Raw genomic sequence first — 52,951 nt, 5'->3', positions numbered from 1 at the left:
GTTGCCGACGCAACGGGCGAGTGAGATCGACCAACTGCTGCCGCATCAGTGGGTATCTGTCTGACTTACGCAACGTGAGTTGGGCAGACGCTTACGGAGCAGGGGCGTAGACGGGGTGATCGACGCGGTGGGGTTCGAGGCCAAGGGCAGCACCACCGAAACGGTACTCGCTACTCTCAAGCTGGAGGGCAGTAGTGGCAAAGCACTGCGCCAGTGCATCGCCGCGGTACGGCGCGGCGGAGTGGTGAGTGTGCCCGGTGTGTATTCAGGGTTCATACACGGTTTTCTATTCGGCGATGCGTTCGACAAGGGCCTGACATTCAAAATGGGTCAGACCCACGTGCAGCGGTTCTTGCCTGAACTGCTGGAACACATTGAGACGGGGCGCCTGCAACCGGAAGCCATCATCACCCACAGAATGTCGCTGGAACAGGCGGCAGAAGGTTACCGGATCTTCGACAAGAAACAGGAGAACTGTCGCAAGGTTATCCTGACACCAGGCAGCAACGACGTACCACTGGCCGACGTCAATGAGACTCCGCCAATGGTCCCAGTCGCTTGAACGGTGAGCCTGGTTCTGCCGGCCGCTGATCTGGCAGAACTGGGACTGTGACGGCTGATGCGCTGCCTGTCACCCCCAATGGGTGGCAGGCATCGCATGCGAGACTGGTTACCGTCCTCATAAACGGCAACACCTTCAGGTTCCTTGACCCATACCTTCAACCGCCCGCCGATAATTCGCCGTCGCTTTCTCAATCATCGACCTGCGCTCTTCCCTGGTAATGAACCCTTCTTCGCAATACTCCTCGGCAAGACGCAGTAATTCGTCGTACTGCTCAGGAGCGCTCATTCGTATTTCAGGATGAGTGAATAGTCGCTGCCACGTTTCCAGCGCCTGTGCTTTTCTGTCTTCATACATGACATGGCCTCCAGATATGGACGGTAGAAAGGTCTTCCTGTTTACGGTTCAACGCCGGTGACGAGTGGGCCGTTGCCAACTCTAAACGTCGAAGCATCACAACTCACTGGATTGCGTGTTAACCGATTTTTTTATCAGTTAACCGCGCCGGTTAACGCCTACAAAAACCGGTTTACAGTTTTTGGGAAGCGCAAAAAACCCAAGCTCGGAGAACAACGTGTGAGAGCGAGAACGGGACCGATCCGACGCTTAATCCGCGAATGTGCGTATGCCGTGCAACGCATGCGCGACAAAGACGGTGACTTGCGCAGTAACACGTACGATGATGGCATCATAGAATCAAAAAACCATCCAAGGAGAGGAAATGCCGTTTCAACACCCCGAGTATCCGCCTTACATTCCGGTCATCAAATGGCAGAAAGCTGAGCAAAAGGCATTGGCAGCCATTGATGAACATCTCGTAGATCACGTCTGGCCGTGCATTGAAGTCAGAGGCGTCACGCATCATCAATTATTGATGTCCGAGGTGTATCACTACTGGAAAGGTACAGCGCTTGTGGACTATGCGGATCCGAGCGGCCGGTTGGGTGGCCGTCGGATGGAGGTGTTTGAGTCATTTCTTTCGGTCGCCGGGGCCAAAAATTACCCCATCATTCCGGTGCTGGACTCTCGCGACGCTGTCGAAATCGGCGACAGAATGAAACAGCTGCTATCGACCTTCGACTCGGTCGTTGTTCGCCTGCGAATCGAGGGCGTTTTCCTCTCCACCGACCACTTCAAACAGGCCCAGGATGCCTGCAGGATCCTGAACGGACTGAATATCTCGCCGCGGTTGATGATCGACATGGGTGAATGCCCTGCGCAATGGACCGCTCCTGATCTGAAGTCCTTTTCCGCTGTGCTACGAGATATGAAGGGTTGCGGCTACAGCACGGTGCACTTGACGTCAGGAGCTTACCCAGCGAGCCTCACTGACGTGTCGGCAATGGCCACTTATGATCGGGATGACTGGCGGCTCTGGCGGGAGCTGAAGACGCTCGCTTCAGATTTACAAGTGGGATATTCCGACTACGGGATCCTCTCGCCCAAATGGACGGAAGAAGTCCTCAAGAAAATCGCCAAGAAAGTCGCACTGCGGTACACCCGCGATGACAACTGGCTCATCCTGAAAGCCGCCGGCAAGACCAAACAGGACTCGATCGACCTTTCGGTCATTTTGATCACGACCTATGCAAAGGACTTTAAAGGCGGGGCTTATTCCCTTGGCGATCGATTGATGGCCACCCGGGCGGATTCAAAGGTCCCCGATCGGGAGAAGAAAGGTGGAGCGTCGTCCCACCTAACCGAAGCATGGATTCATCACATTGCTTACGTCGTCAAAGACCAATACTGAAGAGATCGTGAGGCACTTCTTCTGACGAAGCCTCACCTCTTTTGAGCAGGTAACTACGCACCGTCTGGCGCAGCTCATCGAGTGTAAGCACTTGCGCAACCCGATCTTGCAGCATGTATAGACTTCTGCCCCGCCAGCCTCTCACAGCACCACGGCTTTCCAGAACGCTAAGGCATTCCTCACGATTGAGAAGAGTCGCGAGAACTTCAGGTTCCTGACCTTTGTTAGGTTTGGCACGTCGTACTTGCTTAAACTCAGCATGCTCATGCTCGGGAACCAATAGGATGCCCCACCATTGCGGCAGCATGGGCATCGCTTTCTTGAGGTGACGTTCGGTAGTTACCAGGGTGACGTGATCGAACACTCTGGCGTATCGGGACCCTTGGCCCAGCAAACGCTTGAGCGAATCACCCTCGCTCTTGATCTCGTAGCAATGCATGTCGTAAGCATCCACGACGTCGGCTCGGATCTCTCCGCCACTGAGCTGCAACTCCTCAAGGAGCATGCCGGACATACTGCCGCGTACGCAGTCCAGATGATGCGCCAATGCTCGTTTGATTTCTGCCTCACGCATTACGGTTGCCTTGAAATGAAAAAATACTGTGGACAGCCGCAAAGTCTAACCCATCAGAGCGCAAACGCCTCGTGAAACGTAGGGTTAGCGTCTATGCAAATATGCTAATATTTTAACATGAATTGCATAAAACCACCCCAACTGCTTCAGCTTGAACTTCGCCAGTTCTTCGAGCGAGGTAAAATTACATCTAGCAGCGCAATAGCAAGGATGACCGGAATCTCACAGTCCCAGATCTATCGTAATCTTTACGGTCGACCAAAGCGCGTAACCAGTACCCTCAAAGCCCTATGCGATTATGCAAATATCTCGATTTTTGCTGAAAAGGCGGATCCGCGTAATTCTCCCATTTTGATGGACGCTCTGGGCCTGGTATGGGACGGCACAGACCAGCACGCAAAGAGGCTGGCTGAATTGCTATTTGCTCATCGCAAGGCGTGCCTGTAAAAATGATTGACGATGCAGCAGTACACAGGAGGGGTCCATGGATGAGGCTTCGACACCCGTAACAGTCAAATCAGCATTCAGTAGCCTTAAAGCCGCGGGATACCCACGCTCATACATTGAGAAGCTTCTCCCTGACTGGTGGGACAATAGTCTGTTCAAAACCAGCGCCGGCGTACTTCAATTCGCCCTGATTCTCAAACAACGACTGGGCCTCGAAACCAGCTTTGGCCAAGAAGGCCAACTACTCATCCAGACCTATCCTCGTAGCGCCAGGTTCAAGCGACGTGCGGATACCAAGGAGTCGGAGCTGAATATTGCGGCGGGTCTTGGCCTGGCCATCACCAAATTGGCCCTGTTCTGTGCCAACACGCCGTATACGCCGCTGACTTCCGATCCCAAGCTATTGCGAGAGAAGATTCTTGCGATGAGTGGCAACCCTCATGTCGATTTCGAAGGCTTGTTGAAGCTCTGTTGGGCTCACGGAATACCCGTGCTCTACTTGAAAGATCTGCCAAGAGCGAGCAAGCGCATGACGGGTATGGCCGTCAGCATCGACGGTCGACCGGCCATTATCTTGGGTTTCAACAACACCCAACATGCCCGCCAGTTGTTCGTTCTTGCGCACGAGTTGGGCCATATTGTGAGCGGCCACCTCGATGAAGGCGGCGTTTTGATCGACGAGGATCTCGCCGAGGTCACAGACACACTCATCGAGACAAATAACAAACGCAAGGATGCCGAGGAGCGGGAGGCCGATTCATTTGCATTGGCGCTCATCCGGAACGGTTACACAGCCCCATTGGCATCAATGGGTCGCCTCAGCTCCGCCACGGCCATTGCGGCTAAAGCGGCTGTGCTTGGACGAGAAATGGGGATCGATCCCGGCCACCTGATTCTTTCGTATGCAAAGCAACACAATGATTGGGCCCGTGCAAACCAAGCACTCGAATACAGCCCACCTCAGCCAAGCGCAATTGAAGTGGTCGGTCGGTACTTTCGCGAGGGCGTATCGCTCGAAGCGCTTAGCTCCGAGAATCAGGAATATCTTTTGTCGATCCAAGGATTTGGTGAGTAAAACGCTTTGTATCTTCTAGATAGCGATGCCGCTCGCAAACTTTGCCAGTACCAACTCATTCATGAGCTGACACGTGCTCTGGATTGCGCCCTCACGGACTTTGCGGTGCTGCCCCAGTTGGCCTTTCAGCTGCGGCTGCATAATCATCAGGCCGCATTAAAAAAGCTGGGCTCTATTGAATCGGTGGCTCTAGCCGCAGAGCTGATCGCTCATGCCAGCATCGTAGAAGTCAGGGTCGAAACCTCGAATTACGTTCTGAACTTCGAGCGCCCGGATATCGAATCCGGTGAGGCAGTCTTGTTCGCCGCTCTGCTCCAAAATGCCCAAGACACAATGATAAGTGGCGACAAGAGAGCCTTCGTTGCGCTGTCCAAGCTTGATGATGTAGAGGTCACCCATGAAATGTGGATTCGCTTACTCTGCCTCGAAGAAGCTATCCTGCTGATCCTGCGTAGCGATAGTTTCGATCAGGTGTGTGCAAAAGTTCGAGCGCGTAGTGATGTCGACAAAGCACTAAGTATCGCGTTTGGCGTATCACAACCAGCAATTCAAAACTCCGTGTTGGAGGCGATATCGAGCTACCTTCGAGACTTGCACCGAGATACTGGTGGCAATTGGCGAGACCCCGACGAAAAAAAAGGCCAGGCCCAACAAACCAGCCCAACATAATCTGAGTGGCAGTAGCAGCCTACCGCTCCACGGGTGCCAGCCGCGTACACGTATTAGACACCAACAAAGCGATTTCTAAATTCCGTTTTCAAGAAATCGTACAATTCCTCATCGCGCCTCCAAAGATAGTGCCGGCAAACGCTACCTTCTTCATGCGGCCCGGCAACAGGCTGAAATCCACTATCGATTAGACGCGAAGAAATCCGTTTTGGAGAATTAAGAAATTGGTGAGCAATTTCCCTGTTGAATACATACCGCTGCTGAAAATCCTTCAACGTAGATGGCGCGATTTTACGCTGATTGTTCTCAACTAAGTGTGGGAGCAAGCCATTATTTATCAATCCATACACAACCTGATCTTTTACGTTTAATACACTGGCGACCTCCTGAGCACTAAGATTGGTTGTCGTCTGATGTTCCGCTAACCAACGCTGTTTCCAATAGTAAAAATCATCAATCAGTAATTGATAATCCGCAAATGCCATTCCGGTTTCGCATCGATACAATTCAACTTCGCATTTTGTCAACGCACCCACGAAATCCAAAAACTGACTCTCGTCTTTCAGATAATAAGTAAATAATTTTCGGAGCGACAAGTATTGATCAGCACCATGCACTGCGTCGGACGGAGAAAATTTCTGTATAAAACTTTCAGAGTCAACAATCCAAGGGGTAGGGTTACTGTTTTTTGAGTTATAGCCAACCAGATACCCGCCAATAATAAGTGATCGTACCCTGCGCTCACTTATCCCTAAGCGACGCGCAGCCTCCTTTAAACTTCGTGAATTGTTAAATTTCTCAACAAAAGCCTGTGCTTCCTGGAGATCCACAACAGTGGATATTTTTCCACAGTCATGCTGGATCGAATTAGATGAGATGAAACCCTTTTCCAAGAAAAGCTTTAGTTTCGATAGGGGTACACCCAAGGACTTGGCCACCGTCTTCAGAGGTTTCCAACGATGCAACTGGATGGTTTCCCGTGAAAGCGTAGTCGAGGTCGTGGGGATTGGCCCCCGCCAGCGATTGAGCAAATATTGTTCAAATTCTTCACGCAGAAAGTCATATGCATCGCTCTTCAGCTTACGAAACGCAACATAGTAAATTTTTTGGTAACAAACCTTAGGGTGCCACTTATCTCCAATATTTCGACACCGATCTAAATATTCATGAAAAGAATCTGGCCAACCAAAAGCTATTTTACCCGCACTGTGGCTGATTTTCGAAAGGTCAGATGTCAGGAACACCGAGCGGCAGTATCTACCATCGGGATATTGCGCAATAAAACCTAAATTAAGAAATAGCTCATGCAGGGTCGAAATTGGAAGATTGCAAAGAACGGAATCATTCAATGCGGGCTTTGACGCTGCCCGATTTTCCAACAATCGAGAGAACCAGATATCCGACGTCGTTGCGCTAACAGATGAACGATTCGTGCGGATGTCCTGGTGGCATAAGCTGCACCGGAACGTGGTGAACGCCCCAAAACATAGCCTCATTCCGCATCGATGACAGGTGTCGATTAGCTCCACGGAGTGCTCAACGCAAAAATTGTATAGTTTTAACCCCCACACGTATTTCCAGTATCCATATTCTCCAATACATTTTGGACAGTGTTTTGGGCAATACATGGACATTGGGTCAAAGCTCGTTCGGGAACGGCTCAAGGATTTAACAGCAGATACCCAGACTAAAGGTGCATTATTTTCCTTGTAAAAAGTCCTCACCGCTTCATCGGTTAACTTTCTACATTGTTTTATTAAGAATGTATGAGCATAGCCGTTTGCAGTGGCCAGACGTCCTAAGAACCCGACAAGGCTCTCATCGTGAAAAGGGCTTACTTTAACTGGCAGATTTAACATATTTTCCTCGTCGGGCTCAGATGGAGAGAACTCCCCCTTAAATCACACAATTACTTCATAAGGCTCGCCCACGTCGATCAGAGGCCGAAAATCGAACTCGGCGTTGAACGGACTGCGATTTCGAGGAGCTGATTGCCAGACTTCGTCCTTGAATGCTGCATCTAAGGCCGCGAGGTTTACCCCCTCAAATTGGCCGCTTTGCACCAAGCGAACAGCTCTCTCAAGCACTTTGACCAGATAGTCCAATATTCCAAAAGAAGCGAAATAGAGACGCTGTATCATTTCGTCGGACACGAGGTTTACCGATTCGACGGACAGCATTTTTTGCATGGCCTTTATAACGCCAGCAAACTCCGGCCAAAATTCTTCGTCGGGCCTGAAGGGCACAAGTGTGTATGACGCAGAAAACCTCCTACGAAATTGGTCATTTGCTCTTTTCAAGCCTTCCAGGCGAGTCATACCGATCAACACGACTGAAACCTTTGAGGTATTCAGCAGGCTTTTTATCCAATCACCCGCTTCATATGCGTCGCTGCGTTTGTAGTCGACCAAGTGCTGTGCCTCGTCCAAAATAACGAGCTCAACTCTTAAATTTTCCAGCAAAGTTACCACCCGTGAGAATTTTGCCTCAGCGGACTCGCTGTTCATGTTCGCATACGGATCTTTCAAGGCTCTGAGCAATGCAGCACCAAGATTTTTCTTCGTGGGTGCAGATGGCATGTCCAAATACAGAATGGGCAATCGCTCCATTTCAATAGCACGTTCTGCGTTAACTGCACTGACGTACTTTTTCACAAGCGCGCTTTTCCCAACACCGCTGGGCCCCATGATGAGAAAACCCTGATTGGTTCCAGTTCGACGATTCTCCGTGTGGATATCCACTAACCTTGAGAGCGCTGCTTTGGCAATTGAGGTATTGATGAAGATCTTTCGCAGCGAAGTATCATCAACCGCATCCAGAGTGTTCATCTCATCCCCCTATCGAACCAGGACTGAGCGTAAGACGTATCTACCGCTAGGTCAGGGATCTCAAAAGTCTTTGTAGCTATTGGCATAGCGACATTTTCCAGCAATCTGGCAGGTTCGATAGGAGCAACGGGCGCACCGCCTCGATCACGCGCCAATGCAGCTTTACGCCGCCGATCATTTACCCGTTTGGTATCTCTCGCTCGCTGGATGTCCTGCTGTATTTCATGCGAAGCACGGAGGAGGGCATCAACATCCGGATTCAACGCTCCTGATAAGCGCAGCTGCTTTTTAGCCTCGTTGTACAAGTCCCGGCTTACACCTGCCAAGCGTTTGTCCTTGCAAGGCACCTGGAAAAAATATTTGCGTTGGTCGTCATATACCCAAACGTGACCTAGATCGTCTCTGTAACGTGCGTCTACGGTAAATCCGTCGGGACGCTGCAGCTTCAAATCGGCCAGCAGATCAGAATGGTAATACTGGCCGTCTACTTCGATCCCGTAATGGTGAATCTTGGGCTTTTTGCGGCAGGCCAGGATGGCTTCCAGCGCATCTAGATCGACCGGCATCTGAATTACGGATTTAGCTTCTGCCATGCGCCAAACCTGGTCAGGCGTTCTTCTGCGCAGGCCTCTGTGTGGAGTTTGATGGTAGATATCCACAATCCATTTTGTGATAAGCGCATCGAGGCCATCGAATGTGAGGCACGCTTTTTCCAGGGAGTCGTATTCCCCCTTTTCGTTAATATTCGCGAAAGTTGTGCCTGGCAGTTGATGAACGAAACCACGAGCAGTAGTACCAAAAAAACGTTCTACGGCTCCCTTCATTTGCGGACCACGCGATTTCGGGTATAGAACCTCGATACCCAGATCACTGAATGCAAGTAACAACATTCCGGCGTGAAACTCCGCCGCATTATCAGGCACCAACTGACGAGGTAAGCCTCGTGCCGGCCAGCCGTTGACCAGATTCGGGTAGCGCTGAAGCAACGAATCCTTGGGACATATCGCTTTCTCAATCACGCGCAGCACGCTTTCAGTATTGGGCGCGGCAAAGTGCAAAAGATGCGCCATCACCATCCGCGAGTACCGATCGAGTACGATGGTCAAATAAGGTCGACCAATCACCAAACCGGTATCCGGATCGATGAGCATGACATCAAGAAGTGTGTGATCGATTTCCCATCGGTGACAGATGCTATCCAATTGAAGCTGGCCAATAGCACGCCGGTGCTTTTGATTGGCCGCATATTTGCCCTTTCTTGCAGCGTCAACCAGGTATGGATCTAGGCCCTCTATATATCGATAAACTGTCATCCGCGACGGACAGGTTAAATGCTCAGCTTTTAGCTTGTGCTGGTTATATTCTTTGATGCGACCTTCGAACTCTGAATATACTTTTGATACCGGTTTCCTTTGATCTGTTAAAAAATGTTCATCAATTACGCCGAGAAGCACCTCTTCGAGATCGCCATGTATTAACCTATGGCGACCCTTATGCTCATGTTGGGGAACTAGAGCTGTTACAGAGCGCCACTTGTATCTACTCAGCCAGCGCTTAACTGTCGAGACCGACGGGGCCTTCGCACTCGTTTTATCCTTTTTCCAGACAGAAGTTATAACTTTCTTGAGTTCTTCTTTTCTGGGAAGTTTTCCTGGGTACTCAAGCAAAGCCTCTACGTATGGTCGTCTTCTCAATGCTTCCTCCGCATGCTCGGGCAGAAAGGTTGAGAGATCCCGTGGTGCGTTTTTCTGTTGAGGGGTGTAACCGAGCTTGGGTTGATCAGGAATCACGCATATGGAACGTTGCGCATACCCTGCATAAAAGTCTTTCTCCTTCATCAAAACGGGTTCGCCCAGTTCATCAGTAAAATGAAGCCGTCGATCAACAAGGCGCGAGCGGAATACGAGGTACCGTTCATTCATCGTTACAGCCAAGCCGGGACTAAGCGAAAAAATCTGCATGACGATGCCCTCCCTCAAGGTAGATGGACGATTGGGAGCTGAGACTTTTTTCGAGATCCACGCCAATCAGTCCAAGCCCTAAAAGCCTCCAGGCTTGGGCTTCCCCCGCCACCAAACATAGATCTGCAATGGTTTGGGGCTTGTCGGCCTTTATGCGGGACAGAAGATCAGGCAAAGGAGGCGTGCCCACGAATGTGCCGCGACGATGGTAAAGAATCTCCAATACCGACTTGCAACGCGGCTCCGCCCAGATCACTTCATCGGTAACCACTTCGAAGCGGCGGCCATCGGCGGCAAAATGCGCTTTGGCTGCACTCAAACGAGCGGCTGTGGCGTGATTTTTACAGTGTTGAGCTGGTTTGATTTCGACCCATACTCTTGAGCCGTCCACTAGTTCCACCTCTACATCAGGCACGTACTGCGCCAGTTGATTTCCTATTACGAAGGACTCACGGACGGGCTAGGCTTTGTAGCGGCGCACCTGTGGAGATAGCTCCAACAACCTAAAAAATCCACTTTCTAGGATTGATTCAAAAGCTACGGATTGCCCATTCTTGAGGGATGGAAAGTACCCTCTGAAGTGCCAGGATCTTCGGGTCACGACCTTTCGAACTGCCATGTCACTTTCCTCTAAACGATCGAATTTCCGAGCGGCACGAAAGCGTGCGCTCGTCGGGACGTAGGAGGATTTCTAAAGGGAACACTTCCCCCTCGAGTGATCTCGCTACGGTCGAAATGCTGGGAGGGGATTGACAGAGCAACAAAAAAAGAAGAAATTGCGCGTGTTGTGGGTTAAGCAACGACGCGCTGGTATTTTTTGTTTTTGTTGCCCTGTCTTCCCTCAGTAGAGGTATCTACATTTGGCTTGCTCCTTTTGTAGTTAAAAAACGAAAAGTTACTGGTGTAAGCAGCCTAAGATTTTGCTCGAACAAAATCGTTTAACTGCTTGAATAAAGCGAGCTTCCGGAAACGGGGCTCGCTTTATTTTTAACCGCCCGATTTTAATCCAGTAGATTAAGCGGCGCAAACTTTCCGCTCCAAATTTACATTTAAAGTTCTCCTCAATAGAACACACTAACTTACTCGATCTGATTAAAAACTAAGACGGATAGTATTAGTTGTACGTGTAAGGAATTAAATAACAAGCTCATTCGAGCAGTTCGCACAAACCTCCAGTCAACCGGTCCTCATTAAAGAACTCCGGCTTCACGCATGCCGGCATCAAGTGCTGAGCGCAAGCTGGTGAGCGTGACGGGGTGAAGAGTGCATCCGTGACGATTGCACCAGCGCGGCAATAAAAAAGGCCAACCCGAGTGGGTTGGCCTTTTTCCTGGTGCAGCGAAAGCAGCATATTGGGAAATACAGCAGCTTTTCTGGGATCCTACAATGGTGTAGGGTCACAAAATAATTGCTTCAAGACCTCCAGCAAACGCTAGTAGAGAATCATTTATTTGGTTAGTCCACTGGCCGGGATTCACTGAATAAATGAGAAAAGCCTACATGTTTCACACAATAGTTGGTTCCACGTGGAACAGGGCGCGGCAAGTAATGCTGCGAGAAGAGCGTGGCGCCTGCTAGGCTGGTTCTGTCAAGCAGGGTTGTGCGCAATCGCTGGGTCAACCTCCAGATACTCGTAGTTACCCTCGCTTGTTGGCGCCGACGCAGAATTGACCCAATGGGGATGCGGACAAAAACTTGGACTGGTTATGCCGCGAAGCCCAGGCTTTCACGATACTCAATGGGACTGAGCGCGCCGAGGGAAATCTTTATACGTTTTTCGTTGTACCAGCGAATGTATGAATCCAAGGCCTGAATGAACTGCTCGATGCTCGTTGACTGCCAGTTGCGAGGATAGAACAGCTCCGTTTTCAGTCGGCCGAAGAAACCTTCACAAGCCGCGTTATCAGGTGAGCAGCCTTTGCGCGACATCGAACGAATCAGCTTCGCATCAGCGATGCGCGATAGCCAGCCGGGCTAGCGGTAGTGAGCGCCACGATCGGAGTGAACAACAGGCCGTTTATCGTTTCTGGCCACCGTTTCGACAACTGCATCCAGCATCGTGTTCACAAGCTCGGCGTCGGGACGCGTGCCGATCGACCAACTGATTACCTTCCCATCGAAGCAGTCGATCATGGGGGACAGGTACACCTTGCCGGCCGGGATCTGGAACTCCGAGATGTCGGTCAGCCATTTCTCATTCGGAGCTAGGGCCGTGAAGTCGCGGTTGAGGAGGTTTCCGGCGCCGGACTGATCTCCCCGAGGTAGGAACCGTATCGACGCCGTTTCGGCTTGGCGACGACTAGGCATTCCTGCTTCATCAAGCGCTGCACCACCTTCTCTGAAAGGCGCACACGCTGCCTGCTCAACGAAGCTCCCATCCGACGGTCGCCATAGCAACGATGATTGCGTTCGAATATGTCCGCCATGGCACGACGCACTTCGGTGTACTTTTCCGCGACCTGCATTCGGGCTCGATGATAGAAATAGGAGCTTCGGGCCAATCCCAACGCGTCAAGCAGCTCTAGCAAGGAGTACCTCTGCCTTAGGGCATCAGCCAGCAATGTCTTCTCCCGATTGGTCAGGACTTGCCGGTTGATGCCCGTCTCTTTTTTTATGAGTTCATTCGCCCTCATCAACAGGTCATGTTCAAGCTGCAAACGGCGAACATCGAGCTGGAGAGATTCGAGTTGCCGCTGCAACTCCTCTCGTTCCAGTGACGATGAGGGTTCAAGCCGACACTTCATGGATGGGGATACCTCTGGGCCGAGTAGCTGGTTTTTCCAGTTGTACAAGGTCGGCCTGCACACGCCCAGCTTTTGAGCCAGGGCTTTCGCACTTTCTTTTCGCGTGCACAGCGCGATGACCGCTGCCTCCTTCACCGCGGCCGGCCGGGCTAACCCGTCTGATCGACCGACAATACGCGTATGCAACTCGGGGTGCATTTCGTAAATCCAGGCACGCAACGAATCTCGCGCGGGGTAGCCCAACGCCTTGATGGTAGCGGCGATGTTGCGACCGTATTGGAGATAGTGCCCGACAGCCTTTTCCCTTTGGGCCTTCAGTACTTCGACTTCGAGTTCTCGTAGCCACGCGGTAGGTCGAGGCATCGCTCATACTCTGCGTGCCAGCTCTTCAAAGAGTTCTTCGTCGGGTAGCCCAACTGACGAATAGTTGCCCCGGTTCGCTTGCCCAGTTTGATGTAGAGCTTGACCGCTCGGATACGGTCTTCGTATGAATACATGAACTACCTCCAGGTAGTCCAAGATTTCCGCCGCATCCCCACTGGGTCAGTTTTCGGTCAGCGGCAACACTCCCGGAGTCTGCTTGCAGGGGTCTCTCGCTGTAGGGCAATGCTTACTTACATCTCTAAAATGCTCACTTCAAAACCAGCGGGGTCTGATGGTTGATCAGTGGCCACGGCGTACATCATGGCTGCTTGCATTCTGCCGTCAATCTTTCGACGCATAGCGAGCGGTACCGGTCCCCACTAGCGGCCCGGCCGATATGTGGCGGATCCGTATCGAGCACGGCAATCGATCATGCCGTGGCCCACGCATCTTTCCTCGTCGCCTGGCGATCCCACATGTCGCCTGCATCCTGACGGCAGGGGAGCAGGGCGTCTCTGGCAGGCGCGGCTACGTTAGCTCGTAAAAAGTTAGTCAATTAAAGGGCCGTGAAGTAATGAAGTGTGTTTCCGTTGCGATGAAGCTGGGCTTGGGCTTTGCGTCCGTTACATTCATTACATTGATTAGCGCGTTGGTCGGTTTGGTGGGTGGCAATAACATCAACACCATGCTCAACGAAATGTACGCCAACAACCTAGTCCCTATCAAAGACGTGGCGAATGCCAACATGCAGGCCATTTACCATAACCGTGGGCTTTATGACTATTTGATTTCCGACAAGGTCGAGCTGGACAAAATTGTCGAGGGTATGGACCGAAACAAAGCGAAGATGACTGAGTTGCTCGACAAGTACGCAAAGACCTATCTCACTGATCGCGAAAGGGATTTATTGAAAAAACTGGATACTGCATGGGGGCCTTATGAAGTATCGGCCAAAAGAGTTTTGGCTCTTGCGCAAATCGATAAGCTGAAAGCCACGGATCTCATGAATAATGAGACCACTCAGTTGTTTCAGGCAGTGGATGATGTATTGTCGGACATCGTCGATTTTAACGACCAGTTGGCTAAAGAGGCTTACGACGAAAGTGATGCGGCTGCAAACAGGGCGCAGCAGATTCTCATCGGCATGCTAATTGCTGCGGTATTGGTTTCTGTCTTTATCGCCTTTTTCATTACCCGTGGGTTGCTCAGGCAGTTGGGAGGCGAACCGGCGTTTGCGGCGCAGGTGCTGTCCAGGGTTGCAGCGGGTGATCTCGGCGTAACGATACCACTGCGCAATAACCACACCGGCAGCATGCTAGCCGCGTTGAAGGGCATGGTAGAGAAACTTTCACAAATCATCGGCGAGGTGCGTGGGTCGGCCAATGCCCTGACCAGCGCCTCCGAGGAAGTTTCCGCTACCGCACAGTCCTTGAGTCAGGCCTCCAGCGAGCAGGCGGCCAGCGTCGAGGAAGCGTCGGCCTCGATCGAACAGATGTCCGCTTCCATCGAGCAGAACACCGCGAACGCCCGGGTCACCGACAGTATGGCGGGCAACGCCGCCAAGCAGGCCGTTGAAGGCGGCGTGGCGGTCAAGGACACGGTCAGCGCGATGAAAAGCATCGCGGAAAGAATCGGCATCATCGATGACATCGCCTATCAGACCAATCTGCTCGCGCTCAACGCCGCCATCGAGGCGGCACGCGCCGGCGTCCACGACAAGGGCTTCGCCGTGGTGAGCGGCGAGGTGCGCAAGCTGGCCGAGCGGGCCGTCAGTCTACTTGACAAGATCGTTCCCGGCATCGCGAAGACCGGTGTTCTGGTCCAGAAGATCGCTGCCGCTTCCGAGGAGCAGTCCTGCGGCGTTGGTCAGATCAGCGTGGCGATGAACCAGCTCAACCAGATTACCCGTCAGAATGCTTCGGCCTCTGGAGTGCTGGCTGCCATGGCCGAGGAAATGAGCGGCCAGGCCGAGCGGTTGCAGCGATTAATGGAGTTTTTCACGCTCGCCGGCGCAGCGCGTCAAGACTGGCAGTCGTCTGGCTTTGCAGGAGTAATGCAATGAACTCACTGATCGACACCGGCAACCTGATGTTCTGGCTGCTGGCAGTCTCGGCTCTCGGCATCGTGATACTCGTCGTCTTGAGCACTCGCTACCGGGAAGATCCACGCACCGATATTCAGATAAGTGCTCCCCTTGAGTCGCTTGCCGAAGTCGAACCGGACAGCCTCGAGCGCTTCAATCGATACGCGATCGAACAACTCAGTGCCGTCTCTGAGATTCTTGCGGAAAAGCATCTCAACAAGCCTGACGACAGGGGAGAGGACAGCGACTCCAAACGCCATGAGCGCCGCTTGGTCATCGGTGAGCAACCCGATATTTCCTTTGGCAACGAGCTCAATGAGCTTGAGGACAAAGTGTGCCTGCTGAACAGGCTCGCCGCTCAGTTGCTTGATATCGAGCGGGCTCTTGTCGGTACGGGCGTTGGTACATCGCCGGCCGCCGACACCGCGGCGCCAAACAGTCGCTACCTCTTTTTCACACTCGGTGGCGCGCCGTTCGCGGTGAGCGCGTCGAGTGTCGATACGATCGTCGAGGTCACTCCAATCGTGACCGGATCCGGTCTATCGACGCGGATGCGTCGGGCGATCAGGTTGCGCGATGCGCTGGTGCCGGTGATTGACTTGGGTGCCCATTTCGGTGGGCCGCCGATAGAAATCGGTACAAGCACCAGCATCGTCATCTTCGAAGTGATTCGCGACGACAGCAAGCAGTTGGTCGGTGTTCTGGTCGATGCGGTCGTCAAAGTGCTGCCAATCCCTTTGCTGGACATCCAGTCGCCGACAACATCGGACAACAGGATTTCCAGCGATTTCATCCTCGGTACAGTCACGATCGACAACCAGGACGTCACCTTGCTGGATATCGGGCGAGGTTTTTCAGTGAATGAGTTCGTCGCGCTCGGCCCAAGGAGCCCTACAGAATGAATAATCCGGTGCTTTCCGATAAAGAGTTTCAGCAGTTTCGCGGCATGATCTTCGAGATCGCCGGGATCAGCATGTCCGATGCCAAGAAGCCCCTGATCAGCGGTCGCCTGGCCAAGCGCGTCCGCCAGCATGGGCTGTCCGGCTATGGCGAATACTTTCGCCTGCTGATGAGCGAGCGCGCGGAACTGCAGGTCGCGGTGGACCTGTTGACCACCAACGAAACCTACTTTTTTCGCGAGCCGAAGCATTTCGACTTCCTCCGTGAGCGGATCCTGCCGGAGTTGCTCGACCGTTCCAGCTTGCGCGTCTGGAGTGGCGCTTGCTCCTCCGGCGAGGAGCCCTACAGCATCGCCATGACCTTGGCCGATGCCCTCGGCAGTCGACCCTGGGAATTGCTCGCCTCGGACCTCAGTACACGCATGCTGGAAAAGGCCCGCGCGGGCTTGTACGACATTGCCGACGCCGAAAACATTCCACGGCCGCTGTTGAACCGATATTGTCTCAAGGGAGTCGGCGAGCACGCCGGTAAGCTGCTGATAGACCCGGCGTTGTGCAACCGTCTGCGTTTCCAGCAGATAAATTTGAATTCAGCGCTGCCGGAACTGGGTGAGTTCGAGGTGATATTCCTGCGTAACGTAATGATCTATTTCGACCTCGAGACCAAGCGTCAAGTGGTGCGGCGCATGCTGCCGTTGCTCAAGCCGGGTGGCTATTTCATCGTCAGCCACTCGGAGAGCCTGAACGGTGTCTGCGACGAGCTTAAAGTCGTGGCCCCTTCCATCTACCGCAAGCCTCATGCGTAGACCCGACGGCATCATCGAGATCTTTTTGCAGCCGGGCGAGTTGTATTTCGGCGACCGCTACACCCGCATCCGGACTCTGCTGGGCTCCTGTGTATCTCTGGTGTGTTGGCATCCCAGGCTGCTGATCGGCGGCATGTGCCACTTCATGCTGCCGACCCGGCCGCACCCGCCAACCGGGGAGCTGGATGGCCGTTATGGCGATGAAGCCATCGAGCTGATGCTGCGTGAAGCTCGCGTTCACTGCGTCTCGCCCATGGAGTTCCGCATCCAGTTATTCGGCGGCGGCAACATGTTTCCCTCTATCGCTAGGCAAAAGGACAGGCACGTGGGCAAAAAGAACGTCGACGCCGCCAGGCAGTTGCTACAGGTTCACGGTCTGACGTGCAGGGGTACCCATGTGGAGGGGGTGGGCCACCGCAACCTTATCTTCGACCTGTGGAGCGGCCATGTCTCGCTCAAGCATGTTTCGCCGGCACTGGACCCACGCCAGGGGACGCGCGCATGACGCCCATCAAGGTCATGATCGTCGACGACTCCGCCGTGGTGCGCCAGGTGCTGTCGGCCGTGCTCGCCGCACAGCCGGGGATCGAGGTGATCGGCGTGGCCGCCGATCCGTTGTTCGCCCTGGAGAAAATGCAGCGGCAATGGCCCGATGTGTTGGTGCTGGACGTGGAAATGCCACGCATGGACGGCATCACGTTCCTGAGGAAACTGATGGCTGAGCGACCGACTCCGGTGGTGATCTGTTCTACGCTGACCGAGGCTGGGGCGCAGACCACCCTGCAAGCGCTGGCGGAAGGCGCGGTCGGTATCGTCAGCAAACCCAGGCTGGGGCTCAAGCAATTCCTCCACGAAGCCGTTGACGAACTGGTCCAGGCCATCCAGAGCGCGGCGCGGGCCAACCTGCGCCGTCTGGTCCCCCAGGCTGCTGTCAAATTGTCCGCCGACGCGATCCTGCCAGCCGTAAGTCTGGCGATGGCACAGACCACCGAGACGCTGGTGGCCATCGGCACCTCCACCGGCGGCACCCAGGCGTTGGAAGCGATACTTACACGCTTGCCGCGGGCCTGTCCCGGCCTGGTCATCGTTCAGCACATGCCGGAACGCTTCACCGCGGCCTTCGCCGAGCGGCTGAATAGGCTGTGTCGGATCGAGGTGCTGGAGGCGCGCAATGGTGACCGGGTAACCCCAGGGCGCGCGTTGATCGCCCCCGGTGGGCTGCACATGCTACTAACACGAAGTGGTGCCCAATATCACGTGGAGGTTCGCGACGGCCCGCCGGTCAGTCGGCACCGCCCTTCGGTCGACGTGCTGTTTCGCTCCACTGCCCGTGCGGCCGGCGGCAACGCGCTGGGGATCATCATGACCGGTATGGGCGACGACGGTGCGCGCGGCTTGAAGGAAATGCGCGAGGCGGGTGCACGAACCCTTGCCCAGGACGAGGACAGCTGCGTCGTTTTCGGCATGCCGAAGGAGGCGTTCAAGTTGGGCGCGGTAGAGCGGATGCTCCCCCTCGGTGAGATCCCCGCGGCGATCCTCGCGGGCATGACCGGCAGGCGATGAATACAAGCTTTCCCAGAGAACCCACTTATATCGATGGGCACTGACGGGTCTGTAAGGGGGATGGGCTGTGCAGCTGAAAAGAGGCCCGAGCCCGGAGCCTGAAAAATCACCTTCGCCTCATGAGGATCGAACATTCAAATGAAAATTCTTCGCAACATGCCCATCAGCCGTCGGCTATGGATCGTACTCCTGCTTGCCATGACCATGCTTCTTTTGCTCGGTTTGACGATGTTGCGCCAGATCTACATCGAGGACTATGCCGCCAAGGAACAAAAGACCCGGCAAGTGGTTGAAGTCACCATGAACATACTTGAGCACTACCACGGTTTGGAAAAGACCGGTGCACTGAGCCGCGAAGAGGCACAGAAACAAGCCATCGTTATGGTGCGCAAGCTGCGTTATGACGGTGATAACTATTTGTGGATCAATGATCTCGGGCCGAAGATGTTGATGCATCCGACCAATGCCAAGCTCGACGGTCAGGACCTCTCTGGATTCAAGGATCCGGACGGCAAGGCCCTGTTCATGGACATGGTCGCGGTCGCCAAGAGCAAGGGCAAGGGCGGTGGTTTTGTGGACTACCGCTGGCCCAAACCGGGCGCCAGCGAGCCAGTGGGGAAAGTCTCTTATGTCCAGCTGTTCCAGCCATGGGCCTGGGTGTTGGGCTCAGGCGCGTACACCGATGACGTGCAAGCCGCGTTTCGTGCTCAGATGTGGAAAGCTGCCGCTGTGTTCCTGGGCATCGGCCTGCTGCTGGGCGGCCTGATCATACTGATCAGCAAGAGCATCACCCGGCCATTGAGCGACGCGGTGCGCGCGATGGCCGATATCGCCGGCGGAGACGGCGACCTTACGCGTCAACTGGACGCTCGCGGTCAAGATGAGCTGACCGCACTGGCCGATCACTTCAACGGTTTCACTGGAAAACTGCGCGGCGTGATCGAGCAGTCGTTGCAAGCGGCCAATGCACTGAATCAGGCATCGGCTTCACTGAATGCCATCGCCACCGAAAGCCAGGGCCACAGCGTGCAGCAATCACAACAGATGGAGCGGGTGGCTGCGGCGATCGATGAGGTGACGTACGGCGTCCAGGATGTGGCGAATAATGCCGAACAGGCCGCCGGGGAAGTGCGTGACGCCGATGAGCGAGCCCGGTTGGGGCAAAGCAGTATTGACAATTGTTCACGGCAGATCGAGCAGCTGTCAGGGACCATCGAGCAAGCGGTGGCGGTTATTCAGACCCTCTCGCAGGAAAGTACCCAGATCGGAAGGGTTCTTGAAGTGATTCGCGCCATTGCGGAACAAACCAACCTGCTTGCCCTCAATGCCGCCATCGAAGCGGCGAGGGCGGGGGAGCAGGGTCGCGGCTTTGCCGTGGTGGCGGACGAAGTCCGCATGCTGGCTCAGCGCACTCAGCTATCGACCACCGAGATCCAGGGCATGATCGAAACCCTGCAGCGTAACTCCGATGCCGTGGTCAAGGTGATCGACGAAAGCCTCCAGGGTTCGCAACTCACCATCGAACAAGCCAACCTGGCCAGCCGCAGCCTGGATCAAATAGGCCATTCCCTGCGTAACCTGACCGGGCTCAATGCTTCCATTGCCAGTGCGACCTCTCAACAATCTCAGGCGGTCGAAGACATCAACCGCAACGTCACCCAGGCCACCGGCCTCGCACAGGAAAACGCTCAGGCCGGCGAACGAACCAGTGCCGCCAGCCAGAATCTGCGGCAATTGGCCGGTCAACTGAATCGTCTGCTGGGCCAGTTTCGGGTTTGAACCGTAAATCCGCACAGCAAGTTTTTGCAGTTTGGAAAACTTCAGAGGGCGGGTTTCAGTTGCGTGAAGCCGCGGTGTGGCAGGCCTTTGTGGATAACGCAGAAAGTCGTTGTCGTTTCAACCAAAGGCACGCTCAGCGAGTTGGTCGGCGTCCCCCTGGATGGTGCGGACTTGCCCTACCAAAAAATCAGCGGCTACTGATTGCCGGCAAACGCTTCGAGTCTGAATCATGGGTGCTTGAAACTCGCTCAAAAGCATGCCTGGCTCGCAGCTAAACATCCGGGTGTGCCCGTTGCTCCTGCTTGACCTGACTTGTAATGGAGGCATGCTCGGTATTGGCCGGCGTTTCACCAATTACCCGCGACCTGAGGGTTGCACGGCAATCGATGATCCTAAAGCTCGGTGTGTGGACAACGCTTTTCCCGAACCTTTCTCACCACAAACCATTATTTGGAATTCACTTCGTGAACAATTGGACCATCAGACAAAAAATTAGCATCTTGCTCGCCTCGGTCATTCTGGCCTTTGGGGGGTTGACAGGGTTTCTGCTAGGTCGTCAGGCAGCCGCTACTGCCGACATCCATAGTCTGTATGACAACGACTACCATGTGGCATCGACCATCGGTCAGATTGATGGGCTACTAACGCGCGTGGACATCAATATCCTGCGAATGATTGCCATTGGGAGTCCGAGCGCCATCGCCGAGTGGAAAGCCCAGAACACCGAGCACTTCAACAAGGTCGACCAGTTGCTGGGGGAGTTGAACGCATTGGACGATTCGACCACGGCGACGTCGGTCAATACCTTGGGTGAGGCCTATGCGCGTATGCGCAAGGGTATGGAACACCAGGTTGAAGCTATCGAGGCCGGTGACATCAAGCGTGGCGGCGAGATCAACCTGAGTGAGGTCAAGGACAACGCAGTGAAGGCCTTCAGTACGCTGTCCGAACTCAAGAGCGCACAGGACTTGAAGGCCAAGAGCAAGATCGAGGCACAGGAGGTGGCTGCATCGTTCATCCGCACCATTTCGATCATAACGGCTATTTTGGTTGCGCTATTCTCGATCGGATTCGGGCTGCTGTTTCTGCGCAACTTGCTCAAGCAGCTTGGCGGCGAGCCGGCCTATGTGGTGGAGGTGGTATCGAAGATTGCCGGCGGCGACATGACCGTGGAGGTGCAGACCCGGGCCGGTGATAGCGCCAGCATGTTGTTCGCCATCAAAGCCATGGTGGGAAAACTCTCGCAAGTCATTGGTGAGGTGCGCGGTTCGGCCAACGCCCTGAGCAGTGCCTCGGAGGAAGTCTCCGCCACCGCCCAATCGATGAGCCAGGCCTCAAGCGAACAGGCCGCCAGCGTCGAGCAGACATCTGCCTCGGTCGAGCAGATGTCCGCCTCCATCGAGCAGAATACCGAGAACGCCCGGCTCACCGATGTCATGGCCGGCAAGGCCACCAAACAGGCCCGCGAGGGTGGCGAGGCGGTCAAGGACACCGTCAGCGCGATGAAGAGCATCGCCGATAAGATCGGTATCATCGACGACATCGCTTACCAGACCAACCTGTTGGCCCTCAACGCTGCCATCGAGGCCGCCCGTGCCGGTGAGCATGGTAAAGGCTTTGCGGTGGTCGCCGCCGAGGTGCGCAAGCTGGCCGAGCGCAGTCAGGTCGCTGCCCAGGAAATCGGCGAGGTAGCCAAGAACTCGGTGGCCCTGGCCGAGCGCGCGGGCAGCCTGCTCGACGAGATCGTCCCTGGTATCGCCAGGACCAGCGACCTGGTCCAGGAAATCGCCGCAGCTTCCGAAGAGCAATCCTCCGGCGTCGGCCAGATCAACACGGCGATGAATCAACTCAACCAGATCACCCAGCAGAACGCCTCGGCCTCCGAGGAGTTGGCCGCCACCGCCGAGCAAATGAGCAGTCAGGCTGAACAGTTGCAGCAAGTGATGGGCTTCTTCACCCTCGCCCGCCATGGTGAAGGCGAACGCAACACAGTCGCCGTTGGAGCTAAGTCGACCCCATCCGTGCCCGCCCCGAGCAAGCTGCTGGTAAGCAGTCGCGATTCGGCCGTACCCGCCGGCTTCGTGCGCTTCCTGGAGTGATGTCATGGGACAGTTGATCAAGGGGCATAGTCCCGACAGCGCGCCGCAACCCCGGCAATACCTGACCTTCACCCTCGCAGGTGAACAGTTCGCCGTGGGTACACTCAGCGTCAAGGAGATCATTGAGTACGGCCAACTGACCGGCGTACCGATGATGCCGCCAAGCATTCGCGGGGTCATTAACCTGCGCGGCGCGGTAGTGCCGGTGATCGACCTGGGAGTGCGGTTCGGCGGTCGGCAGACAGGGGTCGGACGGCGTGCTTGCATCGTCATTATCGAGGTGCGCCAGGTCGACGAGCGCCAAGTGATCGGCGTATTGGTCGACGCTGTGAACGAGGTGTTGGAAATCAACCCGGCGGCCATCGAGCCGCCACCGGCCTTCGGTGCGCATGTGCGCACCGACTTTATCCAGGGCATGGGCAAGGTCGGTGACCGTTTCGTTATTCTTCTGGACATCGGCCAGGTGCTCTCGGTGGATGAGCTTGCCACGCTGGAGAAAGTGAGCGGGGCATCAGGATACGAGGAGGATGATAATTGAACTCCAAGGTTTTCTGGGGGGGGCTGTGCTCATCGATAACCGAGCGACCGACTCTACGGCATGACCGGTAGGTGTCGCTTGAAACTGAAGAGCGAAAGGCTCCGCGAGAAAAAATTCCAATGAATAAACTGCTGGGTAATCTGAGCGTAAACCTGAAGCTTGCACTGGGTTTCTCTCTGGTCTTGCTGCCGACGTTGATCATCACCTTTGTCGGTTGGTTCGGGTTGAACGCCATGAGCGTGCGTAGCGACAAGCAGATGTCGATTTCGGAAATTGAAAAAATCAGCAAGGATTTACGTATCGCACGTCTGTTCTACGCCGCCAATCATGGTGCTGTGAATGCTGCGGCCGTCGTCGGGCAATTGGACCGTCTCGATCAAAATCTGCAGCAGGCTCGGGTATTTCATAAGGCACCCCGGGATATTCAAGCGATAGAAGAATGCATAAGGAGCGCCAGCAACTATCGCGCCGCGTTCAGCCAGTTCAGCCGCGCCGTCGAAGCGGGTGGGGCTATCCTTGATCAATCCCACCAGTATGCCGATGCCTCTTCGAGTGCACTCAGCAAGATTTTCGATGTACTGCATGAACGAGCGACTCATCATGGGGGATTGGATAAACAGGAAAAGCTGCAGGATGCCGTTGTCGCGCAAGGCATGCTGATACAAGAGGCACGATTCAAATGGGTTGAATACGCCGCTAGCGGTAAGGTGCAGTTGGAGCGATCTGCGCTAGATGCCATCGACCAGGCTCAAGACGGTATCGATCGACTGGTCGGCAGCATGCCCCCTGAGCTGGTCGATGGCGTGCAAGGTGTCGGTCGGACGCTCACAGGTTTTCGCGCCGCCGTCGATCAGTTTCGCGATGCGCAACTTGCCGCGCAAAAGGCGCAAAATATTCTGGATGATGAAGTGGCTCGGCTGTTTGAATTGTCCGAGCAGATGTCGTCCGAACAAGTCGTGAAGCGCGATCAGGTGTCCAGACAATCCAAAATGCTGCTCATCGGTATCGCGAGTGCCGCTTTGTTGCTGGGTATCTTGGCCGCCATCATCATCAGTAGCCAAGTCACCCGTCCTGTCCGTGAGGCGGTGGATATTGTCGAACGCATTGCCGCCGGCGACCTCACGCATAATCTAGTGGTCACCCGCCGCGATGAGCTGGGAGTGTTGCAACAAGGCATCCTGCACATGGGCGAAACACTGTGCGACCTGATCGGCGGTGTTCGCGAGGGTGTCACGCAGATCGCCAGCGCGGCCGAAGAGCTGTCGGCCGTGACCGAGCAAACCAGTGTTGGGGTCAACCATCAGAAAATCGAAACTGATCAGATCGTCACCGCCATGCATGAGATGACCGCCTCTGGGCAGGAAGTCGTGCGTAACGCCCGGCAGGCTTCGCAAGCCGCCACGGCCGCCGATGACAAGGCTCGCGAAGGCGATAAGGTCGTCGCTGAGGTGATAGAGCGGATCGAACATCTGGCCAGGGATGTCGCCCGTTCCAGCGAAGCTGTGACAGTGTTGCAGCAAGAGAGCAAACAAATCGGCAGCGTCATGGATGTCATCAAATCCGTGGCCGAGCAGACCAATCTGCTGGCACTCAATGCCGCCATCGAGGCCGCTCGCGCCGGTGACGCGGGGCGCGGTTTTGCTGTGGTGGCCGACGAAGTCCGTGGCCTGGCCCTGCGGACTCAGAATTCCGCCGAAGAAATTGAAGGAATGCTGTCCGGCCTGCAGAGCGGTACCGAGCGGGTGACTCACGTCATGAGCAATAGTCGCAGCCTGGCCGAGAGCAGTGTCGAGCTGGCACGCAAGGCCGGTTTATCGCTGGCAAGCATTACTCGCACGGCGTCGGACATTCAATCGATGAACCAGCGGATAACGGCCGCAGCCGAACAACAAAGCGTCGTGGCCGACGAGATCAGCCGCAGCATCGTCAGTGTGCGCGACGTGTCCGAGCAAACCGCCGCCGCCAGCGACGAGACGGCTGCCTCAAGCGTCGAGTTGGCACGGTTGGGAAATCAGTTGCAGATGATGGTCGGCCATTTCAAAGTTTGAAGTGGAGGAAGTATGGGGTAGGGTTGGCCCTACAGGCGTAATCCTTTTTCCAGGTAAAAATCAGGCGAACCTGATGGTCTCTGCGCCTGATCCCTTGCATTATCGCCACTGTTTTGATATCGCCGCTTCCGAAAGTTGAACGGTGATCGTGTTGTCGCTGCGTTGCTCTGTCCGATTGCCTGGATGTCGATCCCTGGCTTTACGAACTGCCCCGTCACGCGTTCATCACATATAAGGGGAGGGGCGTACGCTTGAGTCATGTTTCCTTGGCTATCCGGGAAGTTCCGGATGAGCAGTTGTTGATGCGTCAAGGAGGACTGTATTGGGTGGCTGTCGACCGTACCCGTGATGTCGAAGCGTTGGCGCTCCAGAGCCTAGCCGCCTTGCCCGAGCGGCACCGGGCGAGTCTGGTGTGGTGTGGTCATCACCCCGAGCAAATGATAAGCGCCTTGGGCGAACGGTCCGGGCCCGACGAGTTGCGGGTTTTCGAAGTGTCCAAGGCCGCCATTCGCGCGGCGCTCAAATCGCTGCCCAGTGAGTTGAAGCGTGCTGGAACGGTGCCGGGCAGCCTCGTATTGTTGATGCTGCCGACCAGTGGCTGGCAGGCATTCGACGCGGTGCAGTTGCGTCAATGGAGCAGCAGGGTAAAGCGCTGGTTGCGTGAACAGCGCTGCACGCTCCTGGTGCTGTGCCATGGCGAGGCCCCCGATCTGCATGCCGAGCTGATTCGTCTCAATGAGCATTTGTCCGGTCTGGCGCAGTTGTATCGACGAGACGGCGTTATCCACTATCAGTCGCACTTTTGGCACAACGAGCGAGGCGTCTGCGGTGCCCAGGCGTTCGAGCTCGATCTGCAAGCCTCGGGTTTCAGCCTGGCCCCGGCCGAACCGGCCGTTGCGCTGCCGACACGCACCGATGACCAGCGCATCTATCTTGCCCAGCGCGTCGCGCTGGGAGGTGCCACGGCACTGTCGGAACACTGGCGCCTATTCGAACGGCGCGTCGACCTGCTGGGGCAGGCGGCCCTGGCCCGCGCCGCGAGCGTTATCGTGGCGGTCGACAGCGATCAGCAGGTGGAAGTACTGGCGCGAGAATTGTACGAACTGCGCGAGCGCTGCGGTACGGCGTTGAAAATCGTTATCCGGGAAATGGAGCCCTGCCTGCGCTATCGCGACGAGCGTTTGTTGATGTCGTGTGGGGCGAATATCATCGTGCCTTTCGGCATCGCGTTATCCCGATTCTTCAGCCTGTTGGACAGTGTGCAGGGGCAGGTCTGGAGGCGCGGTCGCCTGAGCGGTGATCTGGAGTCGCTCATCGAACGTCTGCGCGCGCCGAAGATGCGAGGCCTGTTGGTGCCCCGGGAGTTTTTGTCGGCGCTGGAGCAGATTTATCGCGGTGCCGCCGGTGAAGTCGAGCACCAATTGTTGCGGCTGCACCCGCGCCCGGCATTGACGATGGAGCATTGTCTGTACCAGCTAAGCCTGCGTCGGTTCGGCGACGTCGCCACTGTGGTGAATGGGGTTTTCTATCTGTTTCTATTCGCTTGTCGTAGCGATGGTCTGGAAGCGGCGCTGGGCAATATCTGTCGCCTGTCATGGCGCAACCTGTTCAGCGATTGCCAGGCACTCTCCGAATTCGATGACTTGCCGCATGAGGCGTTCAGCAATACCGTCAGTCTGTCGCAGACGTTGCGTCTGGCCCCGGATCGCACCGACACACCGCTGCGCACGCAAGCACAGTTGGGTGCCTACACACCACAGCGGATCACGCTGGCCATCGCGGATGCCTGTGAATGAATCTTTTTGAGTTGTTCCAATTGATTGCCGTGAGCAGTCTGTTGACGCTGGTGTGTGTGTGGCTGTTGCGCAGCGTTTGGCGTCAGGGGCAAGCATTGCTCCAGTCCTTGTTGCCGCCGCGCTATCTGAAACCCCGCCGCTTGCCTCGGCGCGCTTGCCCGCCAGTGGTCCCGGAGGCGCCCCATGAGTAAGTTCGAACCGGTGACTGGCGCGAGCACGGCGCGGGTCTGGTCCGGCCTGGGGCACTGGAACCTGTATTTCATCCTCAAGTTAGCGCTGCAGTGGGGCGGTTATCTGAACATCCAGGTATTGCCCAACCTGTTGTTCGTGGCTTTTTTGCTGATTCCCTTGCGAAAGCACTCCACTGCTGTCATCCGTCGATTGCTCGCTGTGCCGGTGGCCATGGCGCTGTTCTATCGAGACACCTGGCTGCCACCTCTGGATGAATGGGTCAAGTTGTCTTCGGTGATGAATCTTTCCTCCGGCCATCTTTTGACATTGGCCGGGAGCCTGGTCGACTGGAGCCTTTGTGGTTGGCTGCTGGTGTTGGTGATGGCGTACCAGTTCGTCCAGCCCTGGCTGCGCATGACTACGCTGAGCCTGGCCGGCCTGGCGTGGTTGAGTGTTACCCATCCGTCGGTGTTGCCGCTCACCCACGGAGCAAGTTTGACCCGCGCCCTGGCGCCGGCAGACAAGGCCGCTCCCTCTAGTGAGGCTATCGACGTTTATTTGAAGCAGTTTTACGACTCGGAGGCCGATCGGCGAGTCTCGTTCTTGCCTGCGACGGCTGCCGCTCAGCCTTTTGACTTGTTGCTGATCAACATCGATTCCATGTCCTGGGATGATCTGGATGCCGTCGGTTTGCGCGACCACCCGCTGCTGCGGCAGATGGATGTGCTCTTTGACCACTTCAACTCGGCCGCCTCCGAGCAGGTTCCCGCGGCGCTTCGGCTGTTGCGTGCCGGGTGTGGGCAGCCACCTCGCCGTGACTTGTTCGTTCCGGCGCCAGAGTCTTGCCTGTTGTTCGATGCGCTGGGCAAGCAGGGTTTCGTCGGCCAGACGCTGCTCAACCACACGGGGCGTTTCGCGGGTTTTCTGAATGCCGTGCAAACCTTGGGTTCGCTGCCGGAGCCGGAAGTGGATGCCGGCCATTGGCAGTCAATGCTCTCAGGGCCGGACGGTTCGCCGGTGTGGCGTGATCGCGAAGTGCTGGGCGACTGGTGGAAACAGCGTCAAGCGCAGCCTGAGGCGCGGGTGGCGTTGTTCTACAACACCCAGACTTTGCACGAGGGTAATCATGTCGTGGCAGCCGATGGCAACATCCGGCGTGCCGACTACAAGGCACGAGCCCAGGCCCTGCTGGATGACCTGAGCGGGTTTATCGAGCAACTGGAGCACAGTGGCCGTCGCGTGGTCGTGGTGATGGTGCCTGGTCACGGCGCGGCCCTGCGCGGCGATCGCATGCAACTCCCCGGCATGTACAAGATACCCAGCCCGTCCATCACTCAAGTACCGGTTGGCATCAAGTTGATCGGCATGGGCCGTAATCCTCGGTCCATGCCGTTGCACGTCAGCGAACCGAGTAGCTATCTGGCCGTGGCGCAGCTTACTAACCGATTGTATGGCACGCCATCGCCAGCGGGGGGCGAGCAGCCTGACTGGCAACCGCTGCTGACAGGCCTGGCTCAGGTCCGGCTGGTTTCCGAAAGCGAAGGCAGCATCGTCCTCGATTACGCCGCAACTCCCTATGTACGGATTACGGAGAACGACCCATGGCTGCCTTACCGTCCGGTGTCCCAATGAGCGCCAGGCTGATGTCGCGCACCGAACGGGCCGATGACATCGCGCGATTGAAGGAGGAGCTGCAATTGCCCGCCCTGAAATACGTCGACGTGTCGCTCCAGAGGGAGCTGCGCCGCGCCGTGGAGCGCTGGCCGTTGTTCGCCGAACTCGAGCAGGCACAGCGTGCGCCGGACGCGCGCGTGTCGTTGACGCGTCGCGATGAACAGCCGGTGAGTGCATGACTTCGCTGGGGCTGTACGGACTACGGGGTGGCGCCGGCAGCAGTTCATTGCTGGCGGCGCTCGGTTATGCCCTGCACACCCTGGAGCGGCGCGTACTGCTGGTGGACATGTGTCCGGAGAATCTGCTGCGCCTGCACTTCAATCTCGCCCTCACGCAAACCGATGGATGGGCCCGGGCCTTGCTCGATGGCCAGGACTGGACCGACCAGATCTGGAGTCTTGTGCCGAATTTGAGTGTGCTGCCCCATGGCCGTCTCATCGGCGCCGACCGCGCGCATCTGGAGCAAGCGTTGAACCACCGGCCCGGACTCTGGGCCCGGCGTATGAGCGTCTTAGCAGAACATTTCGATTGGATCCTGTTCGATTTGCCTCGGCGCTCGCCTTGGCGGGATGACGCTGTGCCGTGCCAATTGCAGATTCAGGTCATCGAAGCCGATGCCGCGTGTCATGTGTTGCTGCAACAGCAGGAGGAGAGGGCGGACAGCCTGTTGCTCAATCGTTTCGATCCTGCCAGCCAGATTCAACGTGATCTCGCGTTGATCTGGCGTCAGCACTACGACGCGCGGCTGCTGCCGGTGACGGTACACAGCGATGAAGCGATGCGCGAAGCGCTGGCCTGCAAGCAGCCGGTGGGTCGCTATGCGCCGGACAGCCTGGTGGCCCAGGACGTGCTGAGCCTGGCGATCTGGTGTCTGGCCCACCAAGGTGAACTGAGGTGATTGCTCGTTGGTTTCCTTATGGACAGTTGCGCGGCCAGCATGATTGCCCGCCGTCGGTCGCGCTGTTGCTGGCTCTGTGGAGTCTCTTGGCCTGGACGGTACTGCGTCTGGAATCACCCGCCTGGCGACAGTTGCTGGAGCATCGCAAACGCTGGTATCCGCAGTTAGCCGGCAAAACTCCGAGCATCGGCGATCCGTTGCGTTATGCCCTGCAGAGCCTCTGGTTACTGTTGGTACATCCCGTTGCGCCAGAGCGGCGTTCAAGCGCTTACCCGTGGTGGTCGCGAGCCTCGGCGTTCCATCGAGCGTGGTGGGAGCGGCTGACCCAAACGCTTGAGCAACAAATCCGGCGTATTCGTGACCACTCACGCATCACCCAAGGCGTTCATTGGTGGAAAGGCCTGGAACAGCACCGCCAATGGCTGCTCGGTGGGTTTCTATTCACCCAGTTGGTGCTGCTGACGCTGTTATGCATCACCGAACCGTTCGGTTACGCAGAGCAACTGGTCTTCGCGCTTTTGCTCTGGGGCTTGGCCCTGCTGGTGCGGGGCATTCCCGGACGGTTCGCTACGTTGCTGATGGTGGTGCTGTCCGTCATCGTTTCCTGCCGTTACCTGTGGTGGCGCTACACCTCGACGTTGAATTGGGATCACCCCTTGGACCTGGCTTGCGGCCTGGGTCTATTGGCAGCGGAAACCTACTCGTGGATCGTTCTGATCTTTGGCTACATCCAGACCTGCTGGCCGCTGAATCGCGAGCCGGCGCAGTTGCCGGGCGACACCCGTCATTGGCCGACAGTCGATCTGCTGATCCCGACCTACAACGAGGACCTTTCGGTGGTGCGGGGGACGGTCAACGCCGCCCTGGGCATTGACTGGCCGGAAGACAAGCTGCGCATTTACCTGCTGGATGACGGCAAGCGCGAAACCTTCCGTCAGTTCGCCGCCGAGGTAGGCGTCGGCTACATCATTCGTCCGGACAATCGTCACGCCAAGGCTGGCAATCTCAACCACGCCTTGGGCCGCATCGACGGCGAACTGGTTGCGATATTCGATTGCGACCACATGCCGGTGCGCTCCTTCCTGCAACTGACGGTGGGCTGGTTCCTGCGCGATCCAAAATTGGCACTGGTGCAGACGCCTCACCACTTTTTGTCGGCCGATCCCTTCGAACGCAACCTCGCGGTGTTCCGCAACCGGCCGAACGAAGGCGAGCTGTTCTATGGTTTGATCCAGGACGGCAACGACATGTGGAACGCTGCGTTCTTCTGCGGTTCCTGCGCCGTCCTGCGGCGTTCGGCGCTGGATGAGATCGGTGGGTTCGCGGTGGAAACCGTCACCGAAGATGCCCATACCGCGTTGCGCCTGCACCGCCGGGGGTGGAATTCGGCCTACGTGCGTATCCCCCAGGCCGCTGGGCTTGCGACGGAAAGCCTATCGGCCCACATCGGCCAGCGCATTCGCTGGGCTCGGGGCATGGCGCAGATTTTCCGTACCGACAATCCGCTGTTGGGCAAGGGGCTGACGTTTTTCCAGCGGATCTGCTACGCGAACGCGATGATGCACTTTCTCGCCGGCTTGCCGCGGCTGATATTCCTGAGCGCGCCCCTGGCTTTCCTGCTGTTGCATGCCTACATCATCTATGCCCCGGCGATGATGATCCTGTTGTACGTGTTGCCGCCGATGATTCACGCCAGCCTGACCAACTCGCGCATGCAGGGTCGCTTTCGACAGACGTTCTGGGGGGAGGTCTACGAGACCGTACTGGCCTGGTACATCGCCCGCCCGACCACGGTGGCGTTGTTCAGCCCGAACAAGGGCTCCTTCAATGTCACCTCCAAGGGCGGGCTGATGGAGCACAACCGGTTCGACTGGAAAGTCGCCCGGCCCTACCTGGTCCTGGCGGGGCTGAACATCATCGGATTGGGTTTTGCCTGCTGGCGTTTGTCCACTGGCCCAGCCAATGAAATCGGTACGGTGCTGGTGAGTTCGCTGTGGGTCATCTACAACCTGCTGATCCTCGGCGCCGCGGTGGCAGTGGCCGCCGAGGTGCGTCAGGTGCGCCAGACGCATCGAGTGCAGACGCGGTTGCCTGTCGCAGTGCGCCTGGACAGTGGCCACTCGTACCCTGGCATGCTAGTGGACTATTCCGATGGCGGTGTCGGCGTGGAAATCGATGTGCCGCTGGCGCTGCCGGTCGGTGGTCGCATTTCGTTGTTGATGCAGCGTGACAAGCGGGAATTCATGTTCCCCGGCCTGGTCAGCCGTAGCCATAAGCAATTTGTCGGTATCAGCTTCGCCCATCTGTCCACCCGGCAGAAAATTGATTTCGTGCAGTGCACCTTCGCTCGCGCCGATGCCTGGTTGAATTGGGGCGATAACTATGTGCCGGACAGGCCCCTGCACAGCCTGATCGATATCTTCAAGCTCGGTACCAAGGGTTATTTCCAGCTTTATCAATTCCTGCCGTTATGGATCCGCCGTGTGGCCGGTCCGCCGTTGCGGCTGGTGGGATGGTTGTTGAGTTACCTGCCGCGGATGCCGGCTTCATTTCTCTCGTCTACCTCTCGTTCTGTGAGCCCATCATGAGTCGCTATTCGCGTAGATCCCTGTTCGTCGGCCTGGCGCTCCTGGCCTCTGCTGGTGTCCAGGCCCAAGGCCTGGTAACGCCTTCCGTGGGCGCGCCATCGCTTGAACCGGTCCCCAACTGGAGTAATACCTATAGCTTCAGTCAGCTGGGCCAGCCCGGCGACAATCTGCTGCTGGGCATCCATGACAGTGAGCAGATCGAGTTCTCGTTGCGCCGCGACCGTATCGCCAGCGATGCAAGCCTGCGGCTGGAATACACCCCGTCGCCGGCATTGCTGCCGGTGCTGTCTCATCTGCGGGTCTATCTCAATGACGTGCTGGTCAGCACACTGCCCATCGAGAAAGACCAACTCGGGCGCAAGACCTTCCGAAATGTCGCCCTTGACCCGCTGCTGATCACCGATTTCAACCGGGTGCGCCTGGAGTTCATCGGCCATTACACAGACATTTGCGAAGACCCGGCCAACAATGCGTTATGGGTCAATATCGGGCGCCGCAGCGAGATCGAACTGCATGAGCAGGCGTTGTCGCTGAAAAATGACCTGGCGTATTTCCCCCTGCCGTTTTTCGACGCGCGGGGCCAGGAAAAACCGACGTTGAGCATGGTGTTCGCAGCGGCGCCGACATTGGGCGAGCAGCGCGCGGCGGGCGTTCTGGCGTCCTATTTCGGCAGTCGAGCCGGCTGGCGAGGCATGCGTTTGCCGGTGCTGTTCGACCAGTTGCAAAAGGCCGACGACGGTAGCGCGACCACGCCGGCCATCGTCTTTGCGACCAACGACCACCGTCCGTCATTCCTGGCTGACCTGGAGCGCTTTCCAAAGGTGCAAGCCCCGGTGCTGCAGATCATCGAGAACCCTCGCGCGCCGCACAGCAAAGTGTTGCTGGTGTTCGGTCGCAATGATGAGGATCTGTTCGTTGCAACGCGGGCGCTGGCCCTTGGCGGGGACTTGTTGCGCGGTTCGCGGGTGACGGTGGACAAGGTGCAGCAACTGCAACCGAGGCAACCCTACGACGCACCCAATTGGATTCGCACCGACCGTCCGGTCCGATTCGCCGAGCTGATCAGTTACCCCGGGCAACTGCAGGCGAGCGGTCTGCGGCCGGCGCCGATCAGTGTTGATCTGAACCTGCCCCCGGACCTTTTTGTCTGGCGTAGCCAGGGCATTCCGCTGCAGCTCAGTTATCGCTACACCCCCAGCGTCGTCACGGATGAGTCGCGGCTGAACATCAGTCTTAACGATCAATTCATCAGCAGTTTTCCGTTGCCCGCCAATGACAGTTCGAAGCTGCAAGGGCTGAGGCTGGCGGTGCTGTCCAGTGATCCGGCCAACCCCACCGAGAAGGTGTTCGTGCCTGCCTTGAAAGTCGGTGAGCGCAACACGCTGCGTTTTGACTTCAATTTCGCCAGCACGATCGGCGGTGCCCAACGAGGTCATTGCCAGACGAGCTTGCCGTCCAGTAATAAGTCGGCAATCGACGAAGCCTCGACGCTGGATTTGTCCGGCTATCACCATTTTATCGCGATGCCGGACCTCAAGGCTTTTGCTCGCAGCGGTTTTCCGTTCAGCCGCATGGCCGACCTGTCGCAAACCCTGGTCATGGTGCCGACCCAGGGCAGCGCCGTACAGATCAGCACTTTGCTTGAAACCCTGGCAACCATCAGCGCGCGCTCCGGTGCGCCGGCGCTGGGCCTGCAATTGTCCGATGATTGGGGCGTGGCGGCCCGCACGGACGCCGATCTGCTGGTGTTGGGAGGGTTGGGCGCGGGCGTTGGCGACAGCGCGAATGCGAACCTGATGCTCAATCAACTCAACGATTGGCTGCTGGAACCTTCCAGCCAGATACCGGGCGGCTCGTCGGCGCGCGTCGGGCAGCTCAATGACATCCGGGAGCAGGCGGCCCATCGGGTCGAGGTGTCGGCCCAGGCGCCGATTGCCGCGTTCGTCGGCCTCAAGTCGCCGTTCCATGAACAGCGCAGCATCGTTGCGCTGCTTGCCCACGACGATGCTGATTACCAATTGCTGCGCGATACGCTCGCCGACGGCGCGAAGATGGACGCCGTGGCGGGGTCGGTAGCGCTGCTACGCAGCAGTGGCGTGGAGAGCAGCCAGGTCGGCGAGCAGTACTTCGTCGGGCATCTGCCGTGGTGGCTGTTGCTCTGGTTCCAGCTCGCCGAACACCCGGTGCTGTTGGCGATGACGGTGGTGCTGATCGTGCTGCTCATTGCATTCATGTTGTGGCGCTCGCTCAGTTGGATCGCCCGGCGGCGCCTGGCGGGCCGGGAGTGATGGGCGTGAGAGGACTCCTGGTGTTGATGTTGACCTTGAGCGTGATGGCCCCGGTAAAGGCGGCGCAGTGCGGTTGGCCAGCCTGGGACGGTTACCGGCAGGCGTTGATGAGCCCGGAGGGACGGGTGATCGACGGGGCCACCGATCAGCGGATCACCACTTCGGAAGGGCAGAGCTATGGCCTGTTCTTCGCTTTGGTGGCCAATGATCGGGTGAATTTCGAGCGGTTGTTGCGCTGGACCCGGGACAATCTGGCCGGCGGCGATTTGTCCCGGCGATTGCCGGCCTGGCAATGGGGCCGTGACAAGCAGGGGCAGTGGAAGGTGCTGGACGCCAACAATGCCAGCGATGCCGACTTGTGGATCGCCTATAGCTTGTTGGAAGCCGGTCGGCTGTGGCGCCGGCCTGACTATGAAAAGCTGGGGCTCAATATGCTCTGGCTCAGCGCGGCGCAGAGCATGCGCAAAGTGCCAGGGCTGGGGCTGATGTTGCTGCCGGGTGGACAGGGCTTCGAGAGTGCCGACAGTTGGCGCCTGAACCCTGGTTACCTGCCGCCGCAACTGCTGGCGCGCTTTGCCCAAGTGGCACCGATCTGGGCCGAGCTCGCCGAAAATTCGCAACGGTTGCTGATCGAAGGTTCCCCCCTGGGTCTGGCCCCCGACTGGCTGTCGTGGAAAGCGGAGCAGGGGGGGGGGGTCGATAGCGTGACGGGCCCCAAGGGCAGCTACGACGCCATCCGAGTCTACCTGTGGCTCGGCATGCTGGCCGAACAAGCACCGGGCAGGCGTGAGTTGTTTGAGCATTTTCAACCCATGCCGACGATGATCAAGCGTTTGGGGGCTGTGCCGGAAATACTCGATACCCGCGCCGGCACCGATACCGGCAAGGGCCCCGTGGGTTTCTCCGCGGCCATGCTGCCGATGCTCGCCGACACACCTGATGGCGGCGAAACCTTGAAGATCCAACGTGAACGGCTGCGTCAGGAGCCGCCCGCGCCCGACGCCTATTACAACCAGTCCCTGGTCTTGTTCGGACAAGGCTGGGACGAACGGCGCTATCGTTTCGACAAGCAAGGGCGGCTGCTGCCGAACTGGGCGGGCGCATGCAAAAAATAACGAGGTGGGCGCTGTTGTTGGCAGGGTTGTCTGCGCCTGTCATGGCCCAGTCGACCGGTCCCGTTGACCAGCAACAACGGTTCCTGGAGCAGATGCGTGTCGGCGAGGCGCTTTATCGCGAAGACCTGGTCCGTGACGCCTTGGCGCGCCTGAATCTGATGGCCCCCGATCTGCCCCAAGTGTTGGTCGCCGGGATCCGCCAGGCGCTGCTGCAACAGGACCAGGCGCAGGCTGAGCGACTGCTGGAGCGGTTACAGCGCCAGGCGCCGGATTCTCACGAACTGCTCCAGGCCCGAAGCCTGTTGACGCTGCAAAGCGTGGATGGACAAAAAGGCCTGAGCCAGGCGCGCAAGTTGGCCCAGGCGGGGAAAGCGCAAGAAGCCGTCGGGGCGTATCGGCAATTGTTCGGCGATGCCCCGCCGGATCTTTCCAGCGCGCTTGAATATTGGCGGGCCTGCAGCGCCGTGGCCGGGCAGCAAGCAATCGCCCTGGAGCACTTGCAATCGTTGGATCGCCAGTACCCGGGAAATGTCGGGTTGCAACTGGTGCTGGCCAATCTGTTGATCGCCCAGAAAAGAGACGCACAGGGCCTGGCGATCCTGCATCGCCTGGCGAGCAATCCCCTGGCAAGCAGCGCTGCGGCCGAACAGGAATACAACTATCTGGGCCGCCTGCCGGTCAGTCCCGCGAGTGTGGAGGGCTGGCAGGGCTTCCTGGCTCATTATCCCGATTCGCCACTCAAGGACGCCGCCGCCGGTCAACTGCTGCGCCAGCAACAACAGTTGGCTGATCCTGTCCGGCAGGCGGTGGCCAAACGCCGACGCGTGCTGAAAGCCGTCGATCATTATTCGGTATGGCTGCGCCAGGGCGACCAGGCCTTGCAGCGCAAGAACCTGGCCGCAGCAGGGACGGCCTATCGGCAGGCGCGTAAGGTGAAACCGAATGACGCCAGGGCGTTGATCGGACTGGCCGCCGTCGCCCAGGCCAACGCCGATGACATCGGCGCCGAAGCCTTGCTGTTGCAGGCGCACCGGTTGCAACCGGACAATCTGGCGGTCACCTGGCCGCTGGTGCATCTGTACCAGCAGCAGTCGCCGCAAAAGCTTGAGGCGTTTCTTGACAGCTTGCCCCCTGGGCAGCCGCGGGATCTGCTCGCGTTACGCCAAAGCCTGCGGCTTGCGCGCTTGAACGTCTTGGCCGATGCCGCCACGCAACGGTCCGATTGGGCCGAGGTCAGTCGCCTCTTGCTGGAGGCTCGGCCGCTCGACGAGGACAATCCCTGGTTGGCTTTGCGGCTGGCCAAGGCACAACGAGCGCTGGGGCAAACGGGGGCGGCCGATGACAGCCTGCGCCGGTTGCTCCAGCGCCAAGGGAATAATCCCGAGGCACGCTATGCCCAGGCCCTGTACCTGAGCGCCGATGGCCTAGACAGCGAGGCTTTGCAGGCATTGGCGCGCATTGCGCCGAAGGCCTGGAGCCCGCCCATGCATGAGTTGAACGAACAGTTGCAACGTCGCCGATCGTTGGCGCAGGCCAATGCATTGCACGACGACGCGCGGCTCAATGCCGGGCATCAACCGCAACGGGCATTGGAACAATACGCCCGGTCGATGGCGGCAGTGGGCTTGCTGACCGCCGCCGAAGCCAACCCACGCAATGATCGTGCGCTGACCCTGGCCAGTCGGAAAAAGGACGGCGATGATGGGTTGCCCCGCCGCTTGCGCGAGGAAGTCGATGCGCTGTATCAGCAGCAGAATCCGACCGTACACCTCTACCACGACATCGCCTGGCGTTCCGACAACACCACGCCGGGCACGCCCGACCTGCTGGCCCAGACCTCCATCTTGCGCATCGACGCCCCCGCCACCGCAGGGCAGGGTTTTGTCCAGGTCGAAAACATCGATCTCGATGCCGGTCGTTTCGACACCGAGGCTGATGGCCTGCAACGGGCGCGGTTCGGCACTTGCGCGATCCGACTGCGCGACCGGGCAAGCGGGGCCGTGGTGTCCGACGGCTGCCGGAGCGACACCCAACGCGCCCGTGGCAATACGTTGGCCGTCGGCTGGCACGATGAGCACTGGGCCTTGGATGTCGGCCATTCCGCCGAAGGCTTTCCCGTCTCGAACTGGTTGGGTGGCGTCAGCTTTGCCAGTGACTGGCACACCCTGAACTGGAAACTGACGGCGTCTCGCCGCCCGGTGAGCGATTCGCTGCTGTCTCATGCCGGTGCCGTTGACCCTGTCAGCGGCGTGCGTTGGGGCGGTGTTACCAGCAATGGCCTGAGTCTCGACGTCAGTCATGCAACCAGTGCCGTGGATGGTTTCTGGGGCAGCCTCGGCGCGCATTGGTTGCGCGGCGAAAATGTGGCCGATAACCAACGACGCTCCGCCATGGGCGGCTACTATTACCATGTGATCGATCGCGCCGACGAACGTCTGACCTCCGGTCTGACCCTGATGTATTGGGGGTATGACAAGGACCTGAGCGAATTCACCTTGGGCCAGGGCGGTTACTACAGCCCTCAGCGATACTACTCGGTGGGTGTGCCGTTGAACTACGCCTGGCGCAGCGCCGATTGGTCGGTGCGCCTGGACAGTTCGTTCGGCTGGTCGTACGCGCGGACCGAAGCCAGCGCGCTATATCCGCTCGAAGGTGCGGGGGCCAAATGGCTGAATGGTGTCGAACAGGCGGGCTTGATTGCCGACGCTATCAGTCAGGTGAAAGCCGGGAGCAGCACCAGCGGCGCCAACGTTCGTCTGCAAGGGTGGGTGGAGCGTCGTCTGTCCGACCACCTTGTGCTGGGCGGCGGCCTGGCATGGCAACACAGTGAGGATTACGCGCCGAGTCGAGCGCTGGTTTACTTGCGCTACACCTTCGATCCTTGGCAGGGCAACTTACCTTTGCCGGTGGAACCTATAACGCCTTATGCACAGATGCGCTGATCGTCAGGTCTTGGGCGGGTCAATCGCTGCCATCGGGAGATGGCGGCAAAGGAATCGATGATGACGCAAGAAATCCCCGAAGTTGTCCCCCATAGGCATTCGCTGACGACGCGTGCCCTGCGGCTGGCCACATTGCGCATCGGCCTGGTGTCGTTGGGCGCGGGGGCGATTTCCTACTATGTCAATTCCACCTTGATCGAGAAGGACGTGACCGGGCAATTGCTGCTGTCCGCCGAGCAAACCCTGCAACGCGAATCCTTGCCGTTTCAGGAAATCAAGGACCTGCAGCGCAACTTTCTCGAGGAGTTCAAGCAGACCCTGGCCTTTCCCGGCATGCGGGCCAAGTTGATTGAGGACTTCGAGCAGATTTTCTATCGCCACGACGATGGTTCTTATACGCAGCGTCCCGGTTTGTTCGAAGGAGAACCGTTGGCCGATGGACGGCGCTTTGCCAGAATGTCGGCCACCTACGCGCCTGATACCCCGCCCAGCGAAGATACCCGGGCGCGGTTTGCCCTGTCGTATCTGCTGTCCTACAAGTACGGATCAAGCAGCCACGGCCGGCTTTTCAATTTCTACGGCGTGGTGCCTGAGAAAGGTTTTCCCATCTACCAGGATGCCGATATCGCCAAGGTGTTCAGCTACTCGGGGCCGGATGCCCTGGCGCTTGAAACCTACGAGTTCTATGCACGCGGTTTCGGTACCCCCGGCAACGACACGCTGTTCACGCGGATGTACTGGGATTTCTCCAACAATGCCTGGATGACCACCATCGCCACGCCCGATGTGGCCGATGCATCCGGCAGGCACCAGATCCTGGCCAGCGTCGATGTACTACTGGATCAGTTGATGACGCGCACCGGCAAACCCGCGATGCAGGGCGCATACAGCAGCTTGTTCATCGCCGATGATGAGGGCACGCTGATTTACCATCCTGACGTCATGGAACAGGTCAAAAGCACGGCGGGCAAGGCGTCCATCCGCTCGCTCGACATGACTCGGAGCTTGCCATTGCTCGATGTCACATCCGCGCTGATGCCGGGTCATGCACAGGTCGTCCAGACCCGTGACGAGATCGTCGCGATGGGCCGCATTCCCGATACACCCTGGGTGCTCGCGGTCCACTATCCTCGAGCGCTGATGACCCCGGCTATTGTCGGTAACCTGATGATCGTGGTGGCGCTCGGGTTGCTGACGTTGCTGGTGGAGATCCTCATTTTGCGTTCCATTCTGCAGAAACAGGTGGCCATTCCGCTGTTCCGGTTGATCGCGGCAACACGACAGTTCGGGGCAGGCAAGGAGCGCCTGTGTCTGGAGCAATTGCCAACCCAGTCCGTCGACGAGGTGGGTGAACTGGCCCGGGCATTTGGCAACATGGTCGAGCGGGTTCAGGGCACCCACGATCATCTTGAACACGAAGTACGGGACCGTGTGCGCGAAGCTCGACATCTGGAGGCCATCGCCGAAGAACGCAAGCGTGCCGAAAAATTGCTGTTGGAAAGCGAGCAGCGTTACCGGGACATTTTCGATCACTCCCTGGACCCTCTGTTCTTACTCGAGGTGACCGACGAGGGGTTGCGTTTCATTGAGGTCAACCCGGCCTTTGAGTCGGCCGTAGGCGTGGGGCGGAGCGAACTGATCGGCAAGACGATCGAGCAAACCCTGGCGCCGCAGGCACTCGCTACCGCGATGGCAAAATACCAACGCTGCGTGGACAGCGATGCGCCGCTTGACGAAGAGGAGGAGTTCGATTTGCCTGCCGGCCTGCGCACGTTCCACACCACACTGATACCGATACGTGACGCGTTTGGACGCGTGCAGAGAGTCGTGTGTATCGCTCGCGACATCACTGAGCGTAAACACGAGGAGCGTGTACTCCACAGCCACCGCGAAAGCACGCGTGAAGAGGAGCGCAAACGGATTGCCCGGGAAATTCATGACGAATTGGGGCAGCAACTCACGGCGTTGCGCATGGGGGTTTCCCTGTTGCGCCTGCAATTCGGCAGTGACCAGCCATTGCTGGTGGAGCGGGTACAGGTGCTTATGGGGCGGATCGACGCAATCATTCAGGTGGTTCGTAACGTCGCTACCAGCCTGCGTCCGGCTGCGCTGGACATGGGGTTGATCCCGGCGCTCGAATGGCTGGTCTCGGAGTTTTCGCACAATGCCGGCGTCGCGTGTTCACTGAGGGCATGTTCCGATCGATTGGAACTCGATGATGAACGGGTCACCGCCATTTTCCGCCTTATCCAGGAGTCGTTGACCAACGTCGCTCGTCATGCCCAGGCAAGTCACGTGGAAATACACCTGCAACGCAGTGCCGACCACGTTTTCATCGAAGTGCGTGACGACGGCAAGGGCTTCGATCCCAAGCAACTGTCCAAGCGCACCCTTGGCATGCTTGGCATGCGCGAGCGAGGAAGCATGCTCGGCGGAACGGTCAGCGTGGACAGCGCCCCGGGGCAGGGTGTGCGGGTGCAGGTCGCGATTCCCTTTCGAACGGACTTGGAGCTTCCCCGAGCCAGGTAAATGAATCCCTACCCGATTAATCCCTCGGTGAGGCTTGGATACGGTGAGGCGAGGTTTTTTCTTTGCGCAGCACGATGGTAGGGGAAGTCCTACTCTTGATCCGCCCCCCCCTAGCTTAATATGGGCTTTGGCCGATGGTGTGGTCTGTCGCGGTGGGGCATTCTACCAGCATCTATTCGATGCGCGACTCATTATGAGTAGGCAGTCGTACGGTTCAGCGTGATTCGTCCTCTAAGCCTTCCTGCGTAGTGTCGAAGCCGGCTTCCCTGAAGCGGCAAGTCGATCGACGAGATTGAGCTTTCAGTCCCAGAGACCTCTATCCAGATCATGTCGCACCTCAACATTACGCTGCTGACCCGATACGCTCTGCAGGGCCTCTGCACGTCGGGCATTTGGCTGTTGGCGCGGGTGGCGTCGGCCCAGGATTTGACGGTCATTCCCTTCGAGCAACTGCTCGAGACCAAGGTCGTGGGCGCGGCTCAATTCTCGCAGCAGCTCACTGATGCACCCTCGGCCGTCTCGGTGATCACAGCGGAGGAAATACACCGTTTCGGCTACAGGACGCTGGGCGAGATCCTGAATAACATGCGCGGTCTCAGCATTGGCTTCGACGGGGCTTACTATTTTCTGGGCGGGCGTGGCTACGGTGCGCCTGGTGAATACGCGGGACGGGTCATGTTGCGCATCGATGGCCAGCCGGTTGCCGACAATATTTTCAACCAGATCTACCTCGGCGAGGATGGGCTACTCGACACCGAGCTGATCGACCGGGTTGAGTACGCACCAGGCCCAGGCTCGGCGCTGTACGGCAACGGTGCCTTCCTCGGTGTGATCAACGTCGTGACGCTCAGGGGGCGTGATCTGGACGGCGGCCAGGTCGCCATGACCGCCGGCTCGAACCAGGATCGCAAGGTCCGCGCCAGTTGGGGTACGCGTCTGGACAGCGGCGGGGAGTGGCTGGTCTCGACCTCGGCGTCCCAAGCCGAACTTCCTGATACGCCGCTCGTCAACGAGGCCCTGCACGATGACCAGGACGGGCAGCGGTTGTTCATCAAGGGTTCTCAGAATGCCTGGAGCATCGAGGGCGCATTCGTCGAACGCAAGCAGCAGGAACTGACGATTCCCCTTGATGCCCATTGGGATTTTTCCGACCGCAATGACTTCTTGAAGCTTGGCCACGATGCCGACTTCGGCAGTTTTCGCTCATCCGTGCGGCTCTCACACGGCCGTTATCTTTACCGCAGCGCCTATCGTGAGCCCATCGATGATGGACGCCATTATATCGAGGACGTTCGCGCGGACGGCCGGTGGTGGGATCTGGAGGGCACGGTCAGTAGCGTGACCCTGTCCGGGCATCGACTGGTGCTGGGCAGTGAATATCGCAACGACTACCGGCAAAACCAGCAATTAGATCGATATTTTCCTCGCCGCGACGAACACGAAACGTATCATAGTGAGGTGTCGACTCAAACGTTCAGCCTTTACGCCCAGGATGAAATTGCCCTGCGCCATGACTTGAGCCTGAATCTGGGCGTACGCATGGACCAGCGCAGTGGCAAGGATTCGGTGGCGCGCAGCAACCCTCGGGTGGCCTTGCTCTATACCGGCCTGACGAACACCAGTCTGTCGTTGTCCCACGGCAGCGCGACCCGCTTCGCGAGTCGGTACGAAGCGACCTCCAATGATCTTCCCGGCGTCCAGTCGGAGCGCGTCACCACCACTGAATTTGTGGCCGATCATCGCCGTGGCGACTTCCGTTTGTTGGGCACCCTCTATCGTTATCGCATTACCGATCCCATCGGTCGTTTCTCGGAGCCTTCGCTGGAGCGGATCGACACCCAAGGTGCCGAACTCGAAGCTCAGTGGCAATGGCGTGAGGTTCAACTGAGGGGCAGTCACACGTTGCAGCGCTCGGAGGACAACCTTGGCCGTGATCGGGTGAATTCACCCCGGCACTTGAGCAAGCTGCAGGTGTCAGTGCCTCTGGCGGAGGAGCGCTTGCGAGCCAGTCTTGCTGCCCGATACGTGGGGCGCAGGCTGGTCGCGCCGGGAGTAAGTGCTAGCGGTTATACGATCACAGACCTGACGTTCACCAGTCGGGATGTCGTGCCTGGGGTGAGTGTCACCGCCGCGGTACGCAATCTCTTCGACCGACGCTACCTCGATGCGTCTTTTTTCGACATCGAGAGCAGCGCCGATTTGCCTGAGCGCGGCGAGCGTAGCCTGTGGTTGAGCGTGGGGTATGCATTCCCATGAAAATCGCCGTCCGCCATGTGCTGGTCCTGGTTGTCCTGTACCTGTCCACCCAGGGGGCGATGGCCGACTCGGTAGTGGAGGAACGTGCCATGAAAGCGGCCTATCTATACAATTTTGCCCTGTTCGCCGAATGGCCATCGTTGCCTGACGTCAATTTTCGATTGTGTGTGCTCGGCATCACGCAATTGGACGATGAACTCGCCCATTTGCAAGGCAAGCGTGTGCAGAACGGCCTGCCCATCGATATACGCCGGGTTCTGTCTGGTGATTCGCTTATGGGCTGTCAGGTCCTTTATATCGATGAACAGAACCGTCGTGCCCTTGGCTCTCTGCTCGGGCAACTGGCCGCGACGCCGGTGTTGACCATCACCGATGCCACCGGATTCGCCGATCAGGGCGTCATGATCGAGATGCGACGCCAGGGCCAGCGTATTGTGTTCGACGTCAATCTGTTTGCGGCGCGGCAGGCCCATCTGGGCTTCAGCTCTCGGCTGCTCAAGCTCGCCAGCTTCGTTGCGGACAGATCCTGAGCCATGCCCCGTTTACGTTTCGAGGATCTCCCTTTGCGCGATAAGGTCACTCACACGGGGTTCAAGTTGACCGCGGCCGCCATGACGGTGCTGCTGGTGATGTTGCTGGTCTACCAACTGGTCGTTCAGCGCCGCTCCCTAGTGGAGGACATCACGGCTCACGCCATGGTGGTGGGCAGAAACGGCTCGGCGGCGATGATGTTCGCAAACGCCGACGAGGCGTACGAAACGCTGGCCTCTCTCCAGCATGTTCCGGATATCAATTGGGCTGCTTTCGTGCTCAACGATGGGCGTCAGTTGGCGATCTATCGGCGCGATCCGGCCGGGGAGGTTGTGAATTACTATGGGGTTGAAGAAATCGGCTTGTATTCCCTTTTGGTGCGTCGGCCGGTAGAGCTCCATGGTCAAGTCATCGGCAATGTCGCGGTGAATGCGAGCTTTACCTCGCTCTATCGGGGGCTGGCGGTGCAGGCTCTGTTCGGTGGGCTGGCGGCCGCGGTGGCGTTGTTTCTGTCTTTCATCCTTTCCCGACGAATGGCGTCCAGCATCGTGCGGCCGTTGCAGAATCTGGTAAAACTGACCGAGCGGGTGCGCACTTATCAGGATTTCAGTCTGCGAGCGACGGTATATGGCAGCGATGAAACCGGCCGACTCGCCCGCAGTTTCAATGACATGATGGATCAGCTCGAAAGTCATGACGCACGCATCAGTGCCGAGCTGCAACAGCGTCGACTGGCCCAGCAGCAACTGAACGAGCTGGCCTATCGAGATCCGGTGACGGGGCTGAACAACCGTCATTATTTCAAGGAAAAACTCGAGACCGCCGTCATGGAGGGGATGCGCTACGCTACGTCCTGTGCGGTGCTGTTCATCGATCTCGATGACTTCAAGATCGTCAACGATACGTTGGGTCATGAGACCGGTGACAGCCTGTTGATTCTGGTCGCCGAGCGCCTGCGGGAAACGTTGCGCAACACCGATGTGGTGTGTCGGATTGGCGGCGACGAATTCGCCGTTATCCTGGAAAATGGGGTCAATGCCGATCAGGCCAGGCTAGTCGCGTCCAATATCGTCGCCGCGCTGTCCAGCCCCTTCTACGTTGACGGTCGGCGGATCGGCGTCGGCGCCAGCCTGGGTATCAGCCTGTGCCCCGATCATGCCACGGACACCACCAGCCTTTTGCGCAAGGCGGATATCGCCATGTATCAAGCCAAGGGCGGCGGTAAGAACAGCTATCATTTATATGATCACGCCTCAGAAAATGCCTGAGTCTGTCGATTGGTCGATCGAATATCGGGCATTCATCACTTTGGCGTTTAGTCTTATGACAGGAAGGCGAACGATCCACCATACTCGGGGCAAGTCCTGATGAGCTGGCGCCGTCACCGACCGAAAATCGACCGTTCCTATAAGCAACTTTAGAGCGAAGTGCCGATGAAGCTCTCTATGGAAACGGATATTTCGCCCCTACGGATGGTGCAAGCCCAACTCTTCGATGCCATCTTCGACCTGGTTTCAGCGGCGCTGGTGCTATTGGATGGCCAGGGCCGGATATTGAAAGCCAACGACGTTTTTGCCGAGCTGTTGGGCTACGCGCCGGCGCAATTGCTCGCCGTCGAGTTCCAGGCGTTTCTCCAAGACCCGGGCGGCCAGTTCCCGCGCGCCGTGGATGGTCGAATCTTGCCGGCTCACTTCGCCAGCGGACCGGTTGAACTTCGCTATCGGCGCCAGGACGGCAGCGTGCTGCTAGGGCGCACGAAGTCGACTGCGGTCGACGAATGGCTCCTTTGTGAGATCGACCCATGTGCAGCGGCTCGAAGCCTGGGAAGATGCCTGGAGCAGGACCAGTGGCTGCAGCGGGTCGTGGAAACGGCGCCGGGCATCATCGGCACTTTTCGACTGGGGCGCGATGGCAAGGTATCCATGCCTTGGGCATCGCCGGGTTACGAAGAATATTACGGGGTGACCACTGACGAGCTCAAACGCGACGTCAATATCCTGTTTGAGCGTATTCATACCGAGGATTTCGCTCGCGTCCAGGCGTCGATCGCTGAATCGGCACGCACGTTGTGTCCCTGGCAGTGCGAATACCGGGTTCGCCATCCGATAAAGGGTGAGATCTGGCTCGAGGGGTGTTCTACACCAACGCTGGAGGCGGATGGCTCGATTATCTGGTTCGGTTTCCTGCACGATATCAGTGAGCGTAAACGCATCGAACAGGCGTTGATGGACAGCGAAGAGCGTTTTCGCCTGGCCTTCGAGTCCGTTGCCATCGGCATGGCCTTGCTGGGACTCGACGGGCGCTGGTTGCGCGTCAATCGCTATTTCTGTCAATTGCTGGGGCGCGAGGAAGACGATCTGCTCCAAACCAGCAGCCAGGCGTTGACTCATCCGGATGATTTTTCCGAGGAGCAGGACTGGGGGCGGCTCCTTTCCAGGGAGGGTATTTCCTACTTGCGAATGGACAAGCGATATCGGCACCGCAACGGCGAATATGTGAGGGTTCAACTGACCGTCAGTGCGATATGTAGCGGCGACGCCACACCCTTGTATTTCGTCGTCCAGATCGAAGACCTCAGCCGTCTTCTCAAAGCCGAAGAGCACCTGTCCTTGCTGGAGCTGGCACTCAGCCATGTACACGAGGCCGCTTACCTGATCGACCGTCAGGCCCGGTTTCGCTATGTCAACGACGAAGCTTGTCGCAGCCTGGGCTACAGCCGCACGGAACTGCTCGGCATGACGGTCGCCGAAATAGATCCGGACTGGACGAACGAGCAGATATTGGAAGATTGGAGCTACGCTACGCAGGGCACCCCTGAAATCATCGAGAGTCGTCATCGGGCCAGGGATGGGCGCATTTTTCCTGTCGAACTGAGCGTCACCTATCTTGAGCTGGACGGCCAGAGCTACAGCCTGGAACTGGCCCGTGACATCACTGAGCGCAGGCGCTTGCACGCGGCGCGGCAGGAAAGTGAGAAGCGCTATCGGGAAGTCTTCGACAACAGCTCCGACTGCCTCTATCTGCTGGAAATCACCGAAGATCGACAGTTCCGCTACATGGAGGTCAATGCCGCCTTTGAACGTGTGTCGGGGCTCGATCGCCGACAATTGATCGGTCGCTGCCTGGGGGAGGTCGTGCCGCAGGCGGGACGTAAGGTCATGGAAGGTTTGATGAGCTGCCTGGCCCGTGGAGAGGCTATCGAGTGGAGCACTGAGATCGATCTTCCGGCTGGGTCCGTATCCTCCCACTCGACGTTCATTCCCGTGCGTGACGAGCAGGGGCATATTTATCGCATCGTCGGGATCAGTCGCGATATCAGCGAACGCAAACGCATGGAGACCCGCCTGCTGACCAGTGAGCAGCAGTTCCGTGCGCTGGCGGAGAACTCGTTGAACCTGATCATCCGTTACGACCTCGATTGTCGGCGCACTTACGTCAATCCTGCTTTCGAGCGGTATACGGGTATACCGGCTGCCCGAGCGCTAAAGACGCCGGTCGAGGATGGCTGGACCGCCAACATGGCGGTGACGGACTACCTGGCGCTGGTGCGTCAGGTGATACGTACCGGCGAACCGCTGGAAACCGTCCTGGAATGGCTGAACGCCGCAAGCGGAGAAAGGATGGTGCACGCCTTTCAGATAAACGCCGAGCGAGGCGCGGACGGATCGGTGACCAGTGTCCTGGCCAAGGGGTACGACATCACTGCACTCAAGCGTCACGAACGTCTGGAGGAAGCGCGGCTGGGCATTTTCGAACGGTTGGTGCGGGGCGCTCCGCTGGCTGAGGTCTTATCGCGGGTGACGGCTTATATCGAGCAGGCCCGGCCGGAGTTCCTCGCCTGTATCAGGTTGGTGAGCGCGGATGCACGCTACTTGCGCCTCATTACAGCGCCAAGTGTGCCGGGCGATTATCTACAGGCGGTAGGAGATATTGACATCTCGGAGGAGGGCGACACAGCCGGCTGGCGCAGCACTACGATTATCGTCGAAGACCTGAGTGTGTATCGTGGCAGCGCGGCCATCAAAGAGTCAGCTGTCAAGGCCGGATTGGGGGCCTGTTGGTCGGAGCCGATCAAAGGCTCTTCCGGGAAGGTCCTGGGTCTGTTCAGCATCTTTTTACGCCGCCCGGGCCGGCCAACCGACAGCGACCTCAAATTGATTTGTCAGGCCAGCCATCTGGCTGCCATCGCCATTGAGCGCAACTACGCCGAGACGCTGCTGCGCGAAAGCGAGAAACGGTACCGGGAAATTTTCGACAACACCCCTGATGTCATTGCCCGTTTCGATTCGAAGGGTCGCTTCCTATACGTCAATCCGGCAGCGGAAGGTATGCTCGGTCAGTTGCAGGGGGCTTTGCTCGGCAGAACATTCAGGCAGGTGTCGCCCCACTCGGGTCTGGCGCGATCGTTCCAGGGCAAGGTCGAGCAGGTCCTGCGCAGCGGTCAAGCTGGCGAAGCGGAGCTGACGCTGGACGTGCCGGCAGGGCAGGACTCAGAGCCGGTCTGTTATCAGGTCCGCCTGGTGCCGGAGCGCGATCAGAGCGGCGCCTTGATCGGTATTCTCACCGTCGGTCGCGACGTCAGTGCCTGGCGCGCGGCGGAACGACGACTCAAGGAATCCCACGCGCAATTGCGTCTGCTGTCCAGTCGTCGCGAAAGTACGCGCGAGGAAGAACGCAAGCACATCGCCCGGGAGATCCATGACGAGTTGGGGCAGCAGCTGTCCGCGTTGCGAATGGGCATTTCGTTGCTGCGCCTGCAATTCGGCAATGACCAGCCGCTGTTGGTGGAGCGGGTCCAGGCGTTGATGCTGCGGGTTGACGAAATACTTCAGGTCGTGCGCAACGTCGCCACCAGCCTGCGCCCCTCCGCGCTCAACATGGGCCTGACCTCCGCGCTCGAATGGCTGGTGTCCGAGTTCACTCGCAATACGGGTATCGAGTGTCGGCTCAGGGCGCCGTCGACTCGACTGGCTCTCGATGACGAGCGCGCCACCGCGATTTTCCGGGTAATCCAGGAGTCATTGACCAATGTATGTCGCCATTCCCGTGCCAGACGGGTCAATATTCACCTGGAGCACGATGCCGAGCACTTGCAAATCGAGGTGTGTGACGACGGTCGGGGTTTCGATCCTCAACAATTGCCCGAGGGCACGTTGGGGTTGCTCGGCATGCGCGAACGCGGACACATGGTGGGTGGAGCGGTAATCATAGACAGTGCACCCGGGCAGGGGGCCCGTGTCCGGGTGTACATTCCCTTTCAGCCGGGCCTGGAATTCCTATGATACGACTGATGATTACCGACGATCACGCCATCATGCGTGAAGGCCTGAAGCAGCTGTTTGCCCTGGCGGCCGATGTGCGGGTTGTCGCCGAAGCGGAAAACGGTTCGATGCTGCTCGAGCAACTGCGAGTGAGCGACATCGACCTGCTGCTGCTCGACATGAGCATGCCGGGCATCTGCGGGGACGATCTGGTGGCGCGCATTCGCTTTCACTATCCTCAGTTGCCGATCCTTGTGCTGAGCATGCACAACGAAGTGCAAATTGCCCAGCGTGCGTTCAGGTCGGGGGCTTCAGGCTACCTGACCAAGGACCGTGACCCCGAAACCCTGCTCGCGGCGATTCGCCGGGTGGCGGCTGGAGGACGATACATTGACGTCGGGCTGGCCGAGCAAATGGCGTTTGCCGCCAGTGGGTTGGGCCCGCATAGCCAGCACGATGGGCTCACCGACCGGGAGCTGCAAGTCATGCGCCAACTCGCTCAGGGGTTGAGCGTCTCGCGGATTGCGGCGGAACTGGCGATCAGTCACAAGACCGTCAGTACCCATAAGGCGCGCCTGATGGAAAAGATGGGGTTCACCAGCACGGCCGATATCGTGCGCTATGCCATCAAGCATGGGGGGCTTTGATGTAACCATAATGTTGACTCTATCCCATTCAGAAAGCGATCTCTGAAGGCCTTCCGGGCATCCATTGCCCACCTGATCGGATCGCTTGACGAGGGCGCTCGGGGCCCCTTTTATTCGTCTTTTTTCTCCGCCATCCGCAGTGGCCCGACACCGTTGAATAAAGTAGGGCAATTCCTACCTCGGTAGCCGTAGTGCTTACGCTAAAACCAGCCTGGTCCGATGGTTGGGCCATACCCAGGCTCGGCATGATGGGCGGGTCGCATTTTGCTGCCAGATTTTTTGACGCAAGAGTGCCGTCGTTCGCCTCTGCTATGAGTTCCGGCCGTCGGATGGAGAGTCCACATTGAGCACAACAATCAACACCCAGGTTCCCGGCTCGTCGGGGGCCCCAATCGCATTTCTTGTGCTGGCGATTTTGGGAGCCGCCTCTGTACTGGCGGGCGGGGTAATGGATATGCAGGTCGTAGGGCTTGCGGTTCTACTTTTCTCGCTGGGCGTGGCTACGGCCTTTTATTACCACTCACGTAACCATGCCCTACGCGTCGCTATCGATTCAATCGACCATGAGTCACAAATGCTGCAAGCCCCTGTGTCGCTGTGTCGTTGTGGCCTGGAATCGGTATGCCGAGGCGTGCTGCCGATCTGGGCGGGCCAGATCGAAGTCGCCCGTAGCCACACCGAAGAGGCTATCACCACGTTGGCGACACGCTTTGCCGATATATCCATGCGTGTCGAGCGAGTTGTTTCAGGCTCGCAGGATGGAGCAGCGGCGGAAGGGGGACTGGTCGAGCTGTTCGGGACCAGTCAGCGGGAACTCGATGCGATCATCGCTTCGCTGCGCGCCGCATTGACCACCAAGGAAACGCTCTTGCATGAAGTGATGGCACTCTCCAGCCTCACCGAACAATTGCAAACGATGGCCCAGGATGTAGGCAATATCGCCAAGCAGACCAACCTGGTCGCGCTCAATGCCGCCATCGAGGCTGCCCGTGCTGGTGAGGTTGGTCGTGGTTTTGCCGTGGTGGCGGATGAAATTCGTAAACTCTCGAGTCTGTCCGGTGAAACCGGCAAGCGTATCGGCGACACGGTAAACACGGTGAGTGCGGCCATCGCCAGTACCCTGGAAATCTCTCGTCAATATGCCGAACAGGACGAAGCCACCGTAAACCGATCCGGCCAAATCATCGAGCAAGTAATCGACAGTTTTTGCAGCGCCACCACCACGCTTTTCAATTCCTCCCATGAGTTGCGCAGGGAAAGCCAGTTCGTCGGCCAGGAAATAGCCAAGGTACTGGTCGGCCTGCAGTTCCAGGATCGCGTCAACCAAGTGCTGAGTCTGGTCCGTAGTGACTTGGAAAAGCTCCACGAGAATCTTGCCCAGGGGCAACGGGACAGCGCCGCAGGCCAGCTTCCAACATCGATTGACGCCCAAGCCTGGCTGGAGCAATTGGCTCGTACTTACACCATGCCCGAGCTGCATGACGTGCACCGGGGCAATGCCAACGGTACGTCGGGCAACGAATCCGAAATCACCTTTTTCTAGGAGCCCTCAATGGCCAAGACCATCTTGATCGTCGACGACTCGGCGTCCCTGCGCCAGGTTGTCAGCATCGCCTTGAAAAGCGCCGGTTACGACACCGTTGAAGCCTGCGACGGCAAAGATGCCCTGAGCAAGCTCGACGGCCGAAAGCTGCACCTGATCATCAGTGACGTGAACATGCCGAACATGGACGGCCTTTCATTCGTTCGGGCGGCCAAGCAATTGCCGGCCTACAAATTCACCCCGGTCATCATGCTCACCACCGAAGTGAGCGATGCCAGGAAACAGGAAGGCCAGGCGGCCGGGGCCAGGGCGTGGGTGGTCAAACCCTTTCATCCGGCACAGATGCTCACGGCGGTGTCCAAACTCGTTCTGCCCTGAAATTTCGCAATCCTATCCATACCGCACGCGATATGCCGCCATCGGTTGAAGAGAGTCCAAACCATGTATCCCAACGCTCATCAGCGCCTCTGCATTGAGGGCGAGCTGAACATCTACACCGCGGCTGAATGGAAAAAACGCCTGGGCGATCTGATCGCCCAAGGTGATGACCTCGAACTGGACTTGGGCGGGGTTCAGGAACTGGATACTGCCGGGTTGCAACTGCTGATCATGGCGAAGAAGGAAACGAGCTTGCGCAACCAACAATTGCGCTTGGCCAATCACAGCCCAGCGGTATTGGAGGTGTTTGCGCTATGCGATCTGGCTGTCATGTTCGGTGACCCTGTCCCGTTGTAATCCAATCGGTGGTGAAAAGGCAATGCTCATGAACCTGGACGACGCACAGCAGACCTTCATCGTCGAAAGCCTGGAGCTGCTGCAAGAGATGGAAGAAGCCTTGTTGCGGATCGAGTCGGCAGCGGACGACCCCGACACGATCAACGCGATCTTTCGCGCCGCCCATACCATCAAAGGTTCGGCAGGCCTGTTTGGTCTGGATGACATCGTTTCCTTCACCCATGTGGCAGAGAGTGTGCTGGACCGTGTTCGTGACCGGCAGTTGCAATTCAACGCGCAGTTGACCGCGCTGTTCTTGCAGGCCTGCGATCACATTGGCGTATTGGTAAGGCTGGCGGCGGACGGCAACGAGCCCGCGCCGCAGACCGTTCGTGACAACGGCGCCAACCTGCTCAGTGTGCTGCGTGGATTTCTGGGCGACGAATCTGAATCGACGCCAGGCCTCGGCACCCAGCGGGACAGTGCGTCGTCGACCGAACATGATCCCGGCATCGAAAGCGTCAGTGATCCCAGCAATGCCGACCATTGGCACATTTCCTTGCGTTTTAGTCTTGACCTGCTGCGCAACGGCATGGACCCCCTGGCGTTCATCCGTTACCTGGCCACGCTGGGGCGAATCTGTAACATCGTCACCCTCAGCGATCATCTGCCCCAGGCGGCACGAATGGAGCCGGAGAGTTGCTACCTGGGCTTCGAGATCGGCTTTCACGGCGATGTTGATCAAGCCACCCTCGAGAATGTATTCGAGTTCATTCGCGACGATAGTCAGGTGCATATTCTGTCGCCGCACTGCAAGACCGATGAATACCGTCAGATGGTTCGGGAACTGCCGGAGGAGCGTCAGCGCCTGGCTGAAATTATTTTCATCCGTTGTTGCGAGCTCACTGCCGCTACAGACGCAGGGCTACTCGAACAGCCGCCACGGCAGCCTCCGGCGTTGGCGATCGATCCGGTACCGGTCGAGCATCCGATCACCGCTGCGATACCCCGCGATCCTGTATCGAATGCACCGCAGCAGGTCCAGGACAGCCGCAGGAGCGAGAACAGTCTGATCCGCGTCGATGCCAGCAAGCTCGATCAATTGATCAACCTGATCGGCGAATTAATCATCGCCGGCGCGGGCGCCAACCTCGCTGCCAGGAACACCGGCGCCAGTGAGCTGATGGAAGCCACGGCGATCCTGGCGCGT

The 52,951-nt window shown here is 57.9% G+C and carries 38 protein-coding genes and 5 pseudogenes (1 of these 43 cut by a window edge); 36 read left to right on the top strand and 7 right to left on the bottom strand.

Annotation, left to right across the window (positions count from 1 at the left end):
- Positions 1-100 precede the first annotated feature (100 nt).
- Positions 101-562 (top strand): annotated as a pseudogene (locus HDC30_RS13500) (glutathione-dependent formaldehyde dehydrogenase); the annotation flags it as partial.
- A 135-nt stretch (positions 563-697) separates the two neighbouring features.
- Here HDC30_RS13500 and HDC30_RS13495 read toward each other — a convergent pair.
- Positions 698-919, bottom strand: a complete 222-nt coding sequence (locus HDC30_RS13495) for a hypothetical protein (protein WP_047297401.1) — start codon at positions 917-919, stop codon at positions 698-700.
- Between the two features lie 364 nt (positions 920-1,283).
- On the opposite strand from HDC30_RS13495, the gene HDC30_RS13490 reads away from it, so the two are divergent.
- Entirely contained in the window at positions 1,284-2,312 is a 1,029-nt protein-coding gene (locus HDC30_RS13490) for a beta family protein (protein WP_047297400.1), read from the top strand.
- Here the strand turns inward: HDC30_RS13490 and HDC30_RS13485 are convergent.
- The gene (locus tag HDC30_RS13485; protein WP_047297399.1) at positions 2,296-2,886 is read right to left on the bottom strand and encodes a sce7726 family protein; all 591 of its coding nucleotides are present in this window, start codon (positions 2,884-2,886) and stop codon (positions 2,296-2,298) included. The genes HDC30_RS13490 and HDC30_RS13485 overlap by 17 nt on opposite strands.
- Before the next feature lie 117 nt (positions 2,887-3,003).
- Between HDC30_RS13485 and HDC30_RS29530 the strand changes: the two genes are divergently transcribed.
- From HDC30_RS29530 to HDC30_RS13470, 3 genes are read left to right on the top strand one after another with little or no spacing between them, the layout of a single operon-like run.
- On the top strand, positions 3,004-3,333 hold the full coding sequence (locus HDC30_RS29530) for a helix-turn-helix transcriptional regulator (protein ID WP_080963329.1): 330 nt from the start codon (positions 3,004-3,006) through the stop codon (positions 3,331-3,333).
- Between the two features lie 37 nt (positions 3,334-3,370).
- Entirely contained in the window at positions 3,371-4,408 is a 1,038-nt protein-coding gene (locus HDC30_RS13475) for an ImmA/IrrE family metallo-endopeptidase (RefSeq protein ID WP_183783496.1), read from the top strand.
- Positions 4,409-4,414: 6 nt separating this feature from the next.
- A complete protein-coding gene (locus tag HDC30_RS13470) occupies positions 4,415-5,077 on the top strand; it encodes a hypothetical protein (protein ID WP_183783487.1) in 663 nt (220 codons plus the stop codon).
- Between the two features lie 53 nt (positions 5,078-5,130).
- Here the strand turns inward: HDC30_RS13470 and HDC30_RS13465 are convergent, their stop codons facing one another.
- From HDC30_RS13465 to HDC30_RS13445, 5 genes and pseudogenes are all read right to left on the bottom strand, one after another.
- On the bottom strand, positions 5,131-6,936 hold the full coding sequence (locus HDC30_RS13465) for a TniQ family protein (RefSeq protein ID WP_183783485.1): 1,806 nt from the start codon (positions 6,934-6,936) through the stop codon (positions 5,131-5,133).
- A gap of 42 nt (positions 6,937-6,978) precedes the next feature.
- Positions 6,979-7,905 (bottom strand): TniB family NTP-binding protein, encoded by a 927-nt coding sequence (locus HDC30_RS13460; RefSeq protein ID WP_047297396.1) that lies wholly within the window; start codon positions 7,903-7,905, stop codon positions 6,979-6,981.
- Positions 7,902-9,866: a Mu transposase C-terminal domain-containing protein gene (locus HDC30_RS13455; protein ID WP_183783483.1), complete on the bottom strand. Its 1,965-nt coding sequence runs from the start codon at positions 9,864-9,866 to the stop codon at positions 7,902-7,904. Before HDC30_RS13455 ends, HDC30_RS13460 begins: the two co-directional genes overlap by 4 nt.
- Positions 9,847-10,281: a TnsA endonuclease N-terminal domain-containing protein gene (locus HDC30_RS13450; protein WP_183783481.1), complete on the bottom strand. Its 435-nt coding sequence runs from the start codon at positions 10,279-10,281 to the stop codon at positions 9,847-9,849. The genes HDC30_RS13455 and HDC30_RS13450 overlap by 20 nt, the downstream gene beginning before the upstream one ends.
- A gap of 1,289 nt (positions 10,282-11,570) precedes the next feature.
- Positions 11,571-13,107 (bottom strand): annotated as a pseudogene (locus HDC30_RS13445) (IS3 family transposase).
- 440 nt (positions 13,108-13,547) lie between these two features.
- Here HDC30_RS13445 and HDC30_RS13440 point away from each other — a divergent pair.
- The 31 genes and pseudogenes from HDC30_RS13440 to HDC30_RS13305 all read left to right on the top strand — a co-directional run.
- Positions 13,548-15,035 (top strand): methyl-accepting chemotaxis protein, encoded by a 1,488-nt coding sequence (locus HDC30_RS13440; RefSeq protein WP_183783479.1) that lies wholly within the window; start codon positions 13,548-13,550, stop codon positions 15,033-15,035.
- Entirely contained in the window at positions 15,032-15,958 is a 927-nt protein-coding gene (locus HDC30_RS13435; RefSeq protein ID WP_183783477.1) for a chemotaxis protein CheW, read from the top strand. Before HDC30_RS13440 ends, HDC30_RS13435 begins: the two co-directional genes overlap by 4 nt.
- Complete coding sequence (locus HDC30_RS13430) at positions 15,955-16,761, top strand: protein-glutamate O-methyltransferase CheR (protein ID WP_145318196.1); 807 nt, start codon at positions 15,955-15,957, stop codon at positions 16,759-16,761. Before HDC30_RS13435 ends, HDC30_RS13430 begins: the two co-directional genes overlap by 4 nt.
- Positions 16,754-17,266 (top strand): chemotaxis protein CheD, encoded by a 513-nt coding sequence (locus tag HDC30_RS13425; protein ID WP_183783475.1) that lies wholly within the window; start codon positions 16,754-16,756, stop codon positions 17,264-17,266. Before HDC30_RS13430 ends, HDC30_RS13425 begins: the two co-directional genes overlap by 8 nt.
- Complete coding sequence (locus HDC30_RS13420; RefSeq protein ID WP_183783473.1) at positions 17,263-18,324, top strand: chemotaxis response regulator protein-glutamate methylesterase; 1,062 nt, start codon at positions 17,263-17,265, stop codon at positions 18,322-18,324. Before HDC30_RS13425 ends, HDC30_RS13420 begins: the two co-directional genes overlap by 4 nt.
- A 138-nt stretch (positions 18,325-18,462) precedes the next feature.
- Positions 18,463-19,245, top strand: a pseudogene (locus HDC30_RS29525) (cache domain-containing protein); the annotation flags it as partial.
- 123 nt (positions 19,246-19,368) lie between these two features.
- Complete coding sequence (locus HDC30_RS29520; RefSeq protein ID WP_409347912.1) at positions 19,369-20,103, top strand: methyl-accepting chemotaxis protein; 735 nt, start codon at positions 19,369-19,371, stop codon at positions 20,101-20,103.
- Positions 20,104-20,420: 317 nt separating this feature from the next.
- Positions 20,421-21,029 (top strand): annotated as a pseudogene (locus tag HDC30_RS29515) (MCP four helix bundle domain-containing protein); the annotation flags it as partial.
- Positions 21,027-22,202, top strand: a complete 1,176-nt coding sequence (locus tag HDC30_RS13410) for a methyl-accepting chemotaxis protein (protein ID WP_409347911.1) — start codon at positions 21,027-21,029, stop codon at positions 22,200-22,202. The pseudogene HDC30_RS29515 and the gene HDC30_RS13410, both read left to right, overlap by 3 nt.
- Positions 22,203-22,206: 4 nt before the next feature.
- Positions 22,207-22,740: a chemotaxis protein CheW gene (locus HDC30_RS13405; RefSeq protein WP_183783467.1), complete on the top strand. Its 534-nt coding sequence runs from the start codon at positions 22,207-22,209 to the stop codon at positions 22,738-22,740.
- A gap of 119 nt (positions 22,741-22,859) precedes the next feature.
- Positions 22,860-23,927, top strand: a pseudogene (locus HDC30_RS29510) (methyl-accepting chemotaxis protein); the annotation flags it as partial.
- On the top strand, positions 23,925-24,788 hold the full coding sequence (locus HDC30_RS29505; protein ID WP_409347910.1) for a methyl-accepting chemotaxis protein: 864 nt from the start codon (positions 23,925-23,927) through the stop codon (positions 24,786-24,788). The pseudogene HDC30_RS29510 and the gene HDC30_RS29505, both read left to right, overlap by 3 nt.
- Positions 24,789-25,039: 251 nt before the next feature.
- A complete protein-coding gene (gene bcsE / locus HDC30_RS13395; protein WP_183783457.1) occupies positions 25,040-26,584 on the top strand; it encodes a cellulose biosynthesis protein BcsE in 1,545 nt (514 codons plus the stop codon).
- Positions 26,581-26,775, top strand: coding sequence for a cellulose biosynthesis protein BcsF (bcsF, locus tag HDC30_RS29500; protein ID WP_183783448.1), 195 nt, complete (start codon positions 26,581-26,583; stop codon positions 26,773-26,775). The genes bcsE and bcsF overlap by 4 nt, the downstream gene beginning before the upstream one ends.
- Positions 26,768-28,387: a cellulose biosynthesis protein BcsG gene (gene bcsG / locus HDC30_RS13385; protein ID WP_183783446.1), complete on the top strand. Its 1,620-nt coding sequence runs from the start codon at positions 26,768-26,770 to the stop codon at positions 28,385-28,387. The genes bcsF and bcsG overlap by 8 nt, the downstream gene beginning before the upstream one ends.
- Positions 28,388-28,398: 11 nt before the next feature.
- Positions 28,399-28,608, top strand: a complete 210-nt coding sequence (bcsR, locus tag HDC30_RS13380) for a cellulose biosynthesis protein BcsR (RefSeq protein WP_260319918.1) — start codon at positions 28,399-28,401, stop codon at positions 28,606-28,608.
- On the top strand, positions 28,605-29,327 hold the full coding sequence (gene bcsQ, locus HDC30_RS13375; protein WP_183783436.1) for a cellulose biosynthesis protein BcsQ: 723 nt from the start codon (positions 28,605-28,607) through the stop codon (positions 29,325-29,327). Before bcsR ends, bcsQ begins: the two co-directional genes overlap by 4 nt.
- On the top strand, positions 29,324-31,915 hold the full coding sequence (bcsA, locus tag HDC30_RS13370; protein ID WP_183783434.1) for a UDP-forming cellulose synthase catalytic subunit: 2,592 nt from the start codon (positions 29,324-29,326) through the stop codon (positions 31,913-31,915). The genes bcsQ and bcsA overlap by 4 nt, the downstream gene beginning before the upstream one ends.
- Positions 31,912-34,203 (top strand): cellulose biosynthesis cyclic di-GMP-binding regulatory protein BcsB, encoded by a 2,292-nt coding sequence (bcsB, locus tag HDC30_RS13365; RefSeq protein WP_183783432.1) that lies wholly within the window; start codon positions 31,912-31,914, stop codon positions 34,201-34,203. Before bcsA ends, bcsB begins: the two co-directional genes overlap by 4 nt.
- 26 nt (positions 34,204-34,229) lie before the next feature.
- Positions 34,230-35,318 (top strand): cellulose synthase complex periplasmic endoglucanase BcsZ, encoded by a 1,089-nt coding sequence (bcsZ, locus tag HDC30_RS13360; protein ID WP_260319926.1) that lies wholly within the window; start codon positions 34,230-34,232, stop codon positions 35,316-35,318.
- 41 nt (positions 35,319-35,359) lie between these two features.
- On the top strand, positions 35,360-38,260 hold the full coding sequence (locus HDC30_RS13355) for a cellulose synthase subunit BcsC-related outer membrane protein (RefSeq protein ID WP_260319917.1): 2,901 nt from the start codon (positions 35,360-35,362) through the stop codon (positions 38,258-38,260).
- 60 nt (positions 38,261-38,320) lie between these two features.
- On the top strand, positions 38,321-40,789 hold the full coding sequence (locus HDC30_RS13350) for a PAS domain-containing protein (RefSeq protein ID WP_183783428.1): 2,469 nt from the start codon (positions 38,321-38,323) through the stop codon (positions 40,787-40,789).
- Between the two features lie 327 nt (positions 40,790-41,116).
- Positions 41,117-43,045 (top strand): TonB-dependent siderophore receptor, encoded by a 1,929-nt coding sequence (locus HDC30_RS13345; RefSeq protein WP_183783418.1) that lies wholly within the window; start codon positions 41,117-41,119, stop codon positions 43,043-43,045.
- Positions 43,042-43,575 carry a YfiR family protein gene (locus tag HDC30_RS13340; RefSeq protein WP_183783416.1) on the top strand — a complete coding sequence of 178 codons (534 nt, stop codon included), beginning with the start codon at positions 43,042-43,044 and terminating at the stop codon, positions 43,573-43,575. The genes HDC30_RS13345 and HDC30_RS13340 overlap by 4 nt, the downstream gene beginning before the upstream one ends.
- A gap of 3 nt (positions 43,576-43,578) precedes the next feature.
- On the top strand, positions 43,579-44,844 hold the full coding sequence (locus HDC30_RS13335; RefSeq protein ID WP_183783414.1) for a sensor domain-containing diguanylate cyclase: 1,266 nt from the start codon (positions 43,579-43,581) through the stop codon (positions 44,842-44,844).
- A 177-nt stretch (positions 44,845-45,021) separates the two neighbouring features.
- On the top strand, positions 45,022-48,858 hold the full coding sequence (locus tag HDC30_RS13330; protein ID WP_183783412.1) for a PAS domain S-box protein: 3,837 nt from the start codon (positions 45,022-45,024) through the stop codon (positions 48,856-48,858).
- Complete coding sequence (locus tag HDC30_RS13325) at positions 48,855-49,484, top strand: response regulator transcription factor (protein ID WP_183783410.1); 630 nt, start codon at positions 48,855-48,857, stop codon at positions 49,482-49,484. Before HDC30_RS13330 ends, HDC30_RS13325 begins: the two co-directional genes overlap by 4 nt.
- A 448-nt stretch (positions 49,485-49,932) precedes the next feature.
- A complete protein-coding gene (locus HDC30_RS13320; RefSeq protein ID WP_409347909.1) occupies positions 49,933-51,027 on the top strand; it encodes a methyl-accepting chemotaxis protein in 1,095 nt (364 codons plus the stop codon).
- Between the two features lie 9 nt (positions 51,028-51,036).
- Positions 51,037-51,405: a response regulator gene (locus HDC30_RS13315; protein ID WP_183783407.1), complete on the top strand. Its 369-nt coding sequence runs from the start codon at positions 51,037-51,039 to the stop codon at positions 51,403-51,405.
- Positions 51,406-51,468: 63 nt separating this feature from the next.
- Positions 51,469-51,762, top strand: a complete 294-nt coding sequence (locus tag HDC30_RS13310) for a lipid asymmetry maintenance protein MlaB (RefSeq protein ID WP_183783405.1) — start codon at positions 51,469-51,471, stop codon at positions 51,760-51,762.
- 28 nt (positions 51,763-51,790) lie between these two features.
- Positions 51,791-52,951: the 5' portion of a chemotaxis protein CheA gene (locus HDC30_RS13305; RefSeq protein ID WP_183783403.1), read on the top strand. Its footprint extends 1,014 nt past the window's final position; 1,161 of the gene's 2,175 nt are visible here — the first part of the coding sequence; it begins with the start codon at positions 51,791-51,793; its stop codon lies beyond the right edge, outside the window.

This window comes from Pseudomonas sp. JAI115 (assembly GCF_014200835.1).
In the GTDB taxonomy this organism is placed as follows: domain Bacteria; phylum Pseudomonadota; class Gammaproteobacteria; order Pseudomonadales; family Pseudomonadaceae; genus Aquipseudomonas; species Aquipseudomonas putida_A.
This window is presented reverse-complemented; position numbering and strand designations above follow the sequence as displayed.

Coding starts and splice junctions, on each gene's coding strand:
- HDC30_RS13495 (WP_047297401.1), bottom strand. CDS start 919: ATGTATGAAGACAGAAAAGCACAGGCGCTGGAAACGTGGCAGCGACTA.
- HDC30_RS13490 (WP_047297400.1), top strand. CDS start 1,284: ATGCCGTTTCAACACCCCGAGTATCCGCCTTACATTCCGGTCATCAAA.
- HDC30_RS13485 (WP_047297399.1), bottom strand. CDS start 2,886: ATGCGTGAGGCAGAAATCAAACGAGCATTGGCGCATCATCTGGACTGC.
- HDC30_RS29530 (WP_080963329.1), top strand. CDS start 3,004: ATGAATTGCATAAAACCACCCCAACTGCTTCAGCTTGAACTTCGCCAG.
- HDC30_RS13475 (WP_183783496.1), top strand. CDS start 3,371: ATGGATGAGGCTTCGACACCCGTAACAGTCAAATCAGCATTCAGTAGC.
- HDC30_RS13465 (WP_183783485.1), bottom strand. CDS start 6,936: ATGTTAAATCTGCCAGTTAAAGTAAGCCCTTTTCACGATGAGAGCCTT.
- HDC30_RS13460 (WP_047297396.1), bottom strand. CDS start 7,905: ATGAACACTCTGGATGCGGTTGATGATACTTCGCTGCGAAAGATCTTC.
- HDC30_RS13455 (WP_183783483.1), bottom strand. CDS start 9,866: ATGCAGATTTTTTCGCTTAGTCCCGGCTTGGCTGTAACGATGAATGAA.
- HDC30_RS13440 (WP_183783479.1), top strand. CDS start 13,548: ATGAAGTGTGTTTCCGTTGCGATGAAGCTGGGCTTGGGCTTTGCGTCC.
- HDC30_RS13435 (WP_183783477.1), top strand. CDS start 15,032: ATGAACTCACTGATCGACACCGGCAACCTGATGTTCTGGCTGCTGGCA.
- HDC30_RS13430 (WP_145318196.1), top strand. CDS start 15,955: ATGAATAATCCGGTGCTTTCCGATAAAGAGTTTCAGCAGTTTCGCGGC.
- HDC30_RS13425 (WP_183783475.1), top strand. CDS start 16,754: ATGCGTAGACCCGACGGCATCATCGAGATCTTTTTGCAGCCGGGCGAG.
- HDC30_RS13420 (WP_183783473.1), top strand. CDS start 17,263: ATGACGCCCATCAAGGTCATGATCGTCGACGACTCCGCCGTGGTGCGC.
- HDC30_RS29520 (WP_409347912.1), top strand. CDS start 19,369: ATGGAGCGGGTGGCTGCGGCGATCGATGAGGTGACGTACGGCGTCCAG.
- HDC30_RS13405 (WP_183783467.1), top strand. CDS start 22,207: ATGGGACAGTTGATCAAGGGGCATAGTCCCGACAGCGCGCCGCAACCC.
- HDC30_RS29505 (WP_409347910.1), top strand. CDS start 23,925: ATGGGCGAAACACTGTGCGACCTGATCGGCGGTGTTCGCGAGGGTGTC.
- bcsF (WP_183783448.1), top strand. CDS start 26,581: ATGAATCTTTTTGAGTTGTTCCAATTGATTGCCGTGAGCAGTCTGTTG.
- bcsG (WP_183783446.1), top strand. CDS start 26,768: ATGAGTAAGTTCGAACCGGTGACTGGCGCGAGCACGGCGCGGGTCTGG.
- bcsR (WP_260319918.1), top strand. CDS start 28,399: ATGTCGCGCACCGAACGGGCCGATGACATCGCGCGATTGAAGGAGGAG.
- bcsQ (WP_183783436.1), top strand. CDS start 28,605: ATGACTTCGCTGGGGCTGTACGGACTACGGGGTGGCGCCGGCAGCAGT.
- bcsB (WP_183783432.1), top strand. CDS start 31,912: ATGAGTCGCTATTCGCGTAGATCCCTGTTCGTCGGCCTGGCGCTCCTG.
- bcsZ (WP_260319926.1), top strand. CDS start 34,230: ATGTTGACCTTGAGCGTGATGGCCCCGGTAAAGGCGGCGCAGTGCGGT.
- HDC30_RS13355 (WP_260319917.1), top strand. CDS start 35,360: ATGGCCCAGTCGACCGGTCCCGTTGACCAGCAACAACGGTTCCTGGAG.
- HDC30_RS13350 (WP_183783428.1), top strand. CDS start 38,321: ATGACGCAAGAAATCCCCGAAGTTGTCCCCCATAGGCATTCGCTGACG.
- HDC30_RS13345 (WP_183783418.1), top strand. CDS start 41,117: ATGTCGCACCTCAACATTACGCTGCTGACCCGATACGCTCTGCAGGGC.
- HDC30_RS13340 (WP_183783416.1), top strand. CDS start 43,042: ATGAAAATCGCCGTCCGCCATGTGCTGGTCCTGGTTGTCCTGTACCTG.
- HDC30_RS13335 (WP_183783414.1), top strand. CDS start 43,579: ATGCCCCGTTTACGTTTCGAGGATCTCCCTTTGCGCGATAAGGTCACT.
- HDC30_RS13330 (WP_183783412.1), top strand. CDS start 45,022: ATGGAAACGGATATTTCGCCCCTACGGATGGTGCAAGCCCAACTCTTC.
- HDC30_RS13325 (WP_183783410.1), top strand. CDS start 48,855: ATGATACGACTGATGATTACCGACGATCACGCCATCATGCGTGAAGGC.
- HDC30_RS13320 (WP_409347909.1), top strand. CDS start 49,933: ATGGATATGCAGGTCGTAGGGCTTGCGGTTCTACTTTTCTCGCTGGGC.
- HDC30_RS13315 (WP_183783407.1), top strand. CDS start 51,037: ATGGCCAAGACCATCTTGATCGTCGACGACTCGGCGTCCCTGCGCCAG.
- HDC30_RS13310 (WP_183783405.1), top strand. CDS start 51,469: ATGTATCCCAACGCTCATCAGCGCCTCTGCATTGAGGGCGAGCTGAAC.